The 57,671-nt window shown below is 52.8% G+C and carries 53 protein-coding genes and 4 pseudogenes (2 of these 57 running past the window's edge); 40 read left to right on the top strand and 17 right to left on the bottom strand.

Going from position 1 to position 57,671, the window contains the following annotated elements; all coding sequences use genetic code 11:
* From ACL2XN_RS02665 to ACL2XN_RS02580, 18 genes and pseudogenes are all read left to right on the top strand, one after another.
* On the top strand, positions 1-1,347 hold the 3' portion of the coding sequence (locus ACL2XN_RS02665) for a DNA topoisomerase III (protein WP_413730173.1). 663 nt of this gene lie to the left of the window's left edge; only the last 1,347 of its 2,010 coding nucleotides appear in the window; its start codon lies off the left edge, out of view; it ends in the stop codon at positions 1,345-1,347.
* Between the two features lie 791 nt (positions 1,348-2,138).
* On the top strand, positions 2,139-2,777 hold the full coding sequence (locus ACL2XN_RS02660; RefSeq protein ID WP_413730172.1) for a DUF2913 family protein: 639 nt from the start codon (positions 2,139-2,141) through the stop codon (positions 2,775-2,777).
* 538 nt (positions 2,778-3,315) lie between these two features.
* Complete coding sequence (locus ACL2XN_RS02655) at positions 3,316-3,780, top strand: hypothetical protein (RefSeq protein WP_413730171.1); 465 nt, start codon at positions 3,316-3,318, stop codon at positions 3,778-3,780.
* A 195-nt stretch (positions 3,781-3,975) separates the two neighbouring features.
* Positions 3,976-4,695: an ABC transporter substrate-binding protein gene (locus ACL2XN_RS02650; RefSeq protein ID WP_413730169.1), complete on the top strand. Its 720-nt coding sequence runs from the start codon at positions 3,976-3,978 to the stop codon at positions 4,693-4,695.
* A gap of 275 nt (positions 4,696-4,970) precedes the next feature.
* A complete protein-coding gene (locus ACL2XN_RS02645; protein WP_413730168.1) occupies positions 4,971-5,783 on the top strand; it encodes a GTPase in 813 nt (270 codons plus the stop codon).
* Between the two features lie 361 nt (positions 5,784-6,144).
* The gene (locus tag ACL2XN_RS02640; RefSeq protein WP_413730166.1) at positions 6,145-6,696 is read left to right on the top strand and encodes an STY4534 family ICE replication protein; all 552 of its coding nucleotides are present in this window, start codon (positions 6,145-6,147) and stop codon (positions 6,694-6,696) included.
* A 315-nt stretch (positions 6,697-7,011) separates the two neighbouring features.
* Positions 7,012-7,839, top strand: a complete 828-nt coding sequence (locus ACL2XN_RS02635) for a DUF932 domain-containing protein (RefSeq protein ID WP_413730164.1) — start codon at positions 7,012-7,014, stop codon at positions 7,837-7,839.
* A 154-nt stretch (positions 7,840-7,993) separates the two neighbouring features.
* On the top strand, positions 7,994-8,605 hold the full coding sequence (locus ACL2XN_RS02630) for a DUF3275 family protein (protein ID WP_413730163.1): 612 nt from the start codon (positions 7,994-7,996) through the stop codon (positions 8,603-8,605).
* A gap of 98 nt (positions 8,606-8,703) precedes the next feature.
* Positions 8,704-9,051: a hypothetical protein gene (locus ACL2XN_RS02625; RefSeq protein WP_413731052.1), complete on the top strand. Its 348-nt coding sequence runs from the start codon at positions 8,704-8,706 to the stop codon at positions 9,049-9,051.
* Positions 9,052-9,154: 103 nt separating this feature from the next.
* Complete coding sequence (locus ACL2XN_RS02620; RefSeq protein WP_413730161.1) at positions 9,155-9,550, top strand: hypothetical protein; 396 nt, start codon at positions 9,155-9,157, stop codon at positions 9,548-9,550.
* A 96-nt stretch (positions 9,551-9,646) separates the two neighbouring features.
* Positions 9,647-10,202, top strand: a pseudogene (locus ACL2XN_RS02615) (hypothetical protein).
* Between the two features lie 334 nt (positions 10,203-10,536).
* Positions 10,537-11,154, top strand: coding sequence for a PilL N-terminal domain-containing protein (locus ACL2XN_RS02610; protein ID WP_413731051.1), 618 nt, complete (start codon positions 10,537-10,539; stop codon positions 11,152-11,154).
* Positions 11,151-11,810, top strand: coding sequence for a hypothetical protein (locus ACL2XN_RS02605; protein WP_413730160.1), 660 nt, complete (start codon positions 11,151-11,153; stop codon positions 11,808-11,810). The genes ACL2XN_RS02610 and ACL2XN_RS02605 overlap by 4 nt, the downstream gene beginning before the upstream one ends.
* Positions 11,811-11,813: 3 nt before the next feature.
* Positions 11,814-12,548, top strand: a complete 735-nt coding sequence (locus ACL2XN_RS02600) for a TIGR03759 family integrating conjugative element protein (protein WP_413730159.1) — start codon at positions 11,814-11,816, stop codon at positions 12,546-12,548.
* On the top strand, positions 12,533-13,123 hold the full coding sequence (locus tag ACL2XN_RS02595) for a lytic transglycosylase domain-containing protein (protein ID WP_413730158.1): 591 nt from the start codon (positions 12,533-12,535) through the stop codon (positions 13,121-13,123). Before ACL2XN_RS02600 ends, ACL2XN_RS02595 begins: the two co-directional genes overlap by 16 nt.
* Positions 13,120-13,650 (top strand): integrating conjugative element protein, encoded by a 531-nt coding sequence (locus tag ACL2XN_RS02590; protein WP_413730157.1) that lies wholly within the window; start codon positions 13,120-13,122, stop codon positions 13,648-13,650. The genes ACL2XN_RS02595 and ACL2XN_RS02590 overlap by 4 nt, the downstream gene beginning before the upstream one ends.
* Before the next feature lie 15 nt (positions 13,651-13,665).
* Entirely contained in the window at positions 13,666-15,819 is a 2,154-nt protein-coding gene (gene traD, locus ACL2XN_RS02585; protein ID WP_413730156.1) for a type IV conjugative transfer system coupling protein TraD, read from the top strand.
* Positions 15,819-16,568: a TIGR03747 family integrating conjugative element membrane protein gene (locus ACL2XN_RS02580; RefSeq protein WP_413730155.1), complete on the top strand. Its 750-nt coding sequence runs from the start codon at positions 15,819-15,821 to the stop codon at positions 16,566-16,568. The genes traD and ACL2XN_RS02580 overlap by 1 nt, the downstream gene beginning before the upstream one ends.
* A 254-nt stretch (positions 16,569-16,822) precedes the next feature.
* Here the strand turns inward: ACL2XN_RS02580 and ACL2XN_RS02575 are convergent.
* Positions 16,823-17,504: pseudogene (locus tag ACL2XN_RS02575) on the bottom strand (IS110 family transposase).
* 94 nt (positions 17,505-17,598) lie between these two features.
* Positions 17,599-18,111 carry a GNAT family N-acetyltransferase gene (locus ACL2XN_RS02570; protein WP_413730154.1) on the bottom strand — a complete coding sequence of 171 codons (513 nt, stop codon included), beginning with the start codon at positions 18,109-18,111 and terminating at the stop codon, positions 17,599-17,601.
* A 561-nt stretch (positions 18,112-18,672) separates the two neighbouring features.
* Between ACL2XN_RS02570 and ACL2XN_RS02565 the strand changes: the two genes are divergently transcribed.
* The 3 genes from ACL2XN_RS02565 to nudI all read left to right on the top strand — a co-directional run bounded on the left by ACL2XN_RS02565 (position 18,673) and on the right by nudI (position 21,114).
* A complete protein-coding gene (locus ACL2XN_RS02565) occupies positions 18,673-18,825 on the top strand; it encodes a hypothetical protein (protein ID WP_165934093.1) in 153 nt (50 codons plus the stop codon).
* Between the two features lie 77 nt (positions 18,826-18,902).
* Positions 18,903-19,802: a hypothetical protein gene (locus ACL2XN_RS02560; protein ID WP_413730153.1), complete on the top strand. Its 900-nt coding sequence runs from the start codon at positions 18,903-18,905 to the stop codon at positions 19,800-19,802.
* An 886-nt stretch (positions 19,803-20,688) separates the two neighbouring features.
* Positions 20,689-21,114 (top strand): nucleoside triphosphatase NudI, encoded by a 426-nt coding sequence (gene nudI, locus ACL2XN_RS02555; RefSeq protein WP_413730152.1) that lies wholly within the window; start codon positions 20,689-20,691, stop codon positions 21,112-21,114.
* Positions 21,115-21,763: 649 nt separating this feature from the next.
* Here the strand turns inward: nudI and ACL2XN_RS02550 are convergent.
* The 7 genes and pseudogenes from ACL2XN_RS02550 to ACL2XN_RS02520 all read right to left on the bottom strand — a co-directional run.
* Positions 21,764-22,654 (bottom strand): annotated as a pseudogene (locus tag ACL2XN_RS02550) (MFS transporter); the annotation flags it as partial.
* Between the two features lie 37 nt (positions 22,655-22,691).
* Positions 22,692-24,256, bottom strand: a protein-coding gene (locus ACL2XN_RS02545) for an IS3 family transposase (protein ID WP_413730138.1) whose coding sequence is annotated in 2 segments (ribosomal slippage) — positions 22,692-23,800 and positions 23,800-24,256 — 1,566 coding nt in all. Because the reading frame shifts where the segments join, the coding sequence is not laid out codon by codon here.
* Positions 24,257-24,313: 57 nt separating this feature from the next.
* Entirely contained in the window at positions 24,314-24,637 is a 324-nt protein-coding gene (locus tag ACL2XN_RS02540) for a hypothetical protein (RefSeq protein WP_413730151.1), read from the bottom strand.
* Positions 24,637-25,377, bottom strand: coding sequence for an HAD family hydrolase (locus tag ACL2XN_RS02535; protein WP_413730150.1), 741 nt, complete (start codon positions 25,375-25,377; stop codon positions 24,637-24,639). Before ACL2XN_RS02535 ends, ACL2XN_RS02540 begins: the two co-directional genes overlap by 1 nt.
* A complete protein-coding gene (gene hypF, locus ACL2XN_RS02530) occupies positions 25,370-27,751 on the bottom strand; it encodes a carbamoyltransferase HypF (RefSeq protein ID WP_413730148.1) in 2,382 nt (793 codons plus the stop codon). Before hypF ends, ACL2XN_RS02535 begins: the two co-directional genes overlap by 8 nt.
* A complete protein-coding gene (hypE, locus tag ACL2XN_RS02525; protein WP_413731050.1) occupies positions 27,723-28,784 on the bottom strand; it encodes a hydrogenase expression/formation protein HypE in 1,062 nt (353 codons plus the stop codon). Before hypE ends, hypF begins: the two co-directional genes overlap by 29 nt.
* Before the next feature lie 2 nt (positions 28,785-28,786).
* The gene (locus tag ACL2XN_RS02520; protein ID WP_413731049.1) at positions 28,787-29,230 is read right to left on the bottom strand and encodes a cysteine hydrolase; all 444 of its coding nucleotides are present in this window, start codon (positions 29,228-29,230) and stop codon (positions 28,787-28,789) included.
* A gap of 545 nt (positions 29,231-29,775) precedes the next feature.
* Here ACL2XN_RS02520 and ACL2XN_RS02515 point away from each other — a divergent pair.
* Positions 29,776-30,642, top strand: a complete 867-nt coding sequence (locus ACL2XN_RS02515) for a LysR family transcriptional regulator (RefSeq protein WP_413730146.1) — start codon at positions 29,776-29,778, stop codon at positions 30,640-30,642.
* Positions 30,643-30,841: 199 nt separating this feature from the next.
* On the opposite strand, the gene istB is transcribed toward ACL2XN_RS02515, so the two are convergent.
* Entirely contained in the window at positions 30,842-31,630 is a 789-nt protein-coding gene (gene istB, locus ACL2XN_RS02510) for an IS21-like element helper ATPase IstB (RefSeq protein WP_413730144.1), read from the bottom strand.
* Positions 31,627-31,983: pseudogene (locus ACL2XN_RS02505) on the bottom strand (IS21 family transposase); the annotation flags it as partial. The gene istB and the pseudogene ACL2XN_RS02505, both read right to left, overlap by 4 nt.
* Positions 31,984-32,058: 75 nt before the next feature.
* On the opposite strand from ACL2XN_RS02505, the gene ACL2XN_RS02500 reads away from it, so the two are divergent.
* Positions 32,059-32,559: a transposase gene (locus tag ACL2XN_RS02500; RefSeq protein WP_413730142.1), complete on the top strand. Its 501-nt coding sequence runs from the start codon at positions 32,059-32,061 to the stop codon at positions 32,557-32,559.
* On the top strand, positions 32,535-33,482 hold the full coding sequence (locus tag ACL2XN_RS02495) for an IS3 family transposase (protein WP_413730140.1): 948 nt from the start codon (positions 32,535-32,537) through the stop codon (positions 33,480-33,482). Before ACL2XN_RS02500 ends, ACL2XN_RS02495 begins: the two co-directional genes overlap by 25 nt.
* A 14-nt stretch (positions 33,483-33,496) precedes the next feature.
* Here the strand turns inward: ACL2XN_RS02495 and ACL2XN_RS02490 are convergent.
* The 5 genes from ACL2XN_RS02490 to ACL2XN_RS02470 form a co-directional block, all read right to left on the bottom strand.
* Positions 33,497-35,061, bottom strand: a protein-coding gene (locus tag ACL2XN_RS02490) for an IS3 family transposase (protein WP_413730138.1) whose coding sequence is annotated in 2 segments (ribosomal slippage) — positions 33,497-34,605 and positions 34,605-35,061 — 1,566 coding nt in all. Because the reading frame shifts where the segments join, the coding sequence is not laid out codon by codon here.
* Between the two features lie 251 nt (positions 35,062-35,312).
* The gene (locus ACL2XN_RS02485) at positions 35,313-36,122 is read right to left on the bottom strand and encodes a hypothetical protein (protein WP_413730136.1); all 810 of its coding nucleotides are present in this window, start codon (positions 36,120-36,122) and stop codon (positions 35,313-35,315) included.
* Positions 36,123-36,124: 2 nt separating this feature from the next.
* Positions 36,125-37,351 (bottom strand): MFS transporter, encoded by a 1,227-nt coding sequence (locus tag ACL2XN_RS02480; RefSeq protein WP_413730135.1) that lies wholly within the window; start codon positions 37,349-37,351, stop codon positions 36,125-36,127.
* Positions 37,352-37,363: 12 nt separating this feature from the next.
* Entirely contained in the window at positions 37,364-38,587 is a 1,224-nt protein-coding gene (locus ACL2XN_RS02475; RefSeq protein ID WP_413730134.1) for an ATP-grasp domain-containing protein, read from the bottom strand.
* Between the two features lie 19 nt (positions 38,588-38,606).
* The gene (locus ACL2XN_RS02470) at positions 38,607-39,809 is read right to left on the bottom strand and encodes a radical SAM protein (RefSeq protein ID WP_413730133.1); all 1,203 of its coding nucleotides are present in this window, start codon (positions 39,807-39,809) and stop codon (positions 38,607-38,609) included.
* Between the two features lie 669 nt (positions 39,810-40,478).
* Here ACL2XN_RS02470 and ACL2XN_RS02465 point away from each other — a divergent pair.
* The 13 genes from ACL2XN_RS02465 to ACL2XN_RS02405 all read left to right on the top strand — a co-directional run bounded on the left by ACL2XN_RS02465 (position 40,479) and on the right by ACL2XN_RS02405 (position 51,180).
* Positions 40,479-41,309, top strand: a complete 831-nt coding sequence (locus ACL2XN_RS02465) for a sulfurtransferase (protein WP_413730132.1) — start codon at positions 40,479-40,481, stop codon at positions 41,307-41,309.
* A 313-nt stretch (positions 41,310-41,622) separates the two neighbouring features.
* Entirely contained in the window at positions 41,623-42,072 is a 450-nt protein-coding gene (locus tag ACL2XN_RS02460; RefSeq protein ID WP_413730131.1) for an NUDIX hydrolase, read from the top strand.
* Between the two features lie 191 nt (positions 42,073-42,263).
* Positions 42,264-42,623 (top strand): RAQPRD family integrative conjugative element protein, encoded by a 360-nt coding sequence (locus ACL2XN_RS02455; RefSeq protein WP_413730130.1) that lies wholly within the window; start codon positions 42,264-42,266, stop codon positions 42,621-42,623.
* Positions 42,620-42,859 carry a TIGR03758 family integrating conjugative element protein gene (locus tag ACL2XN_RS02450; RefSeq protein ID WP_413730129.1) on the top strand — a complete coding sequence of 80 codons (240 nt, stop codon included), beginning with the start codon at positions 42,620-42,622 and terminating at the stop codon, positions 42,857-42,859. Before ACL2XN_RS02455 ends, ACL2XN_RS02450 begins: the two co-directional genes overlap by 4 nt.
* 22 nt (positions 42,860-42,881) lie before the next feature.
* Positions 42,882-43,247, top strand: a complete 366-nt coding sequence (locus tag ACL2XN_RS02445; RefSeq protein ID WP_413730128.1) for a TIGR03745 family integrating conjugative element membrane protein — start codon at positions 42,882-42,884, stop codon at positions 43,245-43,247.
* A gap of 10 nt (positions 43,248-43,257) precedes the next feature.
* On the top strand, positions 43,258-43,671 hold the full coding sequence (locus tag ACL2XN_RS02440) for a TIGR03750 family conjugal transfer protein (RefSeq protein WP_413730126.1): 414 nt from the start codon (positions 43,258-43,260) through the stop codon (positions 43,669-43,671).
* A complete protein-coding gene (locus ACL2XN_RS02435) occupies positions 43,668-44,357 on the top strand; it encodes a PFL_4703 family integrating conjugative element protein (RefSeq protein WP_413730125.1) in 690 nt (229 codons plus the stop codon). The genes ACL2XN_RS02440 and ACL2XN_RS02435 overlap by 4 nt, the downstream gene beginning before the upstream one ends.
* Positions 44,354-45,271: a TIGR03749 family integrating conjugative element protein gene (locus tag ACL2XN_RS02430; protein WP_413730123.1), complete on the top strand. Its 918-nt coding sequence runs from the start codon at positions 44,354-44,356 to the stop codon at positions 45,269-45,271. Before ACL2XN_RS02435 ends, ACL2XN_RS02430 begins: the two co-directional genes overlap by 4 nt.
* Positions 45,261-46,724 carry a TIGR03752 family integrating conjugative element protein gene (locus ACL2XN_RS02425; RefSeq protein WP_413730122.1) on the top strand — a complete coding sequence of 488 codons (1,464 nt, stop codon included), beginning with the start codon at positions 45,261-45,263 and terminating at the stop codon, positions 46,722-46,724. The genes ACL2XN_RS02430 and ACL2XN_RS02425 overlap by 11 nt, the downstream gene beginning before the upstream one ends.
* Complete coding sequence (locus ACL2XN_RS02420; RefSeq protein WP_413730121.1) at positions 46,705-47,139, top strand: TIGR03751 family conjugal transfer lipoprotein; 435 nt, start codon at positions 46,705-46,707, stop codon at positions 47,137-47,139. The genes ACL2XN_RS02425 and ACL2XN_RS02420 overlap by 20 nt, the downstream gene beginning before the upstream one ends.
* Positions 47,139-50,006, top strand: a complete 2,868-nt coding sequence (locus ACL2XN_RS02415; protein ID WP_413730119.1) for a conjugative transfer ATPase — start codon at positions 47,139-47,141, stop codon at positions 50,004-50,006. The genes ACL2XN_RS02420 and ACL2XN_RS02415 overlap by 1 nt, the downstream gene beginning before the upstream one ends.
* Before the next feature lie 11 nt (positions 50,007-50,017).
* Complete coding sequence (locus ACL2XN_RS02410; RefSeq protein WP_413730118.1) at positions 50,018-50,758, top strand: thioredoxin domain-containing protein; 741 nt, start codon at positions 50,018-50,020, stop codon at positions 50,756-50,758.
* A 173-nt stretch (positions 50,759-50,931) separates the two neighbouring features.
* The gene (locus ACL2XN_RS02405; protein ID WP_413730116.1) at positions 50,932-51,180 is read left to right on the top strand and encodes a hypothetical protein; all 249 of its coding nucleotides are present in this window, start codon (positions 50,932-50,934) and stop codon (positions 51,178-51,180) included.
* 323 nt (positions 51,181-51,503) lie between these two features.
* On the opposite strand, the gene ACL2XN_RS02400 is transcribed toward ACL2XN_RS02405, so the two are convergent.
* Positions 51,504-55,298 (bottom strand): SIR2 family protein, encoded by a 3,795-nt coding sequence (locus tag ACL2XN_RS02400; RefSeq protein ID WP_413730115.1) that lies wholly within the window; start codon positions 55,296-55,298, stop codon positions 51,504-51,506.
* Between the two features lie 443 nt (positions 55,299-55,741).
* Here ACL2XN_RS02400 and ACL2XN_RS02395 point away from each other — a divergent pair, with 443 nt between their 5' ends.
* The 3 genes in view from ACL2XN_RS02395 to ACL2XN_RS02385 are tightly spaced (at most 23 nt apart) and all read left to right on the top strand, a layout consistent with a single transcriptional unit that may run on beyond the window.
* Positions 55,742-56,176, top strand: a complete 435-nt coding sequence (locus ACL2XN_RS02395) for a TIGR03757 family integrating conjugative element protein (protein WP_413730113.1) — start codon at positions 55,742-55,744, stop codon at positions 56,174-56,176.
* A 23-nt stretch (positions 56,177-56,199) separates the two neighbouring features.
* Entirely contained in the window at positions 56,200-57,117 is a 918-nt protein-coding gene (locus ACL2XN_RS02390; protein WP_413731048.1) for a TIGR03756 family integrating conjugative element protein, read from the top strand.
* A gap of 9 nt (positions 57,118-57,126) precedes the next feature.
* A protein-coding gene (locus ACL2XN_RS02385) for an integrating conjugative element protein (RefSeq protein WP_413730111.1) crosses the window boundary here: on the top strand, positions 57,127-57,671 show its start. It continues 856 nt past the right edge of the window; 545 of the gene's 1,401 nt are visible here — the first part of the coding sequence; the start codon lies at positions 57,127-57,129; its stop codon lies off the right edge, out of view.

The following is a 57,671-nucleotide window of genomic DNA, read 5'->3' as shown; positions in this document are numbered from 1 at the left end:
CTTTCCGCCGCCGGGCAGTCCTTTACCGCACAGTGGCTGGCTCCCGAGGCATGTTCCGACCAGGCCGGCCGGTGTCTGCAGGAATCCATTGCACAACAGGCCGCACAGCAACTCCGCACTGCCGGCAGCGCTCAGGTGGATGACGTCGAAACTGAACGTGTCCGCGAAGCGCCGCCGCTGCCATTCGACCTGGGCACATTGCAGGAGGTCTGTTCCAGGCAACTGGGCCTGGACGTGCAGGAGACGCTGGACATCGCCCAGGCGCTCTATGAGACGCACAAAGCGACCACCTATCCGCGCTCGGACTCGGGATATCTGCCGGAGAGCATGCGGGCCGACGTGCCCACGGTCCTCGACAGTCTGCTCAAGACCGACCCGTCCCTTCGGCCAGTGATCGACCAGCTCGACCGGACCCAGCGCTCGCGCGCCTGGAACGATGGCAAAGTCACCGCGCACCACGGCATCATTCCCACGCTCGAACCGGCGAACCTGTCGGCTATGAGCGACAAGAAGCGGGCCGTCTATCGGCTGATCCGTGCCCACTACCTGGCGCAGTTCCTGCCGCATCACGAATTCGATCGCACGACGGCGCGTCTCTCATGCGCCGATCAGGCACTGCAAGCGGTCGGCAAGCAGATTGTCGTGCCGGGTTGGCGCCTGGTGCTGGCCGAGCCGCAGCCGGAGGACATCGGCGAAGAAGCGGCGCCCCGCAGCCAAGTGCTGCCCGCGCTGCACCAGGGACTGTCCTGCCACGTGACCGGCGTCGATCTGAAGGCGCTCAAGACACTGCCGCCCCGCCCGTATACGCAGGGCGAATTGGTCAAGGCCATGAAGGGAGTCGCCAAACTGGTGTCCGACCCGCGATTGAAGCAGAAGCTCAAGGACACGGTCGGTATCGGCACCGAAGCGACGCGTGCGAACATCATCAGCGGCCTGCTGGGTCGCGGCTATTTGTTGAAGAAGGGTCGCGCCATCCGTGCATCGGATGCCGCCTTCACCCTGATCGACACGGTACCCGCCGCGATCGCCGACCCCGGCACCACCGCTGTGTGGGAGCAGGCATTGGACATGATTGAAGCCGGCCAATTCACGCTCGATGTCTTCCTCGAAAAGCAGTCCACGTGGATCTCGCAATTGATCTCGCAGTACCGCAACACTACCTTGTCGATCAAGCTCCCTCAAGGGCCTGCCTGCCCGCAGTGCGGCGCCGCCACGCGCCAGCGCACCGGCAAGAGCGGGCCGTTCTGGTCCTGCAGCCGTTACCCCGACTGCCAGGGCACCATCGCCGTCGATGGCCAGCGCCCCGCCGCCGCACGAAAGCGGCGGCGCACGGCCAAGACGTCCTGACTACGCCAGATGACCGCCACGCCCGCGATGTCCCGCGGCTTGCCCCGCATCCCACGGGGCATACCAAGCATGTCCCCGCCTTCTGCAATGGCATGTCCCTTCCGGCGCCTCATGCCGCCGGGTGGATGAAGGTTTGTTTCAGTCCTGCCGCACGCACGCGGCTTGTTGATCTGCGTATTCCACGTCTGAACCGAAGGGTCTCCTGGTCGCTTGCACGCGAGAGACCAAGAGACCCTTCGGGGACGATGGTGTTCATTGCCGGTGCCCGCCGGTGAAAAAATGGGCTCCTTTTGTGCGCGGATGTGCGCCGAACGATACCGACCCCAACCACGAAACGGGTCGGGTGCGAACGCTGACGCAGCGCCAGGCTCTACCGACGGCCCAGCGCCTGCCACAGCCCACGGGTGGTGTCTTGTTCTTCCGCTGGGGGCTCTAGCCCCCAGCATCCTGTTCCGATTATCTCTTACTTTTCACGTCGCCGCACAAGGTTCGCGGTTCTATGGCCAATTATTTTCCAACCAAATCTTCAGTTAAATGCCATCTGCGACCTACAAGCAGCATCAAAATAAAGGACTGTGTGATTATTTTTGGACTGTTCTGGCGACAAGGCAGGATGTTTCATCGCCCCTTAAGTGTGACATTTAATCTCTTTCATGAGATTTTCTATATACTGTTAAATATCCTCCCGAGAGGAGAATGCCCAGATTGGTGGTTTATACCTGCCTTGAGTCTCCGTACAATACCGGCTTCAGATAAAAACATCTCATGCTGAGTTAATGTAAGGAAAAAGTATGTCGTCACAACAAAATCAGGATCTAACAGAAGAGATTGCTGGTTTTTTAGCTCATTTTTCATTTTGTGCCCTGGTGGCGCTGAATTTAGCACGGCAGGATGGGCGCGCGGGCAATGCAGTCTCCGACCATATGTTTTTGATGCGCTGGCTTGAAGGCGCACAGCGGCAAAAACGTTTCCCCAGAGAAGTCGCCGCCGAAATATTGTTGCTGCAAAATTTAGGGAAAAAGAACGGACCACAGTCTCATCTGGCTAACAAATTGCAATATCTATGGGAGGCATGTTCGGGTTTTGGTCCGGCTCTCAGCGATGTAGCCCGTCTGAATGCTGCCATCGCACAATTAAAAAAAACCGGCTGGCACAATGAATTACTCAGCCAAGCGGAATGGCACCAGGGTATTCCCACGGATATTCTTCATTCAGGCATTAATGCCATCCTGGCCGAACGCCTAGCGATTGAATCAGCGTTCAATAAAAATGGTGTTCTTAAATCATCACTGGAGTTTTTGATTTTCGGCGATAACTCCGCTGCCATCAATGCGTTCATCGGTGTTTCATTGATCTTGAGTCCTACGTCAGACCCACAAAAGTTTCAACTACTGCCAGTATCGGCAATTAAAGCTAATGGTATTAAGTGAGTATCCACCATGACCTGTTGGGGGTAACAAACCAGACGGTCTTCAGGCTCTTTTTCTTTTGCTTTCCCGAACCACCCAGCCTCGCGGGAGGGTTAATCAAAATCAAACCATGCGTTGTACTTGCACACCTCGCACCAGACATGCCCAATCTGTGGATATAACCGAGTTCACCGAACAGGTACAGCGCACAAACGATTCTGTTCATGTGAAATTTCCACGGTTCTACCACGCAAGGCAACCCATGGAATAGGTGCATGCTGAATCCGGAACCACCAGTTTCCCTTTTCACCACGACAGCTACGGCCGAAAGACCGAAGCTGAGTCGCATAGTCGCTGACATTGTCGGCAGATTGCCCGCAGCCAGGGTCTTCAGGTTGCGCTTGGGGGAATCCCAAATGACCTGCCAGTCCGCCCCAGCATCATTCTGCGGACGCGCGCTCCCAAAGCGCCGATGCTTCTTATCTTCTCAACGTCCGCGAGGGGCATACGTCCCTCCGGGATGGTATGTCCCTCCGTCTTCTCTACAGGAGCAACATACATGTCCCGAAATCCATCCTTTGCCATCGTCCTCGAAGGCGGCCTAGTCCAATCCATTATCGTCAAGGACTGGCCGTCTCACATGCCGCTGCCGCAGATCGCGGTGGTTAACTTTGACACCGAAGGCGCCACCGACGACGAGATCACGCATTTCTCAATCGGTGACAAGCCCGCCGAAGCCGTCTGTCACTGCCCGGTGCCGGAGGTTTACGAATGCTTCGCCATCACGTTGTCCCCCCGAAAGGTGCTCACTGCGTTAGGGGAGACCTTCGATAACGAAGACATCGAATCGCCGCTGGCTGTTGCCCTTGGCGTTCGACAAAGAATTCTCGACCTTGATGCACATCTCAACCAATTGGAGAAACCGCCTACTGGGGACGAGTACAACGAATTATTCGTCCTCGCAAACGACGGTTTGATCGATGTGCTTAAAGCACTGGGCGATCCAGCTGACTTCGGTGCATAGCCGGGTTCTCTTCCACCTGTCCGATGCCATCTGGCGTCTGATTTTCTCATACAGATACCATGTTCGCATGGGCTGGCTTCGCCTTGCGCACCTGAAGCCACACCCTTGCAAACAACAACTTTCACTCACCCAACGGCAGGGGGATCCAATCCCTAACAGGGAATTGCCCCGGCCATACTCTGCTGGAGAAATCCCATGTCACAAATCGTCAACCCCTTCAACCGCGGCTATCAGCGCCCGCGTATTGAACGAACACTGCTCATTACTTACGCAGATGACTGCCCACCGGTCTGGCGCCCGTTGCATCTCAGCCAGGCACATCTTCGCGATGACCAAGTCGCACTGTTCCCCTGCCTGTTCGGCAAGGATTTCGCACTCATCACCGAAGGCCAGGACGTGCGCGAAGAGCTGGAGGCCCAGTGCCAAATCGAAGGTATTGTCAGAACGGCGGTCTACGCCGTCACCGCGGATAATATCGGTGGTCAACAAGTGCATGTAGGCGACACTTACTCGGAGGAAAACGCCCGTGAAGTGGTGCGGCACCTGCGGTTTGAGACGGGAGTCTACAGCCGCTGTTGGGAAATCAGTTCCGCTCACCTCACCGAAGAAGCTGACCGTTACCTGACCGAGCTGGCTGACTACGGCACACCGAGCAACTTCATGTTCGTTGCTTTTCGCATTCCGTACAGCCCTGTGATCGGTGTCAAACTGATTGCCACACCCTGGACGAATGAAAACCTGCAGAAGGTCGACGGCATAACCGCCGAGTGGTTGCGGCTAAAGCAGCGGAAGAAAGGCGTACCGGAATGCCTCATCGAGGTACTCCACCTGGCCGCCATGGCCGACGTTCGCATGCTGGTGTTTGATGCCGACGCCCCGCTACTGGACGGTCTGACGCTGTATGAAGATGAGTGATCCATGATCCCCAAACGGGGCTCTTTCTTTTCAGGAATCCGGTGTCACTGCCGTTCCATTTTTCCGATGACCGCAGCCAGAGTATGACGAATCCTCATCTTATGTCCGCTGGCGTTGCCGGCAGCATGCCCAGGTAGTCCCGGTCTTCAAGACTACGACGCGATTTGTCGCGCCGACCTTAATCCTCTTCGACGCATTTCGCGTCTTGTTACTCACCCCTCAAGGGCATCCTCCCTTGCAGGACGGGTGCCCCTTGGTTTCCACAAGGAGTCCCTATGGATCATTCAACCATTCGCGCACAGATGCCGACGCTGGTTGACGGTCATATACCATCCAATGTCCGCAGCTTCAGATTCAACATCTTCGACGGCCAGCCCAAGGTGTCGACACTGGGTTTTTACATCGACCCCAAGCCGTTCGAAGGCAAGGTCATTGCCAGGACCGACGAGGCTATCGTCATCAAGACGGGCCGGGCCGAATTCGCGGTGCTCGACCGGGCGCTCGTCACCGAGGTGCCAGCCCAGGGCGTTAAGGTACGGGTCGAACCCTATGCCAGGCGCCGCTTCGATGGCCTGCGGGCAGACACGCCCGAAGAACGCACCGAGTTCGCGGCGAACGGCCAGCCTTACACCATGAAGACGTTCATGCTTGGGTCCGCACCCGCGAAGTTGCCAGTCCCCGAGCCGCGTTGTCCGGAGTTACAGGCTCTCATTCAGCAACTGGAAGAGTTGCCGGCACCCGATCATTATCGTCGCATTACGCACCTGCTGGTCGATGCCGGTGCCCGGGACTTCGCCTGGGTCGATCCGTTGCCTAAAGATATCATCGCAACACCGCCGGCCATCAGTTTTACCGTTTCCACGGCGAAGTTTGAGGGCCGTATCACCGTGCTATACGAGCGTACAGATGACCTCTACGCGCTTGAATTGCGTCGCGGTGAAAAACTGGTCGAGCGGGTAGATGAAATTTACTTCGACCTGCTAGGAGAAACGCTGGAACGGCTGATCGATGACGGTACCTGGAAGCATATCAAAGTAGAAGTTATTTCTGGCAATCGCAAGTCAACTCGTATTGTCCCCCACAGTTGACGTTTACTCGTCATAAAGCCCCCAACAGCAGGGGGCTTTTTTCTGCTCAAGATGGGCGTATTCCACCATGAATACGGACACCGGGTAGTGCCGATTCTTGGTCGTTCCCAAGCGAAACATACGGCACGCTTCAACCATGTTCCGCTGATGATGTCAGCGACATGCCAGGCAGCTTTCGGTCTTTGAAGTTGCCCACGGTTCACCGTGTGACCGAACCAGTTCGCACCGCATCCTTGCGCGAACGACCACCGGCTTGTAGGTGGCGATGCTTGCCTTATTACCTGAAACCCACCGCGGTGTTACGCCCTTCCCGTCAGGGGCAAGTGTGCCCGCTTATTTGTCCCCAAGCCTGGAGATCACCATGACTATCTCACCCAACGAAAAATCTTTCTTCGATCTGCACATCACCGGTCTCGGATATCTCAATCGTGTCCGCGAAGTGAAACCCAAGAAAGGCGATACCTTTCTGGCCTGCGACATTGCCGCGCTAAATGGTCCCAGCGATGACGTCTCATATGTACGTTTCGATACGCGTGTATCGGGTTCGGAAGCGCAGCACCTGGTTCGTCGCTGCATCGACGCCGTTGAGGCGGAGAAGAAAGTGATGATCGGGTTCCGCCTCGGCGACCTATGGACCGACACCTTCACTTATTCCAAGGGGAAGCGTGCCGGCGAACAAGGCGTAAGTCTCAAAGCCCGCTTGCTTTTCATCAATTGGATCAAGGTCGATGGCAAGCAGGTCTATAAAGCCGAGACAAAGTCGATCTATACCGACGAGCAGGAAACGCAAACCCCTGCGACTTCCGTTGCACCGATATCTCAGGAAGAGCTCGAACCCACCACTCCTGCTGGGGAAGCTACTACCGAAGCTGCCGCTGATACCTCCGTATCGACCGTAGCAGAATCATTCTGATCGAAGGCCCCCACCCAGGGGCCTTATCCTTTATCCTCCGCTCCTTTATCGCAATCACCATGCGATACAGTGCTGCTTACTCATCTCACGCCGGCGTCTTTGAGCCGGAGTAGACCGCAGTTTTCAATCATCACCGCGCTATCGTACCTATTACGACCATCGGTATTCATCCTTATCGATACTGCTGAAACTCGGATGTTTTAATCCCTTAACCAGTCCTTGGTTGGTCCTGCATTGCAGGTTTGTTCCCCGTAAGCGTACTCGCCTGGTCCTACGCCAGTCGATATCGCTTGATCAATCCTCAAGGAGTTAGCCATGCAACTCGCATCTCGCTTCGCCTCACGTACCCCAATACTGCGTGCCGATCATCCTCTATCGGATGACCAGATCCGCGCAGTAGCTCCTTCCATCTTTGCGGAGAACCCGCATGAAAGCCGTTCCGAGCGGTACAGCTACATACCGACCTCCGCCGTCCTGACGGAACTACGCAGTGAAGGATTCGAACCCTTCATGGTCTGCCAGACCCGCGTACGTCATGAAGACCGCCGCGAATACACCAAGCACATGATTCGTCTTCGCCACGCCAGCCAGATCAATACCTCTGAGGCCAACGAGGTGATTTTGCTCAATTCCCACGATGGTACGAGTTCGTACCAGATGCTCGCTGGGATGCTGAGGTTCGTTTGCCAGAATGGTCTGGTCTGCGGCGATATGTTCGCAGAGGTACGCGTACCCCACAAAGGCAACGTGGCCGACCAGGTGATCGAAGGCGCCTATACGGTGCTGCAGGACTTCGAGCGTGTGGGGGAGTCGCGTGATGCAATGCGTTCCATCGCGCTCGACGAGGGTGAGTCGGAAGTGTTCGCGCGTTCTGCGCTGGCACTCAGATACGACGACCCCGACAAGCCCGCACCCATCGCGGAAAACCAGTTGCTAAGCCCGCGGCGTTTCGGTGATCGGAACTCCGATCTCTGGTCAATCTTCAACAGAATCCAGGAGAACCTCATCAAAGGCGGTCTGCCTGGTCGATCGGCCAATGGCCATCGACAGCGGACACGGCGGGTGCAGGGTATCGACCAGAACCTGCGGCTCAACCGAGCTTTGTGGATGTTGGCCGAAGGCATGCGCCAACTGAAAGCCTGAATGCAACACGAACCTTGCCCGTTGCGGGCAGGGTCCACTTTTTCCTTCAGGTGCCTTACCCGCACCACTTCCAACATCCAAAGGAGAGCCGTTATGACGACCAGATTCACCCCCCAAGCTGGCTGATTCACCGATCACCGACCCAGGCCAACTCATGGTCCGCACCATCCATGGCCGCAATGGTCCTTTCATCGTTGGCAAGCTCATCACTCCGGTTGGAAAGTTCGAGGTCAAAGATGCGGAACTTGAACAATACCCGGAAGATAAACACGAAGGGGATTTCGTCATCGGTTACATGTCCCCGCATGTGTTCACGGCTGGCCGCTGGGTTGGGTTTGAGATCTGCGTTTACCTGGTCGGAATGACCCTTCCGGTGCTCGATGCGCTGAGCCGGGACGAAGTTGAAAACTTCACTTCCCAGGAAGTCGATCCGCTTGACGAGGAACAGGGCACCTCGTGGATAACGCATGCTGCCTCCCTCCAGTCCGAACCTGCTCCCCTGTTGGGAACGATGGATCCACTGATCGATACCACACCCGTCGGCGTGGGCGCACCGTCTTCAGCAGTTGCCACTTCTGGCAGCCCCGGCAGCGACGATGCCACGTTGTCCGGCACGCTCTGGCCGCTGGGTGAGTCGGTGAAACTCGGCTCGACCATCGACCGGCGCACCTTGCGCGCGCAGATTGCGCGACTGGATGCGCTGGGCTACGCGCTGGACTTCAAGACGCAAGCGTGGAGCCGCGAGGCCGAACGGCAACCTGCGTGATCTTCGACGCCGCATTCGCGGTATTATTCATCCACCCGCCGGGGTTCCTTACCCCACGCGCGGGGGAGGACTCTGGTTTCATTCTGGAGGTCTTCATCATGTCAACAATCGCATGCAACACATCTTCGCAGCCTATCGAAGAGAACCGTTCCGCGCTCGATGAACCAGCGTGGCGAGCTGTCTGTAAATCCACAGGCGCGCAAGCCAATCATGGTTGCGGTCTGTCTTACGACTACTACGTTGACCGCTTCAGTTCGATGATTGATGTGCGAATTGGTCATTTGCCCGAATACCAGCGCGCGCAGGCCCTGCAAATCGCAAAAGAGGAATGGAGCTACGCGACACCTGCCGAGAGGCAGGAAACCCATGACTGGAATGCAGAAAACAGCTATTGCACGCACGGGATCGAATTGGGTTGCTGCCCGGCCGGTTGCGGTTCGTATTGAAGACTGCACTTGGCTCCATCGCCGCGCACATGCGGCATTTCATCACCCGCGGGGTTCTTCCCCGACGGGGAGGGACTCCAGCTTTTTTTCAAGGAGACCCCTCATGAGCTGGACTTTTTCACACTGGACCCGCAGCGAGCTGATCCACAAGCTGACGCAACCGGATGAGAGCGAAGCCGTGCGTTACGAAACGATCGCCCATACCCTGCGCGGCAACGTGCTGTGGTCGGTCGTTCGGATCACGGCCAAGCAGCCGGACGCGCTTGGTCTCGATATCGGGCAGTCCATTATGTTCATCGCCTGCTACCTGCTGCAGGGCTCCGGCTCAGGCTGGGGTTACAAGTCGATGGATGAGTCGATGCACCCGTTCTACTACTCGTGCCCACAAGGCTACCTGTCCATGGCGCCGGAGCAATCGCGCGAGTGGCGTAAAGGCGTGCGTGCCTACCATGCGCGTCGGCGTACACAGATTGCACCTGCCAAGACGATGCGGACCTGATCCCCCGTTCGATCTGGACTCAATTTTTTCATCCCACGGGACAGCGTCTGCCCCGGCGGCGGTGCTGTCCCTTGCTTTCATCCAAAGGACACTACCATGCCTGCAACCACTCCTTCCCAATCGCTCTACCGAATCTACGAATGCCCCGACCTGATGGCCGACGGCTGAGTCGGCGACAAGCGTGGCAACCTTGTTTTCCTGTCCGTCTGGGCGCGGGATACCGCGCTCCAGCAGTTCCTCGCCCGGCCCATCCTGGGCAGCGACGAGGATGGGCCGGCGTACGCTGTTCGGTTCCATGGTCAACCTGTGGCTGTTAGATAGCCGCTGCGTGAAGCCCGACAAGGCCAATGACAAGGCGCAGGCGCTGCTGCCCGGCGAGTCCGCTCACCGGCCCGGCAGGCTGTGGACGCTGGTGCAGGACACCTGCCCCTTGCCCTTACTCGACCACTGGCGCGCCACAGTGCTGGGGCTTTTGCAGCAGCAAAAAATGCTGGTACGGCTTCCCGTAGCCCTAGGGCCGTTGAAAGGCCATCGACTTGTGCTTGATATCCCGGTTATCACCAAGTTACTCGCCGATTTGATCCGCAACGACACACGTAGTGCAGTTGATCACGAACTGACTTCAGGCAAGCAGATTCGGCGTGTCAGTTGAAGCTACTTCTACGGGCATGCGCACCGTGCATGCCCTCGACTTATCCCAAGCCTTTCAGGAGATATCCATGGCTATCATGTTCCCCCGGCTTGCCCGCAAGTACGTCAGGAGTCGTACCTGAGTCCGGGTTGGACGCCCCCAACCAGTAAGGTGATTCGGTGGAAGTGGCGTTCGCTCGACAACTCGTCACAGCCTGAGCCGGATGCTGTGAATGGCGGCCTCTACGGAGGCCGTTTTTTCCCGACTAAAAGCGGGCAAGGCGGGTTTCCCATTGTCTGCTGCCATCGCCGCACCCGCCTGCGAAAGTGGGATAAAAGACCAAGGGAATCACACTATGCCACCAGTTTTTTTCTCCCCCAGCGACGCAAAGAACGCCTGTCTGGTTGGCCTGACGCTCACGGCCGGGTTACTGGCGGGATGTACGACTGCGCCAACGTCCGCCATCTCTCCCACTCCGCCACGGGACACACCAAAAGTGGTAGCCCGATCCGGCCCGGAATTCGTACCTGTCGTCCGCTACGGGCGCTATACCCTTGTTGAACTCGTGCCCCAACCTGCCCAGCGTGATTTGCTGTTGCAGGTCGTCGCCGTTTCGGTGCCGTCCACATTTGATGCCAACGTAGGCTATGCCCTGCGACATGTGCTGATGCGCACCGGTTACCAGCTTTGCCACACGCCCGAAACCGCATCGTTGTATGCACTGCCACTGCCTGCCGCTCATTTTCGCTTCGGCCCCTTACAACTGCGCGACGCACTGCTGATGCTGGTCGGTCCGGCCTGGGACCTTTCTGTAGACAACGCGAACCGGAAGGTCTGTTTCGATCGGCATGTTGCAACAGAGCACATAAATGGTGACATCGCCGGTCGAGCAGGAGCCGATGTACTCTCCCCGTTTAAAGACGCACAGTCGGTATCGGGGAATGGATCGCCGCCCAGGAAGCAGCAACCATGAACATTCAACAAAACGAGGCCGGACAGGATCGCCACTCACGTTGGCTGAAGATCGCAGCTGTCGTCTGGCTGTTCACCATCAGTTTTCTTACGATCATCAATACCGTCGGCGTCACGCGCCAGGATCATCAGCAACAGACCGCGGCCCTGGACGCCAAAGCCGAGGATATGGCCAAACGGCTGGCAGATATCGAGCGACAGGTCGACGCAGATAAACGCCAGCCGAAGCCGGTCACCCGCGCCGAGTTCACCAGAACGCGTCAGGCGTTTCAGGCGCGTATTGACCAGTTTGAGCAGGCGCATGCCGCCATTGTGCAGGTCAGTGACCTTAAAGCGCTCCAGGACCGCGTTGAATCACTCGCGCGCTTCGCCGGTGCTTTCCAGAAACCCGCCCCGGTCGCAGCAGTGCGCCGCCCGGTAGCGAAGGCCTCGAAACCTACGGTGCCGAATCTACCGTTTCGCGTGGTCGAGATGGAGCTCCGCGGCGGCGAGCGCCTGCTGTCGGTCGCTCCATTGACATCGACAACACTTAACGATGTGCGCCTCCTGCGCCAGGGCGACGCCGAGAGTGGCTGGATATTGCAATCCATTGAGGCCGACGCCGCGCTGTTCCGCGCCGGCGGACAGGCGCGGCGCGTGCCGCTGTCCCGGGAGTAACCCATGGCTCCGCGACTGTTTTCCGCTGCCGCGCTCGTTGCCAGTCTCATGTTTTTTGGCGCTGGCCAGACTACGGCACAACCTATGGCGACCATCCCTTCTCGCCTGATCCCTAGCCAACTTCGTCCGAGTATGGATACCGTCTCTGACGAACGCCAAGCGCAGGACTGGGGGCTGCGCCCAGAAGAATGGACACGTTACCGGGAACTGATGAAGGGACCGCTCGGTATCTGGTCGCCCAACCTCGATCCGCTGACCGCACTCGGCATAGAAGCGCGCAGCGATGAAGAGCGGGACCATTACGCCGAGCTGCAGGCGCGAGCAGAAGCCCGCCGCGTGGAGAAGATCCTGGCCTATCAGCGTGCCTATGATGCTGCCTGGTTAAGGCTGTTCCCCGGCCAGCAGCGCGTGAACTTGCCTGGCGCTCCATCGCCCGATACCGGCAACACGGGCTCTGACCGGCTGGCGGTGTTTATCAAAGCGAACTGTCCAGCCTGCCAACAGCGCGTACAGCAATTACAGGCCGCAGGGACGACTATGGATATTTACATGGTCGGCAGCCGGCAGGACGATGAGCGCATCCGCACGTGGGCGACGCAGGCCGGTATCGACCCGGTGAAAGTGCGTGATCGTACTATCACGCTCAACCACGATGGCGGCCGCTGGCTCTCGCTTAGCCTGCCCGGCAACCTGCCTGCGGTAGTGCGCGAGGTGAACGGCCAATGGCAGCGGCAGTAAGCACCACATACCGACTCCGGGCGGCAACAGCGGCTTTGCTGCTGACGCTTGGCACCGGAACCGGCCGCGCCCTGGAGATACCACCACCGGCATACCAGCTCGCCGCACAGCAGATGGGCGTGCCGTCTCCGGTTCTCTACGCCGTTGCCCTGCAGGAAAGCGGTACCCGGCTTCGCGGAAAGATTGTGCCTTGGCCGTGGACACTCAATGTCGCTGGCCGCGCCGAGCTTTATGCCACCCATGCCGATGCTTGTGCCGGCATTCGCCGGGCGTTATCCCGGGTTCCTGCCAACCGTATTGACGCCGGTCTTGCACAAGTCAACCTGGGTTACCAGGCCCATCGCTACAACGGCCCCTGCGATATACTCAATCCCTACCGAAATCTCGCGATCGCCGCACAAATCCTGCGCGAGCAGCATACCCCCGGTGAGGACTGGTTACTTGCTATCGGACGTTATCACCGCCCCGCTGGCGGCGCCCCCGCTGCGCGCTACCGTCGTAGCGTCAACCAGCATCTTGCGCGTGTCCTTGGCCCCGGAATATCCCTGACTTCTGCGCGGAGTATTACACCATGAAGAAAATATTGTGCCTGCTGCTCACCTGGCTGCTGTCATCCATGACCGCCTTTGCCCAATCCCCCTCTACACACCTAAACGTCGTGGAAGATCGCGGAGGTGTCTCAGCGCTCCCCTATTACCGGGCGCTCGCCCCTCAGGAACTAGCACCATCAGAAAATCATGAACCGGCCCCACACAGGGGTGGCCAGGCCGATGCCGAGGCATCCATGCTGCCGGTACGCTCTAAGTTGCTTTCACCTGGTGTAGAATCGCAACGTATTATTCGCGCACCCGGCCTGTCGCCGCTTTTCCTTATCGGCGATGACGAACGCTCGCGCACCTGGTTGCAACAGCATCGTGAAGCGCTGAACGAACTCAATGCTATAGGCCTGGTCGTCAACGTGGACACCCCCGAGGCACTGGCCGTACTAAGGCATATGGCACAAGATCTTACGCTTTCGCCCGTTTCCGCCGACGACCTGGCCCAGCGGCTCGGCATTCGCCACTACCCGGTGCTCATCACCGCCACCGGCATCGAACCCTGACGTGAAGTACGTGCTATGGCCCATTCCGTTGAAGTTTTGCTACGCCCCGCGGTGGAGTTGTATACCGTGGCGATCTGCGCCGCCGCCGCGACGCTGTGCCTGGTGGCACCGTGGTCGCTCGCGCTGAGCCCGCTACTCGGCCACGGCTCCGCACTGGCTTTCCTGACCTTCGGTATCATCCGCTTTCGTGATGCCTGGACCATCCTGCGTTACCGCCGCAATATCCGCCGCTTGCCTCGCTACATGATGACCAGCCGCGACGTGCCGGTAAGCCAGCAAAGGCTGTTCGTCGGACGGGGCTTTCGCTGGGACCAGCGGCACACCCACCGGCTGATGCAGACCTATCGGCCAGAGTTTCGCCGTTACGTGGAACCCACGACACCCTACCGCCTGGCCCGGCGCCTTGAGGAACGACTGGAGTTTGCCCCCTTCCCACTTTCCCGGCTCGCGCGACTGACGTCCTGGGATACACCCTTTAACCCTGTACGACCGCTGCCCCCGGTCGGGGGTATGCCTCGACTACACGGCATTGAACCCAATGAGATTGACGTCACATTACCCCTGGGCGAGCGCGTCGGGCATAGCCTGGTGCTGGGCACGACGCGCGTGGGGAAAACGCGGCTGGCCGAGTTGTTCATTACCCAGGATATCCTGCGCAAAAATGCCCAAGGCGAGCACGAGGTGGTCATCGTCTTCGATCCCAAAGGCGACGCTGATTTGCTGAAAAGGATGTACGTAGAAGCCAGACGCGCCGGGCGCGAAGGTGAATTTTATGTTTTTCACTTAGGGTGGCCGGATATTTCCGCACGCTATAACGCGGTGGGGCGTTTTGGCCGCATCTCGGAGGTCGCCACGCGCATCGCCGGACAACTTTCCGGGGAGGGGAACAGCGCAGCCTTTCGGGAATTTGCCTGGCGTTTTGTCAACATCATCGCTCGTGCGCTGGTCGAACTGGGGCAGCGCCCCGACTATCTGCTGATCCAACGTCACGTCATCAACATTGATGCCCTTTTCATGGAGTATGCCGCACAATTTTTTGCCAAGACTGAGTCTAAGGCCTGGGACATCATTGTCCAACTCGAAGCCAAGCTCAACGACAAGAATATCCCACGTAATATGATCGGGCGTGAAAAGCGCATCATCGCCATTGAACAGTATTTGTCCCAGGTGCGTGTATACGACCCGGTGCTGGATGGTTTGAGGTCTGCTGTCCGCTATGACCGCACCTATTTCGACAAGATTGTGGCAAGCCTGCTGCCGCTGCTAGAGAAACTCACCACCGGCAAGATCGCGCAGTTGCTGGCACCGGACTACGCCGATTTGAATGACCCACGCCCGATCTTTGACTGGATGCAAATTATCCGCAAACGCGCGGTGGTCTACGTGGGCCTTGATGCATTGTCCGATGCCGAAGTCGCCGCAGCCGTGGGCAACTCCATGTTCAGCGATCTGGTTTCGGTAGCCGGCCACATCTACAAGTTCGGCATTGATGACGGTCTGCCCGATGCCTCGGCCAACGCCAAAGCACCCATCAACGTCCACGCGGACGAATTCAATGAGCTGATGGGCGATGAGTTCATCCCCATGGTCAATAAAGGTGGCGGCGCCGGTATACAGGTCACGGCTTATACCCAAACGCTCTCGGATATCGAAGCACGCATCGGCAACCGCGCCAAGGCTGGTCAGGTGGTCGGCAACTTCAATAACCTCTTCATGTTACGCGTGCGCGAAACGGCAACTGCCGAACTGCTGACACGCCAGTTGCCAAAAGTTGAGGTTTACGCCACGTCACTGATGAGTGGCGCAACCGACAGTTCAGATCCCCACGGCAATACCGCGTTTACCTCCAACACCCAGGACCGCATCAGCAGCACTAGTGTACCGCTGATTGAGCCGGCGCATGTCGTCGGACTACCCAAAGGACAATGCTTCGCGCTGATTGAGGGTGGCAATCTCTGGAAAGTGCGTATGCCGCTGCCGGCCCCTGATCCCGATGAGGACATGCCAAAGGATTTACAGGAACTGGCCGGTTACATGCGCCAGCGCTACGTCGAAGCCGGCGACTGGTGGGACCACCAAGCGGGACCCCAGCTTCAGAATACAGAACTGCCGGCAGACCTGATTGATGGGTTCCTGCAAATGACGAATGCAGATGAGGATAAGGAGTAATGAGAGATCCGGCCATCACAGCACAACAGCAGCAAATGCGACAGCAGGGTCTTGTCGTAAGTCTGCTAACGCTGCCCTTTCGTTTTATCGGCGTGCTAAGCGGTTCGCTGCTGCTCTGCATCGTCATCGAATGCGTGGGCATGCATTTCTTCTGGCCGGAGCAGGGCTGGCATCACGCGCAGAGAATGTTGCACTTCGAACTGGCTCAATTCTCTGAGCATTTCACACGCAGCATACTGATAAAGGAGCCAGGCCACACGGCTCAGGAGCTTATCGAAAGCGTCTACAATTGGTTATTTGTCAATAATGGGCTAAAAGCGTGGATAAGGGATGCCTCAATCCAGGCCAGCAGCGGAGCGCTTAGCCTGACGCATGACTTCCGCTACTACCTAGGTCTGGTCTATGTCCATCTGGAGAGTTATTTGATTGCTGCCGCTTACACCGTGCTTGTGTTCATGGTGCGTGTACTGGTGCTCTGCCTGACCCTACCATTATTTGCGATGGCGGCGTTTGTCGGCTTGGTGGATGGGCTGGTCCGCCGCGATATCCGCCGCTTTGGTGCGGGGCGGGAATCCGGGTTTGTCTATCATCGGGCCAGAGCCAGCCTGCTACCTTTGACGGTATTACCATGGATCATATACCTGGCCTTACCGGTCAGCATTTACCCTCTGATAATACTTCTGCCGTTCGCGTTACTACTCGGTCTGTCCACCGATATCACCGTTGGCAGTTTTAAAAAATATATATGAGCGCCTCCCGTTTGCCAGGCTTTGTACTTCGTGACGTACAGGACGATTGCGGCTATATATCCGGTCTTAACGCAACTGCGAAAGCGGCTGCTGGCCCTAATGAAATCCGCTGACTCACGCCTCAATTACCTTTGCGAACCCGGAGTTCGATATTTTTTTCAGGCTTGATGAGTTACGGTCTGACTTGTTCTGTCATTACTTACACTGCCTGCGCAACCTGTTGACGTTCTTCTCTGGCATCCTTCTGTTTTGGCTCAATTAAGGGCATGATCCTTTTGATAGGGTCTGCCGTGAGCCAGTATGGCCCATATCATTTTTGCCATTTTGTTGGCCAGCGCCACGGAGACAACATTGATCGGTCGCCGTTTCAGCATGTCAGTAACCCAGGGCCCCGGCTCGCGGGCTGTCTATGAGCACGCCCGGTAAACGTCTGGACAGGCGAGCAAATATTTCGGGGACGTTTCTGACGAGGCTGGCGTGCCCCTTACGCATCACTTCACCGTATTCCGCGAGTAATCCGTGAAGTGCATTGGTCTGCATCAGCCAGAATTTCATCAGTTGGGAACGTATCCGGTGCAGGGCAAGCATAGCCTGTTGCTGTTCGTTTTTCACCGTTATAGCCTTGCACGGTTGCTGAACCGCACGCCAGATAGCCTGTGCGTCGGCCGTATCATTCTTGTTACGGATATTGAAGGCCTTGACGAATTCGCCCGGCATCAGTTTGATCTGATGGCCCAGCCGGCTCAGTTGTCTGGCCCAGTGATGTGCGCCGCCGCAGGCCTCCATTCCAATAAGGCAGGGCGGACGATTGGTGAAGAACTCGATAAATTTCGCGCGCTTAATGGCCTTGTTAAACACCTTCCCCGTATTTTTATCCACGTAATGGACCTGCATCACGTTCTTGGCAATGTCGACACTGACTGGCATGGGCTTCATTATCTGCTACCTCCACACTCTGTAAGTTGCTTATAAAAAGGCATCAGGCTGGGCTGCTACAGATTCCGCGGAATTTCAGTCAGCTGTCAGGGATTCAGATATTAATACCCAGTATGTGGAGAAGGCTCTGCTGTGAAGCTGTTTGTAATTTTGTATCTTTGATATGACCGAATCCCAGATTTTCATAAAATTTACGGGCACGATCATTGCCCTCAAGAACTTCTAACCACAAAAATCCTTCACCGCGTCGCCGGGCCAGACTGACAATATGTTCGAATATCTGTTTCCCATAATTTTTACCTGTAGCACTCGAAGCCAGATATAACTTGTTCAGTAGCACGCCTGACATTTCTGTATCCGGAATTTTATCTGCCCATGTGACTTTGGCAAAACCAACTGGCTGATCGGTTTCTGCCAGGTACCAGCACACCTTGGGATCTGACAGGCTTGACTCCAGTGAAGGGGTTGAGTACTCGCGCTCCAGATAATCATTCATTTCAGAATGCGATACCCACAGATGCTTGAAGTGGGTGCTGTAGATTTCAAAACCTAGTTTATGAAGTAAGACAGAATCCGCTAAATGGGCCTTCCGTATATTCAATGCCATCTGGGCAATCCTTACGTTTTAAACGAGATGCATAGTGTAACCTGCCAGATAAATTCAACATATTATTCATTTTAGAATCTGTTATTTTTCAATCAGAAAGGTAGTGGTTACTGAACAACTATGGCGGAAGATAAGCTACCGCTCTCGCCCTGAACTGAGGAAGGTGGGAGGCGCTCATTTCATTATCTTTAGCATCAATGAAGTTCATAGGATTTTGCACTTAGCATATTCTACCAATGTTTTTTTTCGTCGAGACGGGAACTGACAAGATAAAGACGGACAATATCCCGTGATTTTGCTAAACTGATAAGTATGTTTATGGAATACCCCGTTGCTTGCTGAAGGGGGATACTCTGGGGTGTGCAGGTTAGGCTTCGGCACAAGGTTGCTCGAACCGGCGATGAAGTAACTGGCGTAAATGCTAAATATCTCGTAAAAACAAATTGCGGATTGGAGAGCGTGGCCGCGATTCTTGTTTGCATAATCATTGTCTGACAGAGTAGATTGGCGTATATTTAGTCTATACGGCATATGGCCTATACGTTTTGAGAGAGAAGCATCATGTCAGCCAAAGACGCAAAAATCAGACATCAGCAGGTTTACCAAGAACGTGTTGAAGCTGTTCGTAGCGGTAAAGCTCAAGGACGCGTGATGGAGAAACGCCCGGAGGGCATTGTAGCGGCCCGTAATCCGCGCCAGGCGGCCTTCTTTTAACTTACTGACCGATAGATTGTATCTCATGACGGTACGAGAGTTATAATAGGCTCATTGTTGATACGATGGGCTTTTTTATGTCTAAACTTGCTATCCCGCCCGATGAACAGATGGTGAAACTTAATCGCTATTTAATCCGCAACGCTGAAAAGCTGCCTTCACCTGTCATAACTGTAGGTGGTCAGGCTGTCATGTATTGGCTCGCCGTTTATATGGATGCTTACACAGAGAAGCCGGATATGACCTTCATCAATTCGATTGATATTGATTATGTTGCACGAAATGAGGGAATCGCAGCCATCGCTCAAATCTTTAATGTGAACGCTGAAATACAGACTACCTTTACTCCTCCATCTCTGGCTGTACTGGCCCTAATCGATGCAGGCACCGGTAAAGTTAAAGAGGATGAGCACGGTCTGTTTCTCAACCCAGAAGTCAATGAACCCAATATTGTGGATATTATTGATAGGCCATCTGGTTTTGAGTCGGATGATTTTATAGGTAAAAAATTGGCGCTTAACACCGAGTTATTTCAAGTATTGCCAGAGCATTATGGTGACGTAACCTGTAATGATAAAGTCAGGGTGCTTAACCCGATCGCTTGCATACGTTCAAGGTTGTCAAATGCCACCGTACCACCGATGCAGAAGGATCCGCTGACCGAAGCAGCCCGCATCAGAGCACTGGCCATACCGGCATATAATTTCCTACTTGAAAAATTTGAATGTTTGCCCTTCCGTCAAGGAAGGGTTTATCTGGATTATTTTTGTTCTATGATCTGGCAACGCAATTACAGGCGTTATCAGATAGAGCATAAACTACCGCTTTACAGAATTATTGAAAAGATGCTAGATGAAATTAAGTTAAAGCCGAATGATTTTAATTTACCTGAAAATTTCTATCATATAGAGTTGCCTCGGAAACTGGAACACCTGAGGACTGAGTATGAACGCATTGCAAATGCGACAAATAAGTAACGTTCAATTAGTAATCCTAAATCTTACTTCAAGTTAGCGTCGTGCTATAGTAGTTATTTATTCCATTAAAGTTTTTGATGGTCTTACATTCAGAAGAAGACGGAAATGCTTTTGGTCTTGGGTTTTAACTATACAAAAATGTTATGTATCGATAATAAGATTTACGCAAAAAAAGCCTGCTAAAAAAATAAATCATAACATTCAAAAAATATTATATTTCGTCACTGTTTAATGCAGAGTTACGTCATAAGATAAAATATGGGGAATGCGTACCCCCCGTATGAAAAAATTAAACTAATCCTTAGGAAAAATCAAAATTTCCGTCACCATATCATCAATCACTGATATAACGTATTCAACAGTGATGGGCGTTTAGTCATTGCTAATAGTCTTCCCATTTCCTTTACGTACAACAGCAACAATTATTTTCCTAGTAACTTGATCGATGAGTTAGCCCCAAGAATAAGGTAGCGTTCTGCGTTCTTTTATGACCGCTAGCGGTTATGGTACTAGCGATAACAGCAGCAATTGGTACCACTTCATAGATTTTCATATCTTCGTTATCTGCAGTAACGGTAGTGATAGCTATTTCAGCGAACGGAATCCGGGGACCAGATGAACTGGATAATACCGTGGTACGCTCCGCTACAGCATTATTCACCCAGGAGACTGCACTTCGGGCCAGCACCGAAGCGCCGTGCAAACGATCACGGAAATATAAAGTAAAGCCAGAATGTATACTTGGCGGCATTCTGAATATCAGACATTTTCTCAGAATCTTCCCCCCCTTTTCTACAGGAATGGGTGTTCACCTGCACGTCACCCGGGACGGTAGAAAGTTTATCTGATAAAGTTATCGAAAAAATTCATGACATCCGGAGGTTACATGCGTCAGAGGATCATAGTCTGTCCACTTATTGAAAATAATGGCGAGTATTTACTTTGTAAAATGGCCGCTGACCGGGGCGTATTCCCCGGTCAGTGGGCGCTGTCCGGTGGAGGTATGGAGCCAGGCGAAACGATGGAGGAAGCACTACGGCGGGAGATCAGAGAAGAACTGGGTGAAGCGCTACAGATAACCCGTATCACGCCATGGACATTTAGGGACGATGTCCGGGTGAAGACCTATCAGGACGGCACTAAAGAAGAGATCTACATGATTTATCTCATTTTTGACTGTGCCAGCGCAAACCGTCAGGTCACTTTTAATGAGGAATTTCAGGATATTGCCTGGATCAGCCCGGCCGGGCTCCATGCTCTTGACCTGAATGAGGCTACACGTGTCACCTTTAAGCAAAAAGGTTTTCTGTAATAATACCTTTTCGAATCTGATCTTCTTTTCCGCGCCGGCTCAGTCCGGCGCGTTTCTTTATTCGTGTATGTCCCGAACCTGGATGCGGCCCACCGCCCATTTGATTTCATATTGTTCTCATCTTTCTTCAGGGTAACCGGCTCCGCCCGCCTGCCCGTCGCTGACCGCTCTGGTCAACAAATTTTCGACACTTCCACGCTGATAAGCGCGTTCGATAATGTTAAAGTGGCTACGACAGCGCCCTCCAGCCATTAAATACCACGCTGCTGCACCAACATGGTAGCGATACCGATCATTGCCTGTGGCAGGCGCACAATAAAACTCGCAGACACCAATCTCTATATTTTATTAAAAAAGAATCATTACAATGGCATGCCTAATTCACAGCCTAAAAATAGCTATAGGGGAATTCGATGACAGTCACGAAATTGATATTTATTTGGATATGGACAATGAGTTTAGGCTTTCTTAATTAAAGAATGCCGGCTGATTAAAACGCGGCGATCTCGCCCCCTTTCTTTTTTACAAGACCGGTGCACGTCTAACCGGATATCTGACATCACGGCCAGATGTCGCTTGGTAAGATAAATACACAGACGAGCCCTTGTTTTACATTGAGCCCGACCAGATAAAATAGCTTCTATCGCTCTCAATGTTTTACTGCGACCGGCCCTGATTGCTGAGAGTTTATTCCCCTTGGATTAATTTCCGCGCTGCGTACCAATGGCGCAAGCAAGAATATCACGCCCAGCATTAGCGCCATTACCATGTACACATTGGAAAAACCGGCGAACTGGGCAAAAAAACCTATAGGCGCTGGCGCCATCAATGTTCCTAAGTAGCCTATAGTCGTGGCAACACTCATGCCAGTACTAGTAGCGATGCCTCGCTGGTTACCAGCGGCTGAAAAAGCGATCGGGACAATATTGGCTATCCCGATCCCAGCTACTGCAAAGGCGATGATCGCTTGCCAAGGATTGGTCGCCAACGCAGCGATCAAAAGGCCAGTCGCCGATAACAGGCTTGATATACGTATAGTACGAACAGCGCCGAAGCGGTTACGCACGGCGTCGCCCATAAAGCGAAGGACTGCCATCGTTCCGCCAAAGAACGCAAAGGCGAGACTGGCAGTCTCTATGTTAGCGTTTAGATCCTTTAACAGATAACGCGAGGACCAATCGACGACCGCACACTCAGGGATCATGCCGAACAGCGCTATGAGGCCAATGAGGTAAACGGCGGGGGAACGCGGCAGGCGCATCGGCTGTTTGACATCTTTTTTTGGCGCCGGATCATCCTTGAGAACGAATGGAAAGGTGACAGCGATGAGCGCTACTGCAGTTGCGCTCACCAAGAAGATATGCGCGAGGAATCCGAAATGCTTGATAGCATAGCCTCCGATCGAACCGGCAACGAACAAACCTATGCTCCAGGAACAGTGTGAGAAGGATAACACCGCCTTGGACAGGGCTTTCTCCACCGCTACTGCGTTGGAGTTCATAGCGACATTCATTGAACCGATCATGGCACCGAGGACAAAGCGGTGTTTGTCAAAGATGTTGAGATAAAATTGCGATTTATGCAGCCTGTAAATTCTCGGCGTTTTCTTGTGTCAACGGCCGATCTGGATTGAGTTGAACTTCCTTGTCCCAACCCCAATTTCTTGTCTCACCTCGCCACCGTTCCGGGCACGCAGCGCGGGCGGCTTGATAGACTTGGTGACGCTTTAACAGCAAGGCTTTATCCTTGCCCTGATGGCGCTGCGCCGGCGTCACGAATTTGATCCCGCTGTGGCGGTGGACGTGGCAATACCAATCAATGAAGCGCTTCACCCACTGCCGTGCAGCATCAATCGAGGTAAATCCTTTGCGCGGCCAGGACGGCCAATATTTCAATGTACGAAAGATTGATTCTGCGTACGGATTGTCATTGGATACCCGCGGCCGACTAAAGGATGACGTTATACCCAGGGCTTCCATCTTGGCCTTCAGCGTATAACTTTTCATCGGCGCACCGTTATCCGAGTGCAGTACCAAGGGTTGCATAGCACAGCGCTGCCCCAGGACACATCGTTGTAGCAGATCTGCCGCCAGCTCGCCGGTCTCTTCATCATGGACTTCCCAACCCACCGGGTAGCGACTGAATAGGTCTTCAAATAAATACAGCTTATAATACAGCCCCTTAACACTACTCGGCAACCAGGTCACGTCCCACATCCAGACCTGGTTAGGGGCGGTGGCGGTAAAGCTGGTCGGTTTTGCCACGCGCACAGCCTTGGCGGCACGTCCACGATGCTGCACTTGACCCGCCTCTCTTAATACCCGATACATCGTCGATTCAGAGGCCATGTAGCAACCCTCGTCTGCCAGAATCGGTACGATCTGACTCGGCGGAACGCTGTCGAAACGCGCGCTATTGCATACCGCCAACACCGACTGGCGTTCCGTTGAGCTCAGTTTGTTGGCCGGCTCAGGGCGGTCAATCAATGGACGCTGATCCGCAATAACAGCACCATCCTGTTGCCACCGATACCAACTGTGAACAGAGATCCCTACCCCCTCGCAAGAACGGTACAACGATGCGCCATCATTGCACGCCTGCTGAACCCAGGCGGTGATCTGTTCCCGGTACGCCAGAGGAGTTAATCGTCCTCGTTGTCGCCCCAAAGGGCGCGAACTTTTTTTTGCAGGATCAGTAATGCCGCTGCCTCCGCCAGTGCTTTATCTTTACGCAGGACTTCGCGCTCAAGACGTTTAATTTGCTTACGCTGGGCCTTATTCTGCTGTGCGCTGGCCGCATCATTAAAACCGCCTGGCTCTGCATGGGCCTGGATCGATATTTCGCGCCACTGCTTAACCTGCTCTGGGAAAAGACCTTTGGCTCGGCAATACTCGCTCAACTCGATCTCCGACATCGACGAGGTTTCGACGACGACGGCGAATTTAGTTTGCGCAGACCAATTCTCACTGCTGCGATCATGTTCGGGCACAGGGCGACCTTCTTTGCGAAGCTGATTACGCCAATTGTACAGTGTAGCTTCTGAAATCCCTTCTCTTTGTGCCAATTCACGGATGGTCGGCGGATGAGGGGCAAGCATTTTACTTAAAATGGCGTCCTTGCGAGCCTGAGGTAAACGCGACATGGTGATGCTCCGGCCCCCTGGATTGAGAATGAAATCCCGAAAAAGGGATCTTCTCAACTACTCTGACACAGGGGGAAAGAGAGCAACCACCAACAGCGGAATGTTCGGAGCCAGCCCGAGCGGAAGAAGCGCCACAGAAGTTGCGATGGCAAATATACGCACTATGCGTTGCGAACCAAACTTCGCCATCAGCATGCCCGACACTGGCATCATGATCAGCGCGCCCAGTCCAAACGTTAAAATAAGACGGCCTATCATTCTATCTGACGCCTCGAATCGCGGAACGAACTGCGCAATATGCACAGCCCAGCCTCCGGTCACAAAGCCATTGACGAAAAACAGCAAGGCGACGGCCCACCGCCCCTTTTGTTCCTGTTTCATTATTGGTGGTCTCGTGACACGGGCGGCACGTCATTGCGCACAGGTGATCGTTCCACTATTACCTTTTGCCCCGGGCCAAACGAAAGGATCGAACCGTCCACGCCGTTGGTCAGCACTTTCACCCCTCGGAAGTCGGGGATGATAAATTTTGCGCCGCATGGCATCAGGTCCTCATCGCCGATGCCAACGCAATATGCTCCGGCAGCAACAGCGGAGGTTACCCCGCTCTTGGCGTCCTCAAAAACGATGGTTTTGCTCGCAGGAATGCCCAGACGCTCAGCCGCGAGCAGATAGGGATCGGGGTACGGTTTGCCGTGAGCCACATCATCCCGTTCGACAATGACCGAGACGTACGACTGTGCATGGAGTAGTGCTATGACGCGATCGATCTTCAAGCGCCAGCCACTGGTCACGACGCCGATTGAAATTCCGGCCGCACCAAGTGAGGCGATAAGCTGTGCCACGCCAGGAATGGGCTCGCAGTCGGCGGTATTTTCAACATGGATGATGTGCGCCTGAACTTTGGCCTGATCGGAAAGCGGCAGATCATGGAATAGAGCACGGATGGTATGCGGCCCGGGCTGACCGTGAATGTGCTTGAGGATCTCTTCCTCGGTGATCTGGCGCTCGTACATCTGGGCAGCCTCGCGCCATGCTTGTTCAATCACGGCCCTGGAATCGATTAGAACACCGTCCATGTCAAACAAAACTGCTGCTACTCTCTCTACAGATTCACTCATTTCTTTCTTCTCCGTCACACAATAGCGCTTCGCGCTTGATACGGGCGGCGGCGACAACCACCTGACCCAGGGAAATGCTACCGTCATTCGTCGGCACCAATTGATGGCAATACGGCTTGAATCCATGCGACTCAAGGCAGCTCAGCGTATTTATCACGAGAAACTCATTGCAAAAAACACCCCCACTCAATACGATCTGATTAACCCCAAAACGCTTAACAAGGCGTTGGCATACCTCTCCGATGATATCCACGATCGTGGAGTGAAAACGCCGACTTAGCTGGCTTACATCGCTGACGGGCACACGCAGCAGATGGACCAATTCATTGACGAGGGGACGATAGTCCACTTCCAGGCAATCGTCTCGCGCCTCAATGTCATACTCAAATGGCTTGGCCATGCAGAAATCGCGCTGCAATAGCGCTTCCATTTCGATTGCCGCCTGCGCCTCGTATTCAACCTTTGCGCAAATACCCATCAGCGCCGAGATACCATCGAACAGACGACCTATGCTAGTGGTAGTGGTCGCGTTGATTTTCCTGAGGGCCATTTTGGTAAAAACCTCGCGCCGCTGTTCAGACAGGTCGCGTATGGCCGGAACGTCTATTTCGGTGACCCGTTCGCCGAAGGTCTCAACAAGCAGCGACATGGCGACTCGGATCGGCTCTTTCACGGCCTGATCCCCTCCCAGTAGCAACATTGGGCGTATATGGCCAACCCTTTCGAACCCCTCGAAATCGCCGAGCAAGAACTCACCACCCCAGATGGTACCATCGGTACCGTAGCCGGTACCGTCGAATATCACCCCGATGGTTTTACCCGAAAGTCCGTGTTCCGCCATGCACGAGGCCATGTGGGCGTGGTGGTGCTGAACCTGGACGACACGTATTTCGGATTGCTCGATGGCATTTCGGGTTGAGCGGAAGGCAGGGTGCAGGTCACAGGCAAGTGTGTCAGCCCGCACAGCCAGAAGGTCTTGCATATGCTTGGCGCAATCAATGTGGGACTGAAAGGTGGTTTCATTTTTCAGATCGCCAATGTGCTGGCTGATGAAGACTTGCTTGCCCTTGCTGATGCTGACGGTAGTCTTCAACTCGGCGCCGAGTGCCACGACCGAACCCACCGAGTAAGGCAGATGGATGGGATACGGAGCATAGCCGCGAGAGCGGCGTAGGAAGGATATCTGAGGCTCATCCCTACCCTCGCGTACGATCATACGCACGACTGAGTCGTCCACCCGGGTACGGATATCGCGATCGTTCAGAACAAAATAGTCCGCAATTTCGCCCAATTGCTCGATTGCCGTATGGTTGTCGAACACGATAGGATGCCCGGAAAGGTTACCGCTGGTCATGATCAATACCGGCAGTGTGGGATCCTCAAGCAGCAGGTGGTGCAGCGGCGCTGACGGGAGCATTACGCCCAGATGGGGATTATGGGGAGCGATCTCTTCCGGCAGGGTCTTCTGACGCTTACGCAACAGGACGATGGGTCGCTGCACGCTCTCGAGAAGCATCCTTTCATGCGAGTTGATAAAGGCCCAACGGGCGGCGCTCTCGCTGTCGGCAACCATCACTGCGAAAGGCTTGGCATCGCGCCGCTTGCGGTGACGCAGCTCGCGAACCGCCGCTACATTGCTGGCATCCACCGCCAAGTGGAAGCCGCCAAGGCTTTTGATCGCGATGATAGCGCCCTCGCGCAGCTTGGAAATTGCGTAGCGCACCACATCATCAGTCTCGATCAGGGCACCGCTACGGTCCGTGAGCTGAAGACTTGGTCCGCAGGTCGGGCAGGCATTCGGTTGGGCGTGATAGCGGCGATCCTCAATGTCTAAATACTCGTGCTCACATTGTGGGCACATGGTGAACGCACTCATAGTGCTCTGCGCGCGGTCGTATGGCATGCCAAGGATGATCGAATAGCGCGGACCGCAGTTAGTGCAATTAATAAAAGCGTACCGATAACGATGGTTGCTTGGATCGCGCATCTCCCTTAAGCAGTCGCCGCAAACGTTCGAGTCTGGCGGAATGATGGTATTCATGTGTGCTAAGTCGCGGCTCTTACGGATATCAAAACCCTGGTAACGCGGTGCGGGCTCGTCCAGCAGCACCTCAACCAAATCGTTGATCCGCGCGAGAGGTGGTGGCCGCGATAACATATCATCGATAAAGTCCTTGATAGCTTTTGCCGATGCCTGCAACTCAAGTAAAACACCTTCGGAGTCGTTGAGCACCCAGCCGGTTGCTCCATGGGTGCGCGCCAGCCGATGGACGAAGGGGCGGAAGCCAACCCCTTGCACGATCCCGCAGACCCGGTAACGATGGGTCTCGAGCGCTTCGATTGGCTCAACAGAGTCTGGGAAGTTCTGCACCATAGAGTTCCTCAATAATTGTCTGGGTACCATCTGATTCCATCATGCGCACCTCCGGTAAGGAAGATGCCACAACCTCGCCAATGATGGCCGCCTTCTTGCCACAGGGATCTTCGTGCAAAAGAGCCAAAACTCTATCCGCCACGTCGGGCTCGACAAAAAGACACAAGCACCCCTCGTTGGCGAGATTGATCACGTTGACCCCCAGCATATCGGCAGCCATAGCGGCTTCTGGAAGTACCGGCAGCGCTTGCTTGTCGAAGTGGATCGCACAGTTGGCCGCACGTGCGTGCTCGTGCAGCACTGCTGATAGACCGCCGCGGGTAACGTCGCGCATTGAGGCAACTTTACCTGTCGGCACGTTGCTCAATACTGAATCGATCATATGATTTAGCGGTGCACAATCGCTCAGTACGTTGCGCTCAAAGCCTAGACCTTCCCGGATCGAAAGCAGGTGGATGGAGTGATTTCCGATATAGCCGCTGAGGATGATTTTTTGCCCAGGTCGGACGTTACGAACGGAGACTGGAGGACGCTCCATGACGCCGACGCCGGCGGTGTTGATGAAAAGCTTGTCGGCCTCGCCCTTGCCTACTACCTTGGTATCACCGGCGACGATCTTGACGTCCGCCGAGCGTGCTGTATCGCGCACGGACGCTATGATCTTCATCAGATCAGCCATTACTATGCCATCTTCGATGATGAGGCTAAGCGTTATATAGAGAGGACGCGCGCCACTCACCGCCAGGTCGTTCACGGTGCCGCACACCGCGATTTTGCCGATATCGCCATTCCCAAAGAATAGTGGTGTCACCACGAAAGAGTCTGTGGTAAAGGCGATACGGGTAGTTGGCAGTTCCAGAAATGCGCTGTCCTCCATGGTGCCTAGATAGGTATCTCCTAATGTCTCGGAGATCCGCTCCACGAGCTCCCGGCTTAGCTTGGCGCCGGTGCCATGATCCAGAATCACGGTTTCGATCGGTGAACCATGTGATTCAGTGGCCGGGCCATTGCTGCCGGTCTGTGTATAAGCCATATTCATGCCGACCTCCATTCGCCGCGCTCAGGGAGATCGTCGCTCTTGCTCAGTAACGACAGGATTTCCGCAGAAGGTGCTACCGTCGCACAGTAGCCGGCCAGCCATTGTAGCGCCCGATCGGTGTCCTCGGCCGAAGGTGCAAAGACGCAGTCATCGGGGACCCAGACGTTGTAGCCCCGAAAGAATGCATCAGCGGCCGTAGTTTGCACGCAAACATGAGTTTGCAGCCCAGTGACCACTACCGTTTTAATGCCGAGCTTCTGGAGTGTCTCGTCCAACTTAGTGTCGAAAAAACCGCTGTCCCGTCCTTTTATAACTACCAGGTCTGACTGATGGTAAATGGTATCGATCAATCTGTTGCCAGGGGTACCAGCGATCGCCGGAATGCCAGCCGCGCGATTGCGGTAGCGACGTTGCACGGCTGGATCGCTGGGATCATGGATAAGTTGTAGGTGAATGACGGCCTGATCTACAGCTCGAATCCCATCAAGGAACGTATCAAATTTTTTTTTAGTTTATTTTCTAACTCCTGCGGGTCAGTTGTTATTTTATGAGTAAATTCATACTGCAGGTCATTAGTGAGCACAGCGACATTTGGCATTTTTATATTCTCTTATGTTATATACTTATCATAAATGATGACTAACTTTCGTATTAATATACCTACATGCCGAGTGTCTCCTAGGTACAGCCGGTGCTGGAAGCTATGGAAATGATGATGCCCCACTGCAAGCTGTATTATTCCTAAGTTCAAAGCTCATGTTGATGGCTCGTTAACAAACTTCAAAGTAATATTAATTTTTTGTTACCCTCTTCCCCTTTCTCTCAAGGAATTGAATCTTCAGGATTGCTATGTAGGGTTAAGTTTTTTCCCATAACATTTCTCCTCAATGTGAAATTAAAGACAATTTCAGAAACTAATGACAATTTCACACGTAGAGAGCAAACTGTATAATTCCTATTTATCCGGATTTGATTAGCTGCTGGAATGGATATAAAACTGTTGAGGGCATTCGTTACATTGGCTGAGCGAGGGAGTTATCATGCGGCAGCAGATATCCTGTACTTGACGCAAAGTGCATTGACTAAACAAATCCAGACATTGGAACATTTGATTGGAGTGAGCCTTTTTCACCGCGGCCGCCATGGTGCGACGCTGACAGTCACTGGTAAGTTGCTTTATTCCAAGACCTGCAAATTGATGAAACATTACGACGAATATCTAGAATATGCGCATAGGATACAGAAAGGGAATGTGGGTAAGCTGGCGCTTGGATTCGGCATATCATCATTTCAGCTTGCACCTGCATGGGTGAATATTTTTCGTGAACAATTCCCCGATGTGGAAGTATCCCTGAACGACATGCCTTCCAGCGTGCAGTGTCAGATGTTACTGGAAGGGCAACTTCAGGCCGGATTTATCCGTCTGCCGGTGACTACTCCTCTTCAGGTCAAGGTGTTGATGGAAGAAAGTCTGGTCCTTGTCACCCCTTCTGGCCTACGTACAAACCCTGCGGATATCCGGTCTATACTTGAGTCGCATCAGCTCCTGCAGATCCCACCACACCGTGGGAATGGCCTAGTGGTGCAGACGGCCAATTTTCTTAGCGAGAATAAACTCAGCGCAAAAATAGTGTCTGCTGCAGACGATATTCAAACCTTATTAGCATTAGTTTCTACTGGAAATGGTGTGGCATTACTGCCTGCCGGAGTCAGCCATATTTTGCCTGCTGGCCTTAAACTTGTACAAACCCAAGGGGAATATACTAGATGGCAGGTAGGGATTGCTTGGAACCCGGCGATACAGGATGTGCTGCGAGATAAATTTCTACAGATGATGGCAGTCACAACGTGAGATAAGGCAGGCTTTAATAATTTTGAATCTGCTTATCTTGCCACTGCATTAGTCCTCTGATGATCCATACACGTTGACCCGCTTAATGGGCGGATCTAGCGGTAATTGCTGGTAGCATCTCTATTTATAACCCTATGTGTCAATACCGATCGAATTGTGACCCACCATGCCAAAGTAAAAGTTACCCACCCCCCACGAATTATTGTTGTGATTCAGTCGGCGTTGATTTCCTTAACTGACCACTTTTGAGCTTGTCTTTTAATCGATAGCTTTGGCCTGTTATTTGGACGATATGCGCATGGTGCAGCAGTCGATCCAACATCGCCGCCGTCAGCGTCTCATCATCGCCAAACGTCCCAGACCACTGCGTAAATGGCAGGTTACTCGTCAATATCACGCTGCCTGTTTCATAACGGCGGGCCACGACCTGGAAGAATAAATTGGCTTCTTCTTTACCGAACGGCAGATAACCCACTTCGTCGATCACCAATAATCGGGGCTTGGTGACACACCGGCCTAAATAGCCTTTTAAATCGCCCTGACGGTGAGCGGCGACCAGTTGCAACATCATATCCGCCGCCGTAATGAAGCGTACGCTGAGTCCGGCCATCGCGACTTTATGTGCCAACGCGCAGGCCAAATGGCTCTTGCCAACGCCGGAAGGCCCGAGTAATACGATGTTCTCCTGTCTTTCGATAAACGCCAATCCCGCCAGTTCCTGCAGCTGTGCTCGCGGTGCGCCGCTGGCAAACTTGAAGTCAAACTGCTCCAGCGTTTTAACCGCCGGCAAACCCGACAGGCGCAGCAGCGTCTGACGCCGACGCTCGTTGCGGCTGTCATTCTCCAGTCGAAGCAACTGCTCCAGAAAATCGCCGAACGTTCCGGTATCATCCAGCGTCTTCTGTGCCAATCCAGGCCACTCGGCGGCGATGCGGTCAAGCTTAAAGTACTCGCACAGTTCGCTGATCCGCTGATGCTGAAGGCTCATGACCTCACCTCCAGCAGCGACTGATAGACCGACAGCGGATGTTGAAAACTCTCACGGGGCAAAACCCGGCGGTTATCAACCGATAACGGTACCTCTGTGCCTTCGCGCGGCAACGGGAGCAGCACGTCAATCTCCTGCTGTAGCCGCTGCTCGGGGGGAATGCCGGTGGTGCCATGCTTGCGGGCGTTGGCGACGGTGGTAAGCCATGGCCCGATACGGCTGTTGGCAGAATCCACGTCAAGGACTAAACCGGCCTGCTTAAAGGTGGTCGCCAGGGGAACGACAAAACTGGTCTTCAAATAGTGGTTAAATCGCTCAACTTTACCCTTGGTCTTCGCGCGATAGGGACGGCACCCCCTGTGTCAGAGTAGTTGAGAAGATCCCTTTTTCGGGATTTCATTCTCAATCCAGGGGGCCGGAGCATCACCATGTCGCGTTTACCTCAGGCTCGCAAGGACGCCATTTTAAGTAAAATGCTTGCCCCTCATCCGCCGACCATCCGTGAATTGGCACAAAGAGAAGGGATTTCAGAAGCTACACTGTACAATTGGCGTAATCAGCTTCGCAAAGAAGGTCGCCCTGTGCCCGAACATGATCGCAGCAGTGAGAATTGGTCTGCGCAAACTAAATTCGCCGTCGTCGTCGAAACCTCGTCGATGTCGGAGATCGAGTTGAGCGAGTATTGCCGAGCCAAAGGTCTTTTCCCAGAGCAGGTTAAGCAGTGGCGCGAAATATCGATCCAGGCCCATGCAGAGCCAGGCGGTTTTAATGATGCGGCCAGCGCACAGCAGAATAAGGCCCAGCGTAAGCAAATTAAACGTCTTGAGCGCGAAGTCCTGCGTAAAGATAAAGCACTGGCGGAGGCAGCGGCATTACTGATCCTGCAAAAAAAAGTTCGCGCCCTTTGGGGCGACAACGAGGACGATTAACTCCTCTGGCGTACCGGGAACAGATCACCGCCTGGGTTCAGCAGGCGTGCAATGATGGCGCATCGTTGTACCGTTCTTGCGAGGGGGTAGGGATCTCTGTTCACAGTTGGTATCGGTGGCAACAGGATGGTGCTGTTATTGCGGATCAGCGTCCATTGATTGACCGCCCTGAGCCGGCCAACAAACTGAGCTCAACGGAACGCCAGTCGGTGTTGGCGGTATGCAATAGCGCGCGTTTCGACAGCGTTCCGCCGAGTCAGATCGTACCGATTCTGGCAGACGAGGGTTGCTACATGGCCTCTGAATCGACGATGTATCGGGTATTAAGAGAGGCGGGTCAAGTGCAGCATCGTGGACGTGCCGCCAAGGCTGTGCGCGTGGCAAAACCGACCAGCTTTACCGCCACCGCCCCTAACCAGGTCTGGATGTGGGACGTGACCTGGTTGCCGAGTAGTGTTAAGGGGCTGTATTATAAGCTGTATTTATTTGAAGACCTATTCAGTCGCTACCCGGTGGGTTGGGAAGTCCATGATGAAGAGACCGGCGAGCTGGCGGCAGATCTGCTACAACGATGTGTCCTGGGGCAGCGCTGTGCTATGCAACCCTTGGTACTGCACTCGGATAACGGTGCGCCGATGAAAAGTTATACGCTGAAGGCCAAGATGGAAGCCCTGGGTATAACGTCATCCTTTAGTCGGCCGCGGGTATCCAATGACAATCCGTACGCAGAATCAATCTTTCGTACATTGAAATATTGGCCGTCCTGGCCGCGCAAAGGATTTACCTCGATTGATGCTGCACGGCAGTGGGTGAAGCGCTTCATTGATTGGTATTGCCACGTCCACCGCCACAGCGGGATCAAATTCGTGACGCCGGCGCAGCGCCATCAGGGCAAGGATAACGGTGTTTGTCAAAGATGTTGAGATAAAATTGCGATTTATGCAGCCTGTAAATTCTCGGCGTTTTCTTGTGTCAACGGCCGATCTGGATTGAGTTGAACTTCCTTGTCCCAACCCCAATTTCTTGTCTCACCTCGCCACCGTTCCGGGCACGCAGCGCGGGCGGCTTGATAGACTTGGTGACGCTTTAACAGCAAGGCTTTATCCTTGCCCTGATGGCGCTGCGCCGGCGTCACGAATTTGATCCCGCTGTGGCGGTGGACGTGGCAATACCAATCAATGAAGCGCTTCACCCACTGCCGTGCAGCATCAATCGAGGTAAATCCTTTGCGCGGCCAGGACGGCCAATATTTCAATGTACGAAAGATTGATTCTGCGTACGGATTGTCATTGGATACCCGCGGCCGACTAAAGGATGACGTTATACCCAGGGCTTCCATCTTGGCCTTCAGCGTATAACTTTTCATCGGCGCACCGTTATCCGAGTGCAGTACCAAGGGTTGCATAGCACAGCGCTGCCCCAGGACACATCGTTGTAGCAGATCTGCCGCCAGCTCGCCGGTCTCTTCATCATGGACTTCCCAACCCACCGGGTAGCGACTGAATAGGTCTTCAAATAAATACAGCTTATAATACAGCCCCTTAACACTACTCGGCAACCAGGTCACGTCCCACATCCAGACCTGGTTAGGGGCGGTGGCGGTAAAGCTGGTCGGTTTTGCCACGCGCACAGCCTTGGCGGCACGTCCACGATGCTGCACTTGACCCGCCTCTCTTAATACCCGATACATCGTCGATTCAGAGGCCATGTAGCAACCCTCGTCTGCCAGAATCGGTACGATCTGACTCGGCGGAACGCTGTCGAAACGCGCGCTATTGCATACCGCCAACACCGACTGGCGTTCCGTTGAGCTCAGTTTGTTGGCCGGCTCAGGGCGGTCAATCAATGGACGCTGATCCGCAATAACAGCACCATCCTGTTGCCACCGATACCAACTGTGAACAGAGATCCCTACCCCCTCGCAAGAACGGTACAACGATGCGCCATCATTGCACGCCTGCTGAACCCAGGCGGTGATCTGTTCCCGGTACGCCAGAGGAGTTAATCGTCCTCGTTGTCGCCCCAAAGGGCGCGAACTTTTTTTTGCAGGATCAGTAATGCCGCTGCCTCCGCCAGTGCTTTATCTTTACGCAGGACTTCGCGCTCAAGACGTTTAATTTGCTTACGCTGGGCCTTATTCTGCTGTGCGCTGGCCGCATCATTAAAACCGCCTGGCTCTGCATGGGCCTGGATCGATATTTCGCGCCACTGCTTAACCTGCTCTGGGAAAAGACCTTTGGCTCGGCAATACTCGCTCAACTCGATCTCCGACATCGACGAGGTTTCGACGACGACGGCGAATTTAGTTTGCGCAGACCAATTCTCACTGCTGCGATCATGTTCGGGCACAGGGCGACCTTCTTTGCGAAGCTGATTACGCCAATTGTACAGTGTAGCTTCTGAAATCCCTTCTCTTTGTGCCAATTCACGGATGGTCGGCGGATGAGGGGCAAGCATTTTACTTAAAATGGCGTCCTTGCGAGCCTGAGGTAAACGCGACATGGTGATGCTCCGGCCCCCTGGATTGAGAATGAAATCCCGAAAAAGGGATCTTCTCAACTACTCTGACACAGGGGGATAAAGCCTTGCTGTTAAAGCGTCACCAAGTCTATCAAGCCGCCCGCGCTGCGTGCCCGGAACGGTGGCGAGGTGAGACAAGAAATTGGGGTTGGGACAAGGAAGTTCAACTCAATCCAGATCGGCCGTTGACACAAGAAAACGCCGAGAATTTACAGGCTGCATAAATCGCAATTTTATCTCAACATCTTTGACAAACACCGATTCCCTGCAACATAGTTTTCTATTTTAATCATCGAAGGTTTTTTCATAACACATAGTGTAGACATTATATAGCCAATAGAAGTGAAATCTGTTGGGATCCTGACGTGGACTACGCTGTTACCCTTTTTATTAATAAAATAAACGTTATCCTTTTTTTTGCACTGATAACCAAATAGGCTGAGCATATCTTCAGTAATTGTGATATATCCCTCGCCCAGATTAATACTATTTACCATAATTTCATGTTGCGGCATATGATTGGCAAGCATCATAGCCATGGACAGAAATTGTGAGCTTTTCTCCGTTGAGATTTTATTCGAAGTCATTGGAACACAGGTGGTAGTGAATTTTAGTTCACTATCACTTTTAGTCACATTAACGCCAAGATAGGATAAGAAGTCCTTATCTAATACAGAATCTCTTGAATAAAGTGAAGCATTACATCTGATAACTAATGTTTCAGTGAGTGCGGAAATAGCTACCATGGCGCGAAAAACAAACCCAGAACCTTCAGCATTTACGTCAGCATTAGGGGTAATCTGCTCAGGAATAATACCTTGTAATGTAATTCTATCTTCACTCTCATTCAATATCTTTAATCCCAAAGTTGTGAGATTTTTAAGTAGTAATGAAGTTTCAGAGCACCAAGAAACGTTTGTTATTTCCGTCTTATGGTTATTAAAGAAGGCGAGAAGCAAGCATCGTTGCATATGAGGTTTTGAAGAAGGCAATTTAATCGTTCCATTGACCTCTAAAACTGGGTAAATGATCGCATTTGTCATGATTAATTGACCTTTGTGGTGATTAAAATAATGTATTTGTAATAAACATAAATAGTAACCAAACCTGATAAAAACATGACCATAAAAAGTGTGCGACCACCGAAGAATTGCAAAATTAATCCACCTATCAGTGGTGAAGCGGAGGTACCAAAGTTAGTGAAATTGGTGATCCCATAGGCGATCCCCCTCTGCCCTTCAGGCGCCAGTCGATCTACCTCAACGTTTATCGTTGGCATAACAATAATTTCGCCAATACTTAAGCAAAGTGTAGCAATCACTAATTGCCACTTTATATGTACGTTTGCGTAACCAAATGCCAACTGAGCGATTGTTATTAATAATATTCCTAGTAATATCCGTTTAGATGGCACAATATTTCTAATAATATAAAATACAGGTAACTGTAAAAAAATAACGGTTAACGAATTAATGATGACTAAAAGTGCAATGACATCGTTGAGATTATTAATTTTAGAACGTGCCAAATACTGTATCAATGAAGAATCAAAAGTAGCATATATTATCATGAGCGTGGTGTTACAAAATAAAAAAACTGAAAATTCTTTATTTTTGATAATAGCGCCCAAACTCTTAAGAAAGAGTGGCTCATTTTTTCCTGTATTGTGATTCCGAATCTCATGGCCGCCAACCATAAATAGAAGGACTAGCAAAATATACAAAAAATATAGCAAGGCAGTCACAAAAAAAGTTAATGTGCTATTAGCAATACCAAATTTTACACCGATAAAGGGTCCAAGAGCGACCCCCATATTTGCAATAAGATACCGGAAATACTGACAAAGCTCCTTAGTTCTCTGATTTTTAAGGCGATCTCCAATATAAGCTTTACTGCAAGATTCTATAAAGGCTCTGCCTAAAGCGATACCGGTGACACAGACAGCGAATCCCAAAATGTTGGAACAAAAGGCTAGATATATGAAACTGAATACGCTGGTGATGAGTCCAGCTATAATAATGGGTTTACGCCCATAATCATCAGATTTATGCGAAACATATACGCTTAGCAACGTTGATAGAAAAGTTGCAAAGAAAAATATAAATCCTATTTCCGACGCCGATAAGGTAAATTTTTCATACAATATTACGGCCAAGTAAGGCCATACCATGAAATAACCAACGCGTGTTAAAAATGTCCCCAACAGCAAAATATTGACATCTAGTGGAAACACCAAATTATTTATTAATCCTCTTTCTAAGGCGTAACGCATTATCACTCCTTTTTAGGGATTAACGGATTCAACATGATATAATTTTTTAGGACGACTGCAATAGTCATAAATCTCTTGGTAATTTTCTCCTGTGAGGATAACATACCCAAGTCTGTCACTACTGCACGTTAATGAATGGACTAAATCACCGGGTTTCATATCAGCATGGACCTCTTCAATACATATATTTTTATTTATTTCCTGAAGTTCAAATGACGAAAAAATCCCCTCATTAGCAGTAATAAAAGCTATTCCAGCATACGTGTTTCGCGTACAGAAAAATTCAGGTTTTTCATTTAATGAAATTGAAATTGCACAATGCCAGAGGTCTACTCCAGATGATTTCATGACGAGTTCTGGAATATGATCTCCGCCTAGCCGAGCCGCGATTTCAACTATAGACACGGTGGAATCATTTATTTTTACTTCAGTATGAGAAACAGCATTATCAATACCTAAGGCTTCTAGGCCTCTGGAAGTTACATCAATGACTTTTTGATACATATCATCGGGGATCATTGCAGGAGATACATGGCCTATTTCAACAAAATATTTTCCATCGCAAACGATTTTTTTAGTGATAGAAACTATATGAGTGATACCATGAAACGTTACTGACTCTACACTGAATTCTTCACCAACTAAAAAACTTTCAATTAAATAACTATCTTCTTTTTCCACACCAAATAATGGTGAAATTGTACTTAGTTCATTAAAATTATTGAGCAGTTCTTGTGGCGTATTGTTTTTTGCGACGCCCCTACTACCTGACATATTTATGGGTTTTATTATATTTGGATAATCAAAATATTTCTTTACAGAATTAAGCTCATCCAGCGTAGTTACCAAAGCAAATGATGGTTGAGAGATGTTATTTTGCTTAAATATCTCTCTCATTTTAAATTTATTACGCGCATTTGACGCGCTTAGGGGGCTAATGCCATTTAGTTTTAAGTGCTCAGCAACAATCGCAGCCAATTCAACATAAAATTCCATAAACGTAAACACACCATCGATGCTGTGTTCTTTAGAAATGGCATCAACCGTTTTGATAACGGCATCGTAGTCATTAGTATCAACCGTATGTATTTCATCTATATATTTTTTCTCGCTATCCTTAAGCCTATTATGATATTTATCGGAGCCTATAAATATCACAAAACAACCGTAATCTTTAGCTTTCTTTAGACCAATTGCACCCGATGGACTTTTTTCAATGATCAACAATTTTTTCATTTTATCAACCAGTTTATTTTTAGTAAAGATTGTTTTCTATCAGAGGGAGAAGATCTCTTGAGAAACAGCCATTGTTGCTCAGTTTGCTTTGCCGGAACTGGAAAAGCTTATCAATGCCTTCGGTATTCCATTCTATATAATATCTCGTTTGTGAGTCTTTAACTTCCTGTAGAACATTACCCAATGTTGGTTCGAAAATATTGACACATCCCGTTAATTCACCAACTTTGTAAATCAGTCGATCTTTTTCTGTGATGTCTAGGATCTTTTTTTCACATGGTATCAAGGCAAATAATTGTCTACCCCCCTTACACATATTAACATTTTCTGGGAAATTCATGATTTCAACTCCACTTGTACCCAGATCGCCACTCATGTTAATTTGGAAATCAAGCGGTATCTTTTCATGGATGTCCTTGATGGTTTTATAAATATCACATATTTCTTCTTCTGATATTTCGAGGTGGGGATGTTTGTGTCCATGGTCAAAAAAACGGTTAAATCTCACCGTTGATACACCTAACTGATTGAAATAACCAATATAACGCTGCAATCTTTCCGTTGCAAAATTATGCCTCCCCAAGGTTAATCCGACATTTATTCTGAATCCCGTAAAATTCACATCCTGTTTCCGATCATTATAATCCTTTATTACACTCACTACTTTTTCGAAACTACTCGCATGAAAAACGCCTTTAATCGGATAATCTTCTTCTTTTTCGATGGTTAAGTTTTCATCTAGTATGCCATGAAAACTTATGCTGATCGTGCCATAATTATATTCTCTTGCCAAATTCAGAAGATATTCTGCATCATGGCCAAGTAAGGGGCGTCCGCTGGTCCATGCTTCTCCTTTTTGCATTGTTTCCGTAGGTTGCGGCGAACTTTTTTCAGCATAAACCCTGGCGGTTGATGCGCCATAAGCCAAAATAAACTCGCCTTTATAAGCAAACGTATCAGTATATCGAGGATAGATTTTATAACCAATTTCCCGTAATCCCTTAACGATCAATTGACCTTCGGGAACATCAAATCTTTTTCTTTTTACTTTATCATTATTGACAAACCAACAGTTCTTGCAATTTTGACCGCAGGTATTGTTACTAATGTATGTATCAACATCCATGTAAATGTCAATTTCTTCGGGCCGCAGCAATGCAAATGGAAAATCAATGGGTTGTGTGCCGTGAAAATCATAAGCAAGCGGGATATTATTTAGCATGTATAAGTCCTTTGTTCAGTTAAAAACCATAAGGGAATACAAAGCTTACCAGGGAGGTAATAATTATCCCTGTTTTAAACTGTCTTCGTTATGATTTGAAAATGCTTAGCTACATTTGTAATACCAATACTATTACTTTTATTGTGGAAATAAAGCCTTAAATTAAAGTTATAAAATGTTGTAGCTTGCCAAAACCTATCATTTAGATTTAATAACCCGTATATTTATTTTATACAGAATAAACGCCTGCTTTTTTTGTTAAATGATATGTATTAATTTCATTTTATTCTTGCGGAATTAAGATAAACCTTATTTAATGAGCTGTATTTACTGATAGGAAAATTGTTTTAAATTGATAACAATCATTTTTAATCATTACTCGTGGTGAGCGTTTTTTTGCATAAATGTTCGCACTCTTCCTTGATGGAATGTACGAAAATGTACATTTTGGAATAAATTGATCAAGATGCATGTTTGGTCAGTTTTAAGGATTACTTCGGTACTTTTTTTGCATGGGATCGGCAGAAATAGATTTTGTTCGCATGAAAGTCTTAAAACTTAGCATTATCAGCTTTATTTGTAAGAAGGAATATGCTGGTATTATAGAATGATAATAACTGCTTCATTAAAAATACCGTCTATAAGGTCGCCATTGAAGAAGAATACCCTATGAAAAATCTTGTTTCTCCCGAGTGGGTTGCTGCACATCAGATAAATAATGATATCCTGCTGCTGGATGCGACTTTGAAAACATCAATGAATGGTGTTATGGCAATTTCAGAGGATATTATACCAGGTGCAATTTGGTTTGATCTGGATAACCACTTTTCTGACACCGCCTCAGGCTTACCCCATACCCTTCCCCATCCTGATGATCTTGCCCAAGAGTTGGCTATGCTTGGGATAAAACGCGACTCCACAATAGTGGTATACGATCAGCAAGGTGCTTACTCCGCACCAAGAGTATGGTGGATGCTGAAAATATCTGGCATCAGTGAGGTATTTATCCTTGCCGGCGGCCTTAATGCTTGGAAAGGGTATGGTTACCCCGTGACTCGCTCGTATACAAAACCCGCTCCCGTTGTTAAAAAGGAGTTTAATTTTCAATCTGACCGGGTTATCACAAAAAAAATGGTGTTTGATAACTTGAGAAACCCTTCTTTTACATTAATTGATGCAAGACCAATGGAACGCTTCAACGGGTGTCAGCTTGAACCAAGACCCGGGTTACGCTGCGGCCACGTTCCAGACTCGCTGAATATCCCTTTCACTGAGGTTGTGCTGAACGGACAGTTCAAAGAAAAATCAGAACTGGTTCGTTTGTTTAAAAAAAGAGGTTTAAAGAATGATAAGCCACTGACATTCACCTGTGGTTCAGGTGTCACCGCATGTATCGTACTCTTTGCAGCCCAACTTGCAGGTTATCATAATCTTAAACTGTATGATGGTTCGTGGGCCGAATGGGGTGCAGATCCTGCCTTACCTGCCGTAATGATGTAGTAGTGTACCATAGGCGATGAAATGGTATTCCCCCTGCCAGGCAGTCTGAGTTGTCAGCGGCTAAAGCACGAGCAGCACAAAGTTTTGAGGCCACGATAAATATCAGTCGTAGCTAGTCCGGGAGCCAACCATCTTGTCAAACTCTTACCGCTGCAAATCCGAACAAGAAATGGGCACGGGACAATGTAAGAACATTTGTCTGTTTTAGTGCCAAGAAATAGTTGATTATTATACTCTAATAAGAAACGGGTTTAGGTTATTTTGTACAAAAAAAAAGAGTAGCAGAATTGTTTAACAGCTCAGGAAACATAGCATGCGCACACGAGCCTCAGCCCGGTTGTTAATAATTAATTCCAACAATCGCATATTGCTTTTCCGTTTTACGCACAACTCTGATGCACTATCAGGTAAGTCTTACTGGGCAACGCCGGGAGGCGGCGTAGAACAAGGTGAATCTTTTGAGCAGGCAGCCATTCGGGAACTTCGTGAAGAAACAGGACTAATAAGAGAACATGTAGGGAATTGTGTTGCGCAAAGAGCATTTGAAATGATGCTTCCAAATGGGGAGAAAGTGCATGCACGTGAGCATTTTTTTATCGTGCGAGTTAACAGCCAGGAAATCAGCACCGATGGTTGGAGTGCTAATGAGAAAGCCGTGATCAGCAACTACCACTGGTGGGATCTCAACGAACTGGTTACAACGGCGGAAACTGTTTATCCGTGTAACATCCCTTCAATCCTATCTGTCTCTACTGAAAAGTAATCCTCAACCATAGCCTTAAGTCAGCCCCCAAGTGTTGATCCACCTGACCGCTTCCTGGCGATCGGCAGTAAATACATCAACCAATAGAACATTTCCCCCAAAAAGCGGTGGTGACCAAATCCTCATTGTTTGCGGCTTTCGTGCGGTCGTTGTCGCACCATCGTGCCATTCCTATTCACGGGGAAAATACGATGGCATCTACCCCTTTACCAGTGGCGCCCTGGCGCATCGCAATCATCGCATTGTCATTGGCATTGAACGTCCAGCAGCCCGCCATGGCCGCCGGCGTTGTTGGCGAGCGCGAACAGCTCGCAGCACTCGCTCGTCAACTTGACCTCGTCGATCGCCTGGCCGGCCAGGCCGCCACAAACAGACCGAACGAGCGGGCCCGCTACCACTTCGACTATGCGCGCCTTCATGCTGACCTGGAACGCATTCATAGCGGCGTTCAGGACTACCTTGTCCCGCAGCGTGCCCAGCCCCGAGACCCCGTTCCACTGATCGGCAACTACGTGAGCGAATCCACCCAGGCAGAGAAGGCATCGCCATGACCGCATCTGCAGCGCAAGTGGCCGCCTTTCAGGCCAATGGCGGCTTCACGCCCGCGACGGTGTCCACCGTGGTACTCGGCATTGTTTTTGCCGTGCTGCTGCTGTGGGGTGCATGGGCCATGCGCGCCGCCTATGTGGGCTGGGCCGAACACCGTCTCAACCAACGCCAGTTACTTGCGGTCATCGTGCGATCCCTCGCGATGTACCTGGTGCTGGGTTTTTTCCTCCTGTCCTGATGTTACTCAAGAGACCATCGCCATGAAAACCACGACTCCCTTCCCCTATACCGCCCGCCGCCTGGGCTCGCTCATTCCGCTGCTGGTGGCTTCCCTGCCACTGTCGGCCTTCCCCGCTGGCCTGCCGACCATGGAAGATCCCTCCCGCGGCGCCGGCAGCGGCATCATGGACACGCTGCAGAACTACGGCTATGACATCGTCATGCTGGTCGCCTTGCTTGTCGTCGCGTCCATGTTCGTCGGCGTTTGCTACCACGCGTACACACGCTACTCCGAAATCCATACTGGGCGGGCAACCTGGGGCCAGTTTGGCCTGACCGTCGCCGTCGGCGCCGTGCTGCTGGTGGTGGGCATTTGGCTGCTGACCAAAGCCACCGGCGTGCTGTAAGGACGATCGCATGGCGAACGCTTCGCAGCCCGTACGTGATGGGCTCGTCATCTTCCTGCCGCACCGGCTCAATCGCCAGCCGGTGGTGGTGCGCGGGCTGACGGCTGACGAGCTGTGGATCTGCGCCGGACTCTCGGCAGCGGCCGGGCTCGTCCCCGGCCTGCTGCTGGCCTGGCTGACCCGCAGTATCGCCATGGTGCCGACGCTTATCGTCGCCGGCATCGCGCTCGGCGTTTTTGTCGGCGGCGGTTTACTGCGCCGGCAAAAACGCGGCCGCCCGGATACCTGGCTGTACCGGCAGTTGCAATGGCGGCTGGCCCGGCGTCATCCCGGGCTGGCCGCGCAGGTGGGCGGAGGCGATCTGATTACCCGCACCGGCATCTGGACTACGCGACGCCTTGCCCACCGGCGGAGGAACGCATGAGCCGCTTTCGCAACGAAGTTCAACACCTGCAGGCGCATGTCAAAACGCTGCGCCTGGGCAGTGGCGCACTCCTGCTGGTTGCACTGCTGCTCGGTTTTGGCTGGTGGAGTGCACCCCGGGACCTCACCATCCACGTGCCGCCCGACCTGCGTTCAGGCAGCACCCGCAAGTGGTGGGATGTACCGCCGGAAAGCGTGTACACCTTCACCTTCTATGTCTTCCAGCAACTCAACCGTTGGCCGGCCAACGGCGAGGAAGACTACCCGCGCAACCTGCACGCCCTGTCGGCCTACCTCACCCCCGAGTGCCGGGCCTACCTGCAACAGGACTACGAATACCGGCGCAGCAACGGCGAACTGCGCCAGCGCGTGCGCGGCCTCTACGAGATCCCCGGGCGCGGCTACGGAGACGACCCGCCCGCCCGCGTACGGGCCGTCTCCGACCACGACTGGATCGTGACTCTCGACGTCAGCGCCGACGAGTATTTCGGCGCCGAACAGGTCAAGCGTGCCCTGGTGCGCTACCCCATCAAGGTCACCCGGATGGATATCGACCCGGAGCGCAATCCGTTCGGCCTGGCGCTGGATTGCTATGCCGGTGCACCGCAGCGCATCGAGGCGCCCCCGGCACCGCCTTCATCCGGTACGCCCGCCCGTACTGGCCCCCTGCAGGGAGAAACCCCATGAAGCGACATGTTCTTTGCGTGCTGACAGGCCTTGCGCTGTGCCTGGGCCTGCTGCCCGCCAGCCATGCGGTTGAAATCCTGCGCTGGGAGCGCCTGCCATTGGCCGTGCCCCTGGTCGTCGGCCAGGAGCGCGTGGTATTCGTCGATCGCAATGTGCGCATCGGTATCCCGGCCGGCGTCGGCGATCAGCTGCGCGTCCAAAGCGCCGGTGGCGCGGTCTACCTGAGTGCCAGCGCGCCCTTGCCGCCGACGCGCTTGCAGTTGCAGGACGTGGCGTCTGGCGCGCTGATCCTGCTGGATGTCGCCGCCGAGCCGGCCAAAGACGGCCAGGCGCCGCTGGAGCCGGTGCGCATCGTTGAGGGCGACGCACCGGCCATCCGCTACGGGGTCAGCGCAGACACCGGCACGGACCCACAGCCCCAGGGCGCACTGAAGCAGCCCATCGCCCCGCGCGAAACCCCCATCCCCGTCGTGCTCACCCGCTATGCGGCGCAAAGCCTCTATGCCCCGTTACGCACGGTTGAGCCCGTCGCCGGCATCGCCCGGGTGAACCTGCGCCGCGACCTCACCCTGGACACGCTGCTGCCGACACTGCCGGTACGCGCCCAGGCGCTGGCCGCCTGGCGGCTTGAGGATATGTGGGTCACGGCAGTCCGGCTCAGCAACACCACGGTACGCTGGCTCGCCCTGGACCCACGTGCGCTCCAGGGCGATTTCGTGGCCGCGACCTTCCAGCATCCCACGATCGGCCCCGCCGGCGCGTCGACCGACACCACCGTGGTGTACCTCATTACCCGCGGCCACGGCCTGGCCGAATCGCTGCTCCCCACAGTGTCGACCATCGATGCCACGGTGAACCTGCCGCCCGCGGCGGTGGCAGGCCAGGCTTCGGGAGGCACGCCGCATGAAAAGTAATCCGCTGCTCAAATGGCTGCTGATCCCCGTCGTGCTGCTGCTGGTGTTCGTCGGCATCCGCTTGTTCCCTGGCGGCGGAACGAAGCCGTCGGCGCCGCAGAGCACCGCCAGCCAACTCACTCCCGAAGAGATGAAGGCCCTGGGCATCGAGGGCGACACCCCCCGCGATACCGTCGCCACCCTCGTCGCCCAGGTCAAGCAACTGCGCAACGAGCTAGGAACGGCGCTGACCGACAACAAGAACCAGAAGACCGAGAACGAACGCCTGCGTGGGCGCGAAAGCGCTATCGACCAGCGTATCCAGAGCGCGCTGGATGGCGAGCGCCGCCGCCTGCAACAGGAGCGCGATCAGGTGGCCAGCGACAAGCAACAGACGCAGGGCCTGCTGCAAGACCTGCAGCAGCGCCTGGACGGACTCAGCGGCAAGGGCAACCAGGCGGATCTTCCGGTCGGCCTGGGCCTGGAAGCCGGCGACGGCAAGGGCTTCGCCAGCGGTGAGGGCCTGCACTGGGTCGAACCGCAAGACGCCAGGACGGACGACAAGACCAGGGGTGCCGGCCAAGCCGCGACATTCCCGGTCAGCTTCGGTCCGGCGCAGAAAACCCTGTCGAACGCGGCCGATTCGGTGGCCGATGCCGGCGGCAAAACGATGGATGCCGTCAGCACCTCCACGACACCGGTCTACACCGTGCCGACGAATGCGACGCTGATGGGCTCGGTGGCCATGACCGCCCTCATCGGCCGGGTGCCGATCGACGGCACGGTCAACGATCCGTACCCGTTCAAAGTGCTCATCGGCCCGGATAACCTCACCGCCAACGGCATCGACATCCCCGAGGTGACCGGCGCGGTGGTCAGCGGCACGGCGTCGGGCGACTGGACGCTCTCATGCGTGCGCGGGCAGATCCGCAGCGTCACCTTCGTCTTTCAGGACGGGACCATCCGCACCGTCCCGCAAGGTCATGGCAACCCAGGCAGCGACACGACCAGCGCCAGCAACAACACTGGCAACGCCAACAGCAACAGCGCGACCCAAGGTGGCCTGGGCTGGATCAGCGATCCCTACGGCATCCCCTGTGTTGCCGGCGAACGGCGCAGCAACGCCCAGCAATACCTCGGCTCCCAAGCGCTGATCACCGCGGCCGGCGCCGGCGCGGCCTCGCTCATCAAGTCCGACAGCGGCAACGTCTCCTACATCAGCAACAGCAATGGCTCGCTGGGCACGGTCGGTATCACGGGCAACGAAGCCATGGGCCGCATCCTGGCCGGCGGCGTGCAGGAGATGTCGCAGTGGGTCAACAAGCTCTATGGCCAGGCGTTCGCCGCGGTCTACGTGCAGCCCGGGGCGAAAGTCGCCATCCACCTGGAGCAGCCGCTCAACATCGACTACGACGCCAAGGGGCGCCGGGTCAATCACCACACCGGAGGCTCCCATGCGTCGGATCTGGATTAAAACCACCGTGGCGGTATTGACGGCCCTGCTGCTGGGCGGCTGCGCGACCAGCAAGGAAAAACTGCTGCCGCACGGCGAGCACACCATGCTCGACATGTGGAACCAGGAGACCGGAGGCGGCGCGGGCGGCGGTCAGGCCGCACGGCAACTGCTCGATGCGCGGCAGGACCTGCGCCGGCCGCTGACCGACACCGACGTGCAGAACGCACCCACGGTCAACGCGACCTACACGCGCACAGCCGCCAATGAAATCCAGAGCCAGTTCCACCGGCTGCCCAACCCCGATCTGGTGCTGTACGTGTTTCCGCACCTGGCCGGGACCGACCCTGCCCCGGTGCCCGGCTATACGACGGTCTTTCCTTTATACCAGCGAGTGCAGTACGCCATGCCTGGCGAACGCACAGAGGCGTACTGATGGCCTGGTCGCTCCCCTGGATGCGCCGGACCGCCCCGCCTCAGTCCGACGCCGAGGATGCCTGGGAACGCCACGTCTCGGCCCTGGCCGCACACGGCATCCCCGAGCCCGGCAGCGCCCTGGAGCGTCGCCGGCCGGCCACCGAGGCCGAGGCCCAGGCGCTCTATGACCTGGCCCCATCGTTCGCCGATCTGCTGCCCTGGGTCGAATACCTGCCCGAGTCGCAAAGCATGCTGCTTGAGGACGGGCATTCTGTCGCGGCCTTCTTTGAACTGACGCCGGTCGGCACCGAGGGACGCGAACTCGAATGGCTGTGGCAGGCGCGCGACGCGTTGGAAAACGCGTTGCAGGACTCCTTCGACGAACACGACGACCACCCCTGGGTGGTCCAGCTCTACGCGCAAGACGAAGCGAACTGGGACCGCTATCTGCGCACCCTGGCCGAGTACATCCAGCCGCGCGCTTTAGGCAGCGCCTTCACCGACTTTTACCTGAAATTTTTCGCACACCATTTGCGTGCCATCGCCAAACCCGGCGGGCTGTTCGAAGACACCACCGTGAGCCGGCTCCCCTGGCGCGGCCAGTTGCGGCGTGTACGGATGGTGGTCTACCGGCGCGTCCCCGCCGCCGCCCCATCGCGTCGCGGCCAGTCGCCCAAGCAGGCGCTAACCACCATCTGTGACCGGCTCACCGGCGGGTTGTCCAATGCCGGTGTGACATCGCGACGCATGGACGCGGCGGATATCCACGACTGGCTGCTGCGTTGGTTCAACCCGCGCCCCACGCTGCTGGGCGACTCTGCGGATGACCGGGAGCGCTTCTACGCCCTGACGCGCTATCCCGACGAGCCCACGCCGGGCGAGCTTGAACTGGCCAGCGGCGACTTCGCCCAGCGCCTGTTTTTTTCCCAACCACGCTCTGACGTGGAGGAAGGCACCTGGTCTTTCGACACCATGCCGCACAGAGTCATCGTGCTCGACCGCCTGCGCACAGCGCCGCACACCGGGCATGTGACCGGTGAAACGCACAAGGGCGGCGATGCGTTCAACGCCCTGTTCGACCAGATGCCGGAAGACACCGTCATGTGCCTGACCCTGGTCGCCACGCCGCAAGACGTGCTTGAAGCGCATCTGAATCATTTGTCGAAAAAAGCCGTAGGCGAGACGCTGGCCTCCGAGCAGACCCGCCAGGACGTGCAGCAGGCGCGTAGCCTTATCGGCAGCTCACACAAACTCTACCGCGGCGCGCTGGCGTTCTATCTGCGCGGCAACGATCGCGAACAACTCGACGCGCGCGGCCTGCAACTGATCAACGTGATGCTCAACGCCGGTCTGCAACCTGTACGGGAAGAGGACGAGGTTGCCCCGCTCAACAGCTACCTGCGGTGGTTGCCATGCGTGTTCGACCCGGCCACCGATAAACACCAATGGCACACCCAGCTCATGTTCGCCCAGCACGCGGCCAACATCGCCCCAGTCTGGGGGCGCAACCGCGGCTCCGGGCATCCGGGCATGACCCAGTTCAACCGCGGCGGCGAGCCGATCACGGTCGATCCCCTGAACCGCCTGGACCGGCAGATGAACGCTCATCTGTTCCTGTTTGGCCCGACCGGTTCGGGCAAAAGTGCCACCCTCAACAACCTGCTCATCCAGATGACGGCCATCTACCGTCCTCGGTTGTTCATCGTCGAGGCCGGCAACAGCTTTGGCCTGCTGGGTGATTTCGCCGCACGCCTGGGCGTGAGCGTCCACCGGGTCAGGCTCGCGCCGGGCTCAGGCGTCAGCCTGGCGCCCTTCGTCGATGCCTGGCGGCTGGTGGATACGCCCGATCAGGTCCAAACCCTGGATGCCGACGCGCTGGATGCGGACCAGCCACCCTCGGTCGACGCTACCGAGGGTGACGAACAGCGCGACGTGCTGGGCGAGCTGGAAATCACCGCCCGACTGATGATCACCGGTGGCGAGGACAAGGAAGAAGCGCGCATGACCCGCGCCGATCGCAGCCTCATCCGCCAGTGCATCCTCGATGCCGCCCGGCGTTGCGTGGCCGAAGCGCGCACGGTACTGACCCGCGACGTACGCGATGCGCTGCGCGCCCGTGGCGACGACACCACGCTACCGGAGACGCGCCGCGCACGGCTGCTGGAGATGACCGACGCCATGGACATCTTCTGCCAGGGTACCGACGGCGAAATGTTCGATCGGCCGGGCACACCCTGGCCCGAAGCCGATATCACCATCGTGGAACTGGCCACCTTTGCCCGTGAGGGCTATGGCGCCCAGCTCGCCATTGCCTATATCAGCCTCATCAACACCGTCAACAACCTCGCCGAACGCGACCAGTTCCTTGGCAGGCCCATCGTCAACGTGACCGATGAAGGCCACATCATCACTAAGAATCCGCTGCTCTCCCCCTACGTCGTCAAGATCACCAAGATGTGGCGGAAATTGGGGGCCTGGTACTGGCTGGCCACGCAGAACATCGACGATCTGCCCAAAGCGGCAGAGCCCATGCTGAACATGATCGAATGGTGGATCTGCCTGTCCATGCCGCCAGACGAAGTCGAGAAGATCGCCCGCTTTCGCGAACTCACGCCGGCACAGAAGGCATTGATGCTTTCGGCCCGGAAAGAAGCCGGCAAATACACCGAAGGAGTGATCCTGACGCGATCGATGGAAATCCTGTTCCGGGCGGTGCCGCCCAGCCTGTATCTCGCTCTTGCCCAAACCGAGCCCGAAGAGAAGGCCGAGCGATTCGCCTTGATGCAGCAAAACGGCATTAGCGAACTGGATGCGGCGTTCAAAGTCGCCGAAAAAATTGACCAGGCGCGCGGCATCGAATCGCTCAAATTCGATGCGCTGACATAAAGGAAAGACCAATGCATCCATCCAGTCGCTTTAACATTCGCTCGGTTAGCTTCTCCTTCCTGCTTATCCTGGCGGCAACCTTGGTTGCTGGCCTTGTAGCATGGACGAACCAAGGCAGTTCCCACACACCCGTGCAGGCGCTCTCGTCTAGAGCTAGCCCGACCCGGCACAGGCCACCCTGGCACTACGGAAATGCCGACGCGCGCTACACACTGATTGAGTATGCCGACCTAGAGTGCCCATTCTGTCGGGAATACTTTCCGGTATTACGACAATGGATCGATGCCAATCCGGACGTGAACTGGCAATGGCATCACCTGCCTTTGCAGATGCACGAACCAGCAGCAACCCGCGAAGCACGATTGGCCGAATGTGCCGGTGAGGCTGGTGGGCCTCCCGCTTTCTGGAGTGCTGTCGCCTGGATTTACCAGAACACTCGAAGCGATGGGCAGGGCCTGCCGGAAAATGCGCAGTACCCCGGTATCACCTCGCTCGTCCAGCGATGCCTGGACAGCGAGCGGCACGGCACGGTGATCCGCGCGCAAGTCATGGAGGCAGAGAACCAGGGGATTTCTGCAGCGCCCACCTTACTTCTAAGAGACAACACAACCGGCAAGACAATACTGCTCAATGGACCGGCCGAAGGCGATGCACTATTGTCTGCGATTGATCTGCTGTCCATCAACCAGGCAGTCACCGCAACACCATCAGCGACCCCAAAACCTCCCGACAATGTCGGCGATATGCCATAAGGACTTTACTAAAAATATTCCGAAATTCAACTTTTGAGAAAGGAGACTATTCCATAATAATCAATAATATATGTTATGTATACTAAGCACAGTTGCATTAGTGTATATTTGTTTTTTTAAACACCTCAGTTATTATGGCACAATGTTGCAATATAAAACCTCGGAGCGATGTCATGCAAATGATTTCATCTTGTAAAGATCCCCAAGAGATTTATAAAGATGAGGGAATAACGTTAATTTTTGGATCATATGATCATAAAAATCAATTTACCAGAGGAGAAAAAGCACTTGGAGTACATTGGGGAGATTATCCTCAGTCTCATGGAATATTGAGACCCTGTGTTATTCCTGAAACCACAAGGAATGCAATTCTTTCCGGACTGTTATACCAAGCGGTCACAGAAAAAAAACAGATCAAATAAAAAAGTACAACCATTTATTTTCTAATGGCCATGATTAACAATCACTAAAATAAAATTGGCAGAGACACAGTAATCTCACATCTAACTTAACCACTGAGCCTCTATCAATTTCAAACACATCTTTTCCGATTATTTCGAAAATAAAAAAAGTATTTAGTACAACTCAATGATATGAAATTTTAATAAAATCTTCCGATAAATTATTATTTATATGTTGAATTTCACAATATTATTTTTGGATAAAATTAATTATTTACCAGTCAAGGAAGCCAAATTTGTTTAATGAAACTTTTTTCCTTTTCCGGCCAAAAGAGTATTTAACGTTATTTATTACGACGTCGTCTAATTTCTGAAATCCTTGGATCATCCTTTGTTTCTGAGCATTGGGAAAGATAATCAAGCACTTCATCAGTTTTATAAGGCCACAATGACGGGTCTTCCGCAAGTATGACATAAAAAATATTAAGCGTTACTATTGGATAACAACGGACCGGATGACTGTCATCACCATCCTTTAAATACATCATGCGCAATAAAGACCCACGAATGGGAACGAGCATCGGTAAAATAATCTGGACGATAGCTGGCATTAGCTCACCACTTGCAAACGCTAAATCAGTCAACATAGCTGAAATCAATGGTGTATGGAGTGCCCTTTGTTTTGGCCAGACATTCTTTAAAAAGTATAATATATGTTCTCTCCAAGGCTTAGGTGTTTTTGTAGACCAATTTTCAAGATATCTGAGGATTTGTCCACGAAATGTGTCATCAGCTTGGATCAATACTTCGCGCAATTCGATATCAGTAACCAATTTCTTAGGCTGATCCGCATTATCAAGGCCACCCCAACCATCAAGGATAAACCCTGCGAAAATATTACTTTTATGTCGTAGGACTTGGGGTTGCACTGCTCGAGCAAGAATAAATGATTTAAGAAGCAGAAATAGTTCACAGTTCGGTATCCTTGCAGACCAAAGTAAACCCTCCCAGAACGCATCACCATCCACATCTTTTCTTTCAGCCAAAGAAATTAAATGCCGCTCGGTCCATACGGGATCGATAACAAAAAGCCAGCATAACTGATAACAGACCATCACAATTGCATATTGCCTCATATCCCCGGGCAGGGCCAGAAGTTGTTCGAATCTACCCGTCCAATAAGATGGAAAACCTTCTGCATGAGCAAGGTCGTTTTTGATAGGGTCTTTCATTAGCAAATTAGCCAACTTACCTACTGGAGCATTGATTGCATCATCTGCCCAACCCTTATTAAGGTCATGTGGTTTTTCGGTCTTATAATTCATTATGGCTTCTAAAATTTTATTCCAAAGACCGCCAAATATTGGTGCTGCATCGGTATATAGCCGCGGAGCTAAATGCTCCATCCATTCCGTTACTGGATTAATAATCCCTTGTAACGCCTCGGGAGACAGTTTATTTAGTCGCTCAGCAATAACATTTATCATTCTCAAACGATCTGTGGGACGAGTATCAGCATAAAGAAAATCAGACCAAGCCCATAAGGGAGCTTCTCCATAACGTGCAGCATAAGTCAATACTGCCAATGCCCGGTACGGACGCTGCATTACAAGTCCTTTAAACGGTTCTTTCCGTACTCTATCGTATGTAAATTCTTTTCTCGCTTCATGAGCCAAAGTAAGTACTTGGGAAATAGGAGTGCTAAGGATAAGATCGGGATTATTATCTACATTGATGCTTTGTACCGTTAGCGCATTGGAATTGCCGACTTGGTCACCCGCATGCGTTGTCCATTCAGGTACAATTTTATGTAGTTCTTCGATTTTTTTTGCCACATCAAAACTGAAGATAACACCATGTTGAAATAGCCAATACAAACGATTCAACCGGTCAAGGGCAATATTCTCTTCTCTTCCTTTAAGGTTATCACCGCTCCAGGGAAAAGCGCCTATGAGTAATCGGTGTTCAATAAATTCCTTGTCATCTGCAGAAAATTCTGCCCACCGATCCCTGAGTGCATAAAGCAAATCTCGCTCGTGAAATGATCCCCAAAAAACAGTTTCGGAAAAATCTCTAAAAATCAATGCAACTTCCGTCGGGTCAAGAAAATTGGGAATTCCTGCCGCCCATATACGCAACCGCGCGAAAATATAGTCATCCTTTATCGGCCAACGTTTCGTTTCGGCACGTGCCAACAATGGATCTAATTTCACGAGCCTTCCCATCAACTTTTGATAGATAATAATTGGTCCAGTAAGACCGTAACTATCATCTAGTAAATCTGGACCATCATCACCTACGCAGGTAGTACTGAAATAAAGAGAGTCATTCCCCGAAATTTCCTGCTCTAACGATTTTGACAGTATAAGATTCTCTCTAAACTGGGCAATCGTATAATCGAGTAACTCGTCGGGAACAATAAGGCTCTTATGTGCCTGGGGGTAGTCGATATCAATTCGAATGAGCCCATCTGGCACGTCTTTACCCCATAACAAAGGATGCTTTCCAAATGCAGGTTTCACTATTATCTGTGGACGATAGACGGCAGCCAGCATGCGGATAAGTGCTGGAGTCCACCCCTCTTGTATTGATCGCTCTTCAATCTCGTATATGAACATTTCAGCAGATTCGCGCACATCAGACCATGAAGCAAGAAGCTGCCTCCATCCGCGTAACATATTTGCAGAAAAACGGTGAGCCTCTCTTCTCAACGAATACTGTATAGATTTGACAATAATCGGATGAAGTCCATTCTGGTGGCTGGCCCACCAGAGTGCAACCGGTTGATGGGCAATGCGTTGCAGCCAAATGCTAATGCTGATCAAACGTTTAGAAAGCGTCGAATTAGATTTTAAATCTCTATCTCGAATGCCTAATGACTTCTCACCCTGCTCACCTAAATCATTGATATTTATTGAAAATCCATCCCATGTATCAGCAGGAATATTACGTTTGCCTAATATATTATCATGGTTTCCGGGATCCGGTTGAACATCAAAATCAAGGCAAAGCATAGTGAATGGATCAAAATTTTCACAAAATTTGTCGTAAGGTTCGACCCTTTCAGGCTTCCCGTAACGCTGGTGGGAATCGAACACTAAAAGCCACATCGCGTCGAGTGGTTCATCAGCATTAGCTATGCGATGAGCACCATCCGGGGTTGAAATGATATTGGCTATCTGCCCACGAAGATGGGCGCCGAGTTCGGCTGGACCTTTGATGACTTTTGAAAATAAATTCGCATACCAACCGTCAATATCTCGGGCACGCTCTCCCCACGCTGACAGAGTAGCCCAAAGGGCTCTATATTTATCACTACTATCAAAGGATATCGCTTGAACACCTTTATGTTCCCATAAAGCAGCGGCAGCGCCGCTGTCACCTTCCTGGAAAGCATATAATCGACTGCGGTGTCCTGCATGAAGATTAAGTGCTTCAAGCAAGTATTGAATGGGTGGATCATCGGCGCTGTAGCCAATAAACACAATTTGATAACGGGTAAGTAAGGCCTGGATAAACCTTGTTGCCCAACCATCCGATAAGTATGCACGACCAAAATCGGCACTTGAAGCAACAAATTCATCATCTTGAACGTAATCGTATTGTTCATTAACTCGACCGTGTAAATGAATAACTCCACGGAAATCGCGATCATTTTTCGGGTCGGGTAAATGTGGTGGCCCTGAAGATAAAAGAACTGGAGCACATTCTTCGAATAATAAATCGAAATTGGTCGTTACCAGACGAGTAATTCCATTCGGAGCAGTGGCTATATCAAGCAATATTCGATGGGCCAGAAGATCATGATCTTGATTCGGCTTTATGGCCTGAGCAATTGCAGTTCTGACGTCACGCACCTCAAATTCTCGCTCAAGAAGGCTGAATATGCGATCGGTAGCGACCAAACCTCCAACACCTGCCATTCGTCCCAATTCCCTTGCCTTTTCTAATAGTCTACGTGCGGGGCCATTTTGGGCGGATCCGAGTATTTCAATGACATTTTTGCCCAAGGTTTCAAAATCTGGAAGACCTGCATTAGCTTGAGATACTCCTGCGCCACAAAACAAAATGACATCCCCATCATCACGAGCAGTAATGAGATCATTAGGTACAGAAGGCCCATCGGCAATGAAACGCATTTCTACCCCTTAGGCAATAGTGTTTTCACATTTTGTCTTAAGAGTATATAAATTAAAAGCTAATTTCCGTCTTGAAATACGAAATCAGCTATCCAATGTGCAGAATCAACTGTCTATAATTACAGTAAAAAATTTTCAAATTATAAATTTTTTAAGACAATCACATAATGGTTTCTCCCTGTTTCCAATAGCCATTTCCATGGTAAAACAGATACTTGAATGCACCCTTAGTAGTTATTATCATATCCCTGCCAAGGGGTATATGCTTTCATAGGTCCCTATGGGTCTAGTTTGCAAAGCAAAAAAGATAAATCAAACACAGTTTTTTTTTATCCCGCAACTGCAAATAAAACCGGTAAGAGCATGGTTCACTTTGTTTCTCGTTTTGATTATTCAAGAGAGGTTAACTGAACTGACTAAATGCTCACCCGGTAGCCAATGTAATGAGACCCAATTTTGTATCTTTGTCTTTTTTGCAACTGAGCCTGTTTACAGCAGCGGCTGAGGTCCTGTTGATGACAGGAGCTGCACATGCGATGCAGGTGTTGGTAGTTACTGATAGCCGGCACCCTGTAACGGGTAAAGCCGACCGTATCATTGAATTAGACGCACCTGCACTGCTGGAAAACAACTTGTCTTCCCAGCTTCCTGCCAGCCCGAATGATGCTGAAAAGCTATTAAAAAAAAGACTGAACGACGGCGGTAACGATTTACAACTCCAGTTCTCGGCTGCCTGGCAGGACGTTACTAATGCCTGGAGTGTGGGCATCAAAAAAATTCCAGCCGTAGTAGTTGATAGCCGCTATGTCATTTATGGTGAAAGTGATATTGATCACGCCGTTGCCCGGATACAGGCTTACAGGAGCCGCCAACTATGACCATGAATAGTTCTGCCCTGTCGATGCGTCTGTATATCGCTGCCTTATTTTTCGGTAGCAGCACGCAGGTATTTGCCTTGAATACCGCAACAATAGTTTCTTCCGTGCTATCACCGCCCTGCCTGGAGTATCGTGTCGCAGGAATATGCTACTGGCTGTACTGCGCGCCGTTTGGCTGTACCGTGCGCACTTCGGTCAAGGTCCGCCACTACGTCCCCGATGCGGTGGTCTCCAGCTACGCGAATACCGGCGAAAATCCGTGGGTCGAAGTCCGCGTCATGAGTCCGCATAACACCACGGCACAGGCCGGCGGTGATGGCACGACCAACCACGACGGCGAGAACAACCTTGCCCGGTTCAAAAACACTGACGTCATCGGGCACCCGGCCGGCGATGTATTCAGCCGCTTCGCAAGCGCCTCCGGTTATACCTGCACCGGCGCGGGAATGGCCTTTATGCCGTACTTGCTCAGTACCCTCGATACCGTGGCCTGGCGCTTCAACCTGCCCGAGATGGCCTATCCTGAAGCCCTGACGCCGGGCATGCGCGAAATCGGCGGGCGCAGCACGCTCAACTTATGGGGCAGCGTGTATCCCCGCGGCGGATTCCTGCACCAGAGCGACGATTACAAAGCCGGCGCCGTCGTTGCACAGCGTGCCGGCGACATCGTGACCCGCCGCGGTCAAATCCACGTCTACCAGCCACTACTCGCCAACGCTCACGACGGCTACTGGCCGGCGGGCGAATTGCTCGAAGGTGATGCATCTACCGGCAAGTGGCAGGAACTGACGCCCACGCTCTCCAGCAACTGCGCGGTCTTCCCCCACAACAATGCTCAGGTACAGGCTCAACAGGGTGACTACGCCTGGGCCCTGTGGCGCCCCTATGCCTGCTGCCAGCGCCGGGGACAGACTTTCCTCGGCAGTACTGATTTTCAGTAAGGACGCCCCATGAAAGCACCTAGCGCCCATCATTCCTGCCTCTGGCCGTTTTTGCACGCCATCGTCCTGGCTGTCGCACTCGCCGCAATTGGGACCACCCAGGCACAAATCCGCATTGACAGCACCGGCATCAATGCCAGCGGGAACGTCATCGGTGACGACGTGCTCTACAGCATCGGCGGCGGCCGTGCCGTGTCCATGGGCAGTGCCGGTAACATGCAAAGCATCGGCGTCGGTGCCGGCTGGAACAGCAATCTGATCTGCGGTGACATGAGTCTCACCACCACGCTACAGAACCAGCTCAACGGCGTCACCAACGGTTTCCAGTCCATCATGAGTAACGTCATCCAGAACGCCACCAGCGCGGTGGCTTCACTACCGGCGTTGATCGTCCAGCGCGCCGATCCTGGCCTGTACAACCTGCTGACCAACGGGATCCTGCAGGCCCGGATGGATTTCGACCGTTCCAAGATGACTTGCCGGGCCATCGCCAACCGTCTGGCGGACACGGCCGGCGGCCAGGCCGGCTGGGATCAGCTAGCCGAAGGGGTGGC

It is taken from the genome of Sodalis sp. RH22, from assembly GCF_047324165.1.
GTDB lineage: Bacteria > Pseudomonadota > Gammaproteobacteria > Enterobacterales > Enterobacteriaceae > Acerihabitans.
The sequence above is the reverse complement of the archived record's forward strand: the minus strand, read 5'-3'. Positions and strand labels throughout refer to the sequence as shown.

Bases quoted from the DNA above. Each gene is read 5' to 3' on its own strand.
- ACL2XN_RS02660 (WP_413730172.1), top strand. From the start codon at position 2,139: ATGTCGTCACAACAAAATCAGGATCTAACAGAAGAGATTGCTGGTTTT.
- ACL2XN_RS02655 (WP_413730171.1), top strand. From the start codon at position 3,316: ATGTCCCGAAATCCATCCTTTGCCATCGTCCTCGAAGGCGGCCTAGTC.
- ACL2XN_RS02650 (WP_413730169.1), top strand. From the start codon at position 3,976: ATGTCACAAATCGTCAACCCCTTCAACCGCGGCTATCAGCGCCCGCGT.
- ACL2XN_RS02645 (WP_413730168.1), top strand. From the start codon at position 4,971: ATGGATCATTCAACCATTCGCGCACAGATGCCGACGCTGGTTGACGGT.
- ACL2XN_RS02640 (WP_413730166.1), top strand. From the start codon at position 6,145: ATGACTATCTCACCCAACGAAAAATCTTTCTTCGATCTGCACATCACC.
- ACL2XN_RS02635 (WP_413730164.1), top strand. From the start codon at position 7,012: ATGCAACTCGCATCTCGCTTCGCCTCACGTACCCCAATACTGCGTGCC.
- ACL2XN_RS02630 (WP_413730163.1), top strand. From the start codon at position 7,994: ATGGTCCGCACCATCCATGGCCGCAATGGTCCTTTCATCGTTGGCAAG.
- ACL2XN_RS02625 (WP_413731052.1), top strand. From the start codon at position 8,704: ATGTCAACAATCGCATGCAACACATCTTCGCAGCCTATCGAAGAGAAC.
- ACL2XN_RS02620 (WP_413730161.1), top strand. From the start codon at position 9,155: ATGAGCTGGACTTTTTCACACTGGACCCGCAGCGAGCTGATCCACAAG.
- ACL2XN_RS02610 (WP_413731051.1), top strand. From the start codon at position 10,537: ATGCCACCAGTTTTTTTCTCCCCCAGCGACGCAAAGAACGCCTGTCTG.
- ACL2XN_RS02605 (WP_413730160.1), top strand. From the start codon at position 11,151: ATGAACATTCAACAAAACGAGGCCGGACAGGATCGCCACTCACGTTGG.
- ACL2XN_RS02600 (WP_413730159.1), top strand. From the start codon at position 11,814: ATGGCTCCGCGACTGTTTTCCGCTGCCGCGCTCGTTGCCAGTCTCATG.
- ACL2XN_RS02595 (WP_413730158.1), top strand. From the start codon at position 12,533: ATGGCAGCGGCAGTAAGCACCACATACCGACTCCGGGCGGCAACAGCG.
- ACL2XN_RS02590 (WP_413730157.1), top strand. From the start codon at position 13,120: ATGAAGAAAATATTGTGCCTGCTGCTCACCTGGCTGCTGTCATCCATG.
- traD (WP_413730156.1), top strand. From the start codon at position 13,666: ATGGCCCATTCCGTTGAAGTTTTGCTACGCCCCGCGGTGGAGTTGTAT.
- ACL2XN_RS02580 (WP_413730155.1), top strand. From the start codon at position 15,819: ATGAGAGATCCGGCCATCACAGCACAACAGCAGCAAATGCGACAGCAG.
- ACL2XN_RS02570 (WP_413730154.1), bottom strand. From the start codon at position 18,111: ATGGCATTGAATATACGGAAGGCCCATTTAGCGGATTCTGTCTTACTT.
- ACL2XN_RS02565 (WP_165934093.1), top strand. From the start codon at position 18,673: ATGTCAGCCAAAGACGCAAAAATCAGACATCAGCAGGTTTACCAAGAA.
- ACL2XN_RS02560 (WP_413730153.1), top strand. From the start codon at position 18,903: ATGTCTAAACTTGCTATCCCGCCCGATGAACAGATGGTGAAACTTAAT.
- nudI (WP_413730152.1), top strand. From the start codon at position 20,689: ATGCGTCAGAGGATCATAGTCTGTCCACTTATTGAAAATAATGGCGAG.
- ACL2XN_RS02540 (WP_413730151.1), bottom strand. From the start codon at position 24,637: ATGAAACAGGAACAAAAGGGGCGGTGGGCCGTCGCCTTGCTGTTTTTC.
- ACL2XN_RS02535 (WP_413730150.1), bottom strand. From the start codon at position 25,377: ATGAGTGAATCTGTAGAGAGAGTAGCAGCAGTTTTGTTTGACATGGAC.
- hypF (WP_413730148.1), bottom strand. From the start codon at position 27,751: ATGGTGCAGAACTTCCCAGACTCTGTTGAGCCAATCGAAGCGCTCGAG.
- hypE (WP_413731050.1), bottom strand. From the start codon at position 28,784: ATGGCTTATACACAGACCGGCAGCAATGGCCCGGCCACTGAATCACAT.
- ACL2XN_RS02515 (WP_413730146.1), top strand. From the start codon at position 29,776: ATGGATATAAAACTGTTGAGGGCATTCGTTACATTGGCTGAGCGAGGG.
- istB (WP_413730144.1), bottom strand. From the start codon at position 31,630: ATGAGCCTTCAGCATCAGCGGATCAGCGAACTGTGCGAGTACTTTAAG.
- ACL2XN_RS02500 (WP_413730142.1), top strand. From the start codon at position 32,059: ATGTCGCGTTTACCTCAGGCTCGCAAGGACGCCATTTTAAGTAAAATG.
- ACL2XN_RS02485 (WP_413730136.1), bottom strand. From the start codon at position 36,122: ATGACAAATGCGATCATTTACCCAGTTTTAGAGGTCAATGGAACGATT.
- ACL2XN_RS02480 (WP_413730135.1), bottom strand. From the start codon at position 37,351: ATGCGTTACGCCTTAGAAAGAGGATTAATAAATAATTTGGTGTTTCCA.
- ACL2XN_RS02475 (WP_413730134.1), bottom strand. From the start codon at position 38,587: ATGAAAAAATTGTTGATCATTGAAAAAAGTCCATCGGGTGCAATTGGT.
- ACL2XN_RS02470 (WP_413730133.1), bottom strand. From the start codon at position 39,809: ATGCTAAATAATATCCCGCTTGCTTATGATTTTCACGGCACACAACCC.
- ACL2XN_RS02465 (WP_413730132.1), top strand. From the start codon at position 40,479: ATGAAAAATCTTGTTTCTCCCGAGTGGGTTGCTGCACATCAGATAAAT.
- ACL2XN_RS02460 (WP_413730131.1), top strand. From the start codon at position 41,623: ATGCGCACACGAGCCTCAGCCCGGTTGTTAATAATTAATTCCAACAAT.
- ACL2XN_RS02455 (WP_413730130.1), top strand. From the start codon at position 42,264: ATGGCATCTACCCCTTTACCAGTGGCGCCCTGGCGCATCGCAATCATC.
- ACL2XN_RS02450 (WP_413730129.1), top strand. From the start codon at position 42,620: ATGACCGCATCTGCAGCGCAAGTGGCCGCCTTTCAGGCCAATGGCGGC.
- ACL2XN_RS02445 (WP_413730128.1), top strand. From the start codon at position 42,882: ATGAAAACCACGACTCCCTTCCCCTATACCGCCCGCCGCCTGGGCTCG.
- ACL2XN_RS02440 (WP_413730126.1), top strand. From the start codon at position 43,258: ATGGCGAACGCTTCGCAGCCCGTACGTGATGGGCTCGTCATCTTCCTG.
- ACL2XN_RS02435 (WP_413730125.1), top strand. From the start codon at position 43,668: ATGAGCCGCTTTCGCAACGAAGTTCAACACCTGCAGGCGCATGTCAAA.
- ACL2XN_RS02430 (WP_413730123.1), top strand. From the start codon at position 44,354: ATGAAGCGACATGTTCTTTGCGTGCTGACAGGCCTTGCGCTGTGCCTG.
- ACL2XN_RS02425 (WP_413730122.1), top strand. From the start codon at position 45,261: ATGAAAAGTAATCCGCTGCTCAAATGGCTGCTGATCCCCGTCGTGCTG.
- ACL2XN_RS02420 (WP_413730121.1), top strand. From the start codon at position 46,705: ATGCGTCGGATCTGGATTAAAACCACCGTGGCGGTATTGACGGCCCTG.
- ACL2XN_RS02415 (WP_413730119.1), top strand. From the start codon at position 47,139: ATGGCCTGGTCGCTCCCCTGGATGCGCCGGACCGCCCCGCCTCAGTCC.
- ACL2XN_RS02410 (WP_413730118.1), top strand. From the start codon at position 50,018: ATGCATCCATCCAGTCGCTTTAACATTCGCTCGGTTAGCTTCTCCTTC.
- ACL2XN_RS02405 (WP_413730116.1), top strand. From the start codon at position 50,932: ATGCAAATGATTTCATCTTGTAAAGATCCCCAAGAGATTTATAAAGAT.
- ACL2XN_RS02400 (WP_413730115.1), bottom strand. From the start codon at position 55,298: ATGCGTTTCATTGCCGATGGGCCTTCTGTACCTAATGATCTCATTACT.
- ACL2XN_RS02395 (WP_413730113.1), top strand. From the start codon at position 55,742: ATGAGACCCAATTTTGTATCTTTGTCTTTTTTGCAACTGAGCCTGTTT.
- ACL2XN_RS02390 (WP_413731048.1), top strand. From the start codon at position 56,200: ATGCGTCTGTATATCGCTGCCTTATTTTTCGGTAGCAGCACGCAGGTA.